We start from the raw sequence: 49,453 nt of genomic DNA, 5'->3' as shown, positions 1-49,453 counted from the left end.
AAGCAGTTTTTGACTTGCTTAACAATCGACGGATACGTCAGAGATTACAAGCGACAAGCTCAGGCTTGGACGTAAGAATACAAGATACGAACAAAGTAGAAGGCCTAATAACAGATAGGCTTAATTGGCAGACATTCAATCTACACCTTTTTTGCTTGACGACAATAGCGTATTGGAACCACCTGATCCCTTCCCGAACTCAGCAGTGAAACGGTACAGCGCCGATGGTAGTGTGGGGTCTCCCCATGTGAGAGTAGGACATCGTCAAGCGCCTTATATAGAACCCCAGTCTAGCGATAGACTGGGGTTTTTTCGTTTCAAGCGTTTGAAAGGGGCTGGATTATTTAGAGCGATGCTGCTGAAAAGAGAAGTATTAGAAGTTGAAACACCTTGTTTTAGATCTAAATGAATTATTTACGTCCCAATAGTGATTCTTTTCAAGTGAACCTTGTGTCTAAGTACGTTAGAATCCGCTTTTCCAGTTTTTGAGCGAGCAGAAGTATCTGTTCGAATTTACTCAACATTCAGGCTAGAGGTAGAGAATGTTCACACGTGACATGACCATTGCAGGCTATGACGATGAGCTGTGGACTGCTATGCAGTCAGAGGCAGTTCGTCAGGAAGAGCACATTGAACTGATTGCATCTGAAAACTACACCAGCCCGCGTGTAATGCAGGCGCAGGGTTCTGTTCTGACAAACAAATATGCAGAAGGCTACCCAAATAAGCGTTACTACGGTGGTTGTGAGTATGTGGACGTTGTCGAGCAGCTGGCGATCGATCGTGCCAATGCACTGTTCGGTTCAACCTATGCTAACGTTCAGCCACACTCTGGTTCTCAAGCCAATGCCGCAGTTTACATGGCGTTGTGCAAGCCTGGTGATACCGTTTTAGGTATGAGCTTGGCTCATGGTGGTCATTTAACGCATGGTGCTGCAGTTTCTTTCTCAGGCCGTATTTATAATGCAGTTCAGTACGGTTTGAGCCCTGAAACAGGCGAAATTGATTATGCTGAAGTTGAGCGTTTGGCCGTTGAGCACAAGCCAAAAATGATCGTAGCGGGCTTCTCTGCATACTCTCGTATTGTTGATTGGCAGCGTTTCCGCGATATCGCAGACAAAGTCGGTGCTTACCTTTTTGTAGATATGGCTCACATCGCGGGTCTGGTTGCTGCGGGTGTTTATCCATCACCTGTACAAATTGCTGACGTTGTAACGACTACCACTCACAAAACTTTGGGTGGTCCTCGTGGTGGTTTGATTTTGTCTGCACGTGCAGATGAAGATCTACAGAAGAAACTAAACTTTGCGGTATTCCCTGAGTCTCAAGGTGGCCCTTTGATGCATGTAATTGCAGCAAAAGCGGTTTGCTTTAAAGAGGCAATGGAGCCTGAGTGGAAGGCTTATCAAGCTCAGGTTGTGAAAAATGCTCAAGCGATGGCTGAAGCGTTTAAAGCCCGTGGCATCAAAATTGTGTCTGATGGTACTGATGACCACCTATTCTTGGTTGATCTAATCGACAAAGAGTTCAGTGGTAAAGATGCTGATGCAGCTTTAGGTCGAGCGTTTATCACTGTGAATAAAAACTCAGTGCCAAATGATCCTCGCTCACCATTTGTGACCTCTGGCTTGCGAATTGGTACTCCTGCAGTCACACGTCGCGGCTTCAAAGAAGCGGAAGTAACAGAGCTGACAAACTGGATCTGTGATATTCTGGATGATATTAATAACGAAGACACTATTTTGGCTGTAAAAGAGAAAGTAAAAGCAATCTGCAAAACCTTCCCTGTTTACGCTTAATTTTGACGGGTATTTACCCCGTTAACTGAAAATAGTACTACAAATAAGCCCGGCATAGACCGGGCTTATTTGTATCTACAAGCAGGTAAAAGGTAAAATAACTGAGCCTAAAGCAGAATTAACGCACTGCTTGTTTTTTGATCAATGTATTCAGCGTAGAGCCAACTTATGTACTGTCCTTTTTGTGGAGCACAGGAAACTAAAGTCACTGATTCTCGCCTTGTAGCAGAGGGTGATCAAGTACGCCGTCGCCGTGAATGTTTAGGCTGTGGAGAGCGTTTTACGACTTATGAAACTGCTGAATTAGTCATGCCCAGAGTGGTCAAGCATGATGGTACGCGAGAGCTGTTTTCAGAGGAAAAGCTGCGGGCAGGTATCCTGCGGGCTTTAGAAAAACGCCCTGTTAGTACAGAGTCATTTGAGGCTGCCATTGAGCGTATTCGGCAAAGAATGCGTGCAAAAGGTGAACGTGAGATCCCTTCTCGCCTAATCGGCGAAGAAGTAATGGCTCAGCTCAGACTGCTTGATCAAGTGGCTTATATTCGCTTTGCTTCAGTTTACCGAAGTTTCCAAGACTTAGATGAGTTTCGTGCGGAAATTGATCGTTTAGCACAGGATCCACCTTTTGCAAAAGGTGAACATCACAGTAATCAAAGAGATGAAATAGAGGATTGAAGCTGTGTGGCACCTTTGTGCTGCTCGTACTTTATTTTAGCCCTTTCAAAAGAGTAATGGCATGACGCAGGTTGATCAATATTACATGGCTCAAGCCCTACGCTTAGCACGTTTAGGGCGTTACACTGCATTCCCTAACCCAAATGTAGGTTGTGTATTGGTTCGCGATGGTCAGATTATTGGCCAAGGCTGGCATCAAAAAGCGGGTGAAGGCCATGCTGAAGTTAATGCATTAGCTAGCGTGGTAAATATTGATGAAGTCAAAGGCTCAACTGCTTATGTCACGCTTGAACCCTGTTCACACCAAGGTCGAACACCGCCCTGTGCAGACACTTTGGTGAGTGCTGGTGTTAATAAAGTTGTTATTGCGATGAAAGACCCTAATCCACTTGTCTCAGGTCGTGGTATCGCCAAACTAGAGGCGGCAGGCATAGAAGTGGTTGTGGGTATATTGGAGAGTGAAGCTAAGGCTTTGAACAAAGGCTTTATCAGCCGAATGGAGCGCAAGCGCCCATTTTTACGCTGTAAAATGGCGATGAGTCTTGATGGCCGTACTGCGATGCAGTCTGGTGAAAGCCAGTGGATTACGGGTGCTTCAGCACGCACGCAAGTGCAGCGAATGAGAGCCTCAAGCTCTGCCATTATCACAGGTGTAAGTTCTGTCATTTACGACGATTGCTCTCTAACTGTTCGTGCAGAACAATTGGATTTAGAGCAGGCTGAGCAGATTGCACAACGTCAACCGCTGCGTGTAATACTAGACTCTCAATTGCGTGTACCGCTTACTGCTAAAATTCTGAAGCAAGCAGGTGAAACGGTTGTGCTCTTTTGTCAAAGCAACGCTGATAAAGAGCAAGCCCTGCTTGCGAAAGGTGTAACCTGCGTACAGTTGGCTGCAGATGAAGTTGGACGAGTGTCATTACAAGCGGTTATGGATTACCTCTATCAGAGAGAGTGTAACGATGTATTGTTAGAAACAGGGGCGACACTCGCAGGTGCATTTGTGCAGGCAGGCCTTATTGATGAATTAATTATCTTTATGGCTCCGACATTACTAGGGCATAGTGCTCGCGGCCTATTTAACTTACCTACAATACATAAAATGGCAGATCAGCAGCCCTTAGAAATACTCTCTAGCCGTGTTGTCGGCAAAGATTTGATGTTAACGGCACGATTTTCAGGAAACCAGTAAGAATGTTTACCGGAATTATAGAAGCGATTGGTACAATTGAGGCATTACAACCTGCTGGCGGAGATTACAGTGTAAAGGTTGCAGTTGGCTCCTTGGATATGGCTGATGTGTGTTTAGGTGACAGCATTGCGGTTAATGGTGTGTGCTTAACGGTTACAGCTTTGACTGCAAAAGGTTTCTCTGCCGATGTTTCGTTAGAAACTGTGCGCCATACCTGCTTCTCTGATTATCGTGCTGGGCGCAAAGTAAATTTAGAGAAAGCACTGTTGCCAACCTCTCGAATGGGTGGGCATATTGTCAGCGGGCATGTTGATGGTGTGGGGACTATTCTTGATCGTAGAGAGGATGGTCGAGCGGTGCGCTTTCGAGTGCAGGCACCTTCACAATTGTTGAAATATATCGCAGACAAAGGCTCTATCACTATAGATGGTACAAGCCTTACAGTGAACAGTATTAAAAGCGATGTTTTCGAGTTGAATATTGTGCCGCATACCTTAGCAGGCACTGTTTTAGAACAGTACCATGCAGGCCAGAAAGTACACTTAGAGGTTGATCTTGTTGCGCGTTATCTAGAGCGTTTAATCAGTCAGCCTAGTGAAGCAAAATCTGAATCGAATTTGAGTTTAGAATTTTTAGCTCAACACGGCTTTAACCGTGCTTAGCCACTAAGAGATTAATCATGCAATTAAATACAGTTGAAGAACTGCTAGAGGATATCCGTCAGGGCAAAATGGTCATCCTGATGGATGATGAAGACCGAGAGAATGAAGGTGACTTGGTAATTGCTGCGGAGAGAGTTCGTCCTGAAGATATTAACTTTATGGCGAAGTACGCTCGTGGCTTGATTTGCTTAACCCTAACCCGTAAACGCTGTGAGCAATTGAAACTACCGTTGATGGTGCAGAGCAATGGTGCTCAGTTTTCGACTAACTTCACCTTGTCGATTGAAGCAGCTAAAGGTGTAACAACAGGTATATCTGCGGCAGATCGTGCACATACTGTTTTGACTGCCGTTAAATCTAACGCGTTGCCTGAAGATATTGTGCAGCCCGGCCATATTTTTCCATTGATGGCTCAGCCTGGTGGTGTTTTAAGTCGAGCAGGTCACACAGAAGCAGGTTGTGATTTGGCACGTATGGCAGGCTATGAAGCGGCATCAGTGATTGTTGAGATTATGAACGATGATGGCACTATGGCGCGTCGTCCTGATCTTGAATTATTTGCACAAGAGCATGGCATCAAAATTGGTACTATTGCAGATCTGATTCATTACCGCACGACCAAAGAACACACTGTGGTACGGGCGCAAGAAGGGGTGATGCCAACTGAGTATGGCGACTTTAACTACGTTACTTATCGCGATGAAATTCAAAACTGCACGCATCTAGCAATGACACTAGGTGAAATTAGTGCAGATGAACCCACTATTGTTCGAGTTCATAACCGCACGGAAGTACTGCGTGATGTTGTAGGTGCCATGCTGCCTGATGGCGAGCGTAAGTGGACAATGCGTAATGCTTTAGCCAAAGTTGCTAAAGAAGGTAAAGGCGTTGTTTTATTACTGGACTCTAGCGAGCGTATTGACATTCATGACTCTGTAGAGCTGATGTTGAATGGTCGCCAACCATCAAAAGTAAATATCAGTGCGTCAGGGGCATACTTAACCGTTGGCACAGGCTCTCAAATTTTGCGTGATCTTGGTGTTGGTAAAATGCGCCTGCTCAGTTCACCAATGAAGTTTAATGCAATTTCTGGTTTTGACCTTGAAATTGAAGAATATATTCCCTGCGAAGAATAATCAGGACATGAAAATGACGATCAAATCCGTTGAAGGTAACTTTGTAAATTGTAATGGCCAGTACAGTATTGTTGTTGGCCGTTTTAACAGCTTTGTTGTTGAGCATTTGGTTGAGGGTGCGGTAGATGCACTACGTCGCCACGGTGTTGATGAGAGCAATATCACGGTCGTACGTGCGCCTGGTGCTTGGGAGTTACCACTTGTTGCTAAAAAGGTCATTGAAAAGCAACAGCCTGATGCGGTGATTGTACTAGGTGCAGTGATTCGTGGCGGTACGCCACACTTTGAATATGTTGCAGGTGAGTGTGCTAAAGGTCTTGGCAGCTTATCTCTACAAACTGGTGTTGTGATCACTAACGGTGTTTTAACTGTTGATACGATTGAGCAAGCCATTGAGCGCTCCGGAACCAAAGCAGGTAATAAAGGTGCGGAAGCAGCTTTGTGTGCTCTGGAAATGGTCAGCCTGTTTAATAACCTTTAACCTTTGGTTCCTACTCTCATGTCTCAAGGTAAAAAAACCAGTAGAACAGAAGCGCGTCATGCCGCTCGTCAACTGGCGCTACAAGGTCTGTATCAGTGGCATATGACTTCTGCCTCATTGCAACAGGTTGAACGCCAAATTCGTATGGCTCAGCCTGATGATGGTTTGGAGTCGTATGAAGATATTAGCTCAGCTGTTGAAATTGCAGACCTGAACTATTTCAGCGAGTTACTGCATAATATTCCAGCTAATAAAACAGAGCTGGATGCAAACTTTGAGCAATTGTTAGATCGTCGAATTGATGAGCTTGACCCTGTTGAGTTGGCAATTTTGCGTATCGGCAGCTATGAGCTGAGTAAGCGTTTAGATGTGCCTTACCGCGTTGTAATCAATGAAGGTATTGAGCTTGCTAAACGTTTTGGTGCGACAGAAAGCCATAAATACGTTAATGGTATTTTGGATCGCTTAGCACAACGTTTGCGTAATGCCGAAGTGACTGGTCGCAATAAAGCTGATTAGTCTTCATCAGTGCTTAATAAGGTCGATCCTCCGTGGGTGAATTTGAACTGATAAATCGATTTTTTCGAAACTCTGTCCTACAGCCTGCTCGTAGAGATATCAATTTAGCTATCGGAGATGACTGTGCCTTGATAAGTGTGCCGCAAGGTAAACAGCTTGCGGTATCTGTTGATACCTCTATCGCAGGTGTACACTTTTTGGAGGATGCCCCTGCTTTTGATATTGGCTGGCGTGCTTTGGCCGTTAGCTTGAGTGATCTTGCTGCAATGGGTGCTAAGCCCGCTTGGTTTACCCTTGCACTAACCCTTCCTAATGCCGATCAAGATTGGTTGAAAGCATTTGCCGATGGTATGGCGGCTTTGGCCTCTCGTTATGGTATTGCCCTTGTGGGTGGTGATACGACTCGTGGGGCTATGTCTATTACAGTCCAAGTGCAAGGCTATATCAGTCAAGGAGGGGCTTGGTTACGATCAGGTGCCAAAGTAGGCGATATTATTTATGTTTCAGGTACATTAGGTGATGCAGCAGGAGGTTTGCATATTTTGCAATCTGAACCTCATCATGCAGCTGATGAAACTTATCAATCTTTGATTCAAGCCTATCTTCGCCCTGAGCCGCGTTTTGATTTGCTACCTATTTTGTCAAGTCGTGCCAGCAGTGCCATTGATATTTCAGATGGCTTTCTTGCTGATCTTCAGCATATTTTGACAGGCTCCCGCTTGGGAGCACAGATTGATCTGAAACGAATTCCTATTTCAGAGGCGCTAAAAACTTTGGTGGGTGCAGAGCACGCGCTGAAATATGCCCTGACAGGTGGTGATGATTACCAACTCTGTTTTACTGTGAGTCCTCAACGTCGCTTGGAGCTTGAAGTAAGCGCAGAGCAAAGTGGTTTGGCTATTCACCCTATCGGTGTGATTACAGCAGAACCTGGTATCAAAGGGTTAGGGGCTTATCAGCTTGGTGGTTTTGATCATTTTGCTCAGCCAATAGGTGCTCAGTAATGAATCGTGCCCCTAGCAGTGTGTGGCGTAATCCTGTTCACTTCTTGGCTTTTGGCTTGGGTAGCGGTGCTGCGCCTTGGGCGCCGGGTACGGTTGGAACTGCATTGGCGGTTGTGCCTTATCTATTATGGCTGCAACAGCTACCGATCTTAACGTTTAGCCTGATCATTGCTATTAGTTTTGTTGTGGGTGTATGGCTATGTGAAAAAACCTCTCAGGATTTGGGGGTGCATGATCACTCAGGCATAGTCTGGGATGAGTTTGTGGGCTATTGGTTGACCATGCTGATGGCACCACCGGGTTGGCAGTGGGCTTTGGTCGGTTTTATCCTCTTTCGTTTCTTTGATGTGTTGAAACCTTGGCCTGTGAAGTGGGCCGACCGCCGAGTGGCGGGCGGTTTCGGCATTATGTTTGATGATTTGCTGGCAGGTATTTATGCTTGGCTGGTCTTACAGATCATAGCTCGCCTAGTATAGAGGCTAATCACACCCCTATTTTTTTAGACAACCTTGTTCTAGTAGCAAGCACTGATGTATAGCCATTCTTTCCCAGAAGTCACGATCAGGCTTGATCCCCATAGTGGCTTCAAGATTGGGCTCCATCAAAAATGGCATATTCATCAAGCTAACCATGCTGATATGCAGCATCTTTGGATCTAGCTCTGGATTGATAACGCCTTTCTGTTGCATTTTTTTCAGCATCTTTTCCATTGGCTCGCCTTTTTCACGAATACGCTCATGGATAAAGCGTTCTTCTAGCGGGCCATTTTCAAATAGTAGACACTTTAGAATAACCACGACAAAGCCTGGATACTCTGCCATCAAAGCGTAGTAACGCTTGAAAAAATCAACAAAGCTATCTGGCGGGTTATTCAAACCGTCCTGTACTAACTTATGCACAGGCTCAAAGGTTTCAATAAACATTGCTTGAAATAAACCCTCTTTATTACCGAAGTAATAATGGATCATGGCCATTGTTGAGTTAGCACGAGTTGCGACTTCACGGGTTGTGACTTGCTGATAGTTTTTTTCAATGAAGCAAAGACGAGCAGCCTCAATTAGGCTGTCACGGACATTGCGAGCGCTCTTATTAGTGGGGCGCCCACGCTTTTTCTCTTTCTCTGGTTTGAATTGTGCGTTCATAGGGATCAAATTAACTCGTTGTACCAATATTTTAATCGGTTGATTAAAACTAGATTAGAGTATTTGGCCTAGAAAGCAAAGGAGAAAAAATTAGTATATCAATCGTATCTGATTAATTAATGCGAGGTGCAAAAAAAACCGCATCCGAAGATGCGGTTCTTTTTGAAACTACTAAAACAGAGGAGTGTTTAGATTACAAACCTAAGTAATCTAGAATACCACCTGCTGCTTTGCGGCCTTCATCAATCGCTGTCACGACTAAGTCAGAGCCACGCACCATATCACCACCTGCAAAGATTTTAGGGTTGCTGGTTTGATAAGGGAACGCACTGTCTTCAGGTGCAATCACACGGCCGCTGTTGTCGGTTTCAATCTTCTGTGCGCCAAACCAGTCAGCAGGGCTTGGACGGAAGCCGAAAGCGATTAACACTGCATCTGCTGGTACAATCTCTTCTGAGCCTGGGATTACTTCAGGACTACGACGGCCGTTCGCATCAGGTTCACCCATGCGCGTAGTGACCAACTTGACGCCCTCAACTTTATCCTCGCCCACAATGGCAATCGGTTGACGGTTGAACAGGAACTTAACGCCCTCTTCTTTCGCATTGACCACTTCGCGTTTAGAACCTGGCATGTTGGCTTCATCACGACGATAAGCACAAGTCACACGCGCTGCCTTCTGACGAATAGAGGTGCGGTTACAGTCCATCGCCGTGTCACCACCGCCTAGCACGATCACTTTTTTACCTGTCATGCTGATGTAGTCTTCAGGCGATTTCTCATAACCTAAGCAGTGGTTAACATTTGAAATCAAGAAGTCTAGAGCAGGGTAAACACCCGGCAGATCTTCACCTGGGATACCGCCTTGCATATAGGTATAAGTACCCATACCCATAAATACGGCATCGTAGTCTGACAACAGTTGCTCGATGGTAACATCGCTGCCGACTTCAGTATTGAGACGGAACTCAACTCCCATATCGGTGAACACTTCGCGACGGCGTGTCATCACGTGTTTTTCCAGTTTGAACTCTGGAATACCAAAGGTCAGCAAACCACCGATTTCTGGATTCTTATCGAACACAACAGGTTTAACGCCATTGCGTACCAGAATGTCGGCACATGCTAAGCCCGCTGGGCCTGCACCGATGATAGCGACTTTTTTGCTGCTCCAAACCACTTTTGACATATCAGGACGCCAGCCCATCGCAAAAGCGGTGTCGGTGATATATTTCTCAACAGAGCCGATGGTTACTGCGCCAAACCCACCTTCACCAAGGGTGCAAGAGCCTTCACATAGGCGATCCTGTGGACATACTCGACCACAAACCTCTGGCAATGAATTGGTGCGGTGGCATAACTCCACCGCTTCCATGATATTGCCTTCCGTCGCCAGCTTCAGCCAGTTTGGAATGTAATTATGCACAGGGCAGCGCCATTCACAGTAAGGGTTACCACAGGCTAGGCAACGATGTGCCTGCTCTGCTGCTTCCTCTGGTTTGAACGGTGCATAGATCTCGTTAAATTTCTTTTTGCGTACACTTGCCGCAGTTTTTTGTGGGTCTTTACGACCCACATCGATAAACTGAAAATCGTTGTTTAATTTTCCAGCCATAGCAGCCTCACCTCACTAAAAGCTTAAATTCACAAATCTGCGTATTAATTACTCTGGGCGTTGGCGCGTGCTGTCTAGCAAGCTACCAATACTGGCCGCTTTTGGCTTAACCAGCCAGAAGTGACGATAGTAATCAGCAAAGTTTTCCAGCAGCTCTTGTCCCCAAGCGCTATTGGTCTCTTTAACAAACTCAGCGATAACGCTGCGCAGATGGTTACGATAAGCTTCCATCGGTTCGGAGCTGATACGGTGAATATCGACCAGCTCGTGGTTGTATTTGTCAACGAAGGTACGATCCATGTCTAAGACATAAGCGAAACCGCCCGTCATGCCCGCACCAAAGTTATAGCCTGTTTGACCTAGTACGGTAACCAGACCACCTGTCATATATTCGCAGCAGTGATCGCCTGCGCCTTCAACAACCGCATGACAGCCTGAGTTACGTACCGCAAAACGCTCACCTGCAGTACCTGCGGCAAATAGCTTACCGCCAGTTGCACCGTATAAGCAGGTGTTACCAATGATCGCTGTGTCTTGTGTTTTGAATGGGCTGCCTTGTGGTGGCGTCAATACCAACTTACCACCGTTCATACCTTTGCCTACGTAATCGTTGGCATCACCTTCAATGTACATCTCAAGACCTTTGGCGTTCCAAACACCAAAACTTTGACCGGCAACCCCTTTCAGTTTCAGCGTTAGAGGGTTTGCACTTAAGCCTTCCTCACCCCAACGTTTGGCGATTTCGCCAGACAGACGAGCACCAATCGAGCGGTCACAGTTGGTGACGGTGAAGTGGAACTCACCGCCTTTACCACTTTCGATGGCAGACAGTGTTTCTGTCACCATACGCTCAGCCAATGCACCTTTATCGAAAGGTTCATTGCGCGGCTGTTGGCAAGTTTGTGGCGCATCTACAGGTACAAAGTCATTTTGTAGCAAGTTGGTCAGGTCTAACTTTTGTAGTTTACCTGGTGCATCAGTAACGGCAGATAGCAGTTCAGTGCGGCCGATCAGGTCTTCGAACTGACGTACACCCATCTCTGCCATGATTTCACGTACTTCTTCAGCTACAAAGCGGAAGTAGTTTTTCACCATCTCAACGGTACCGATGAAGTACTCTTCACGCAGTTGCTCGTTCTGAGTAGCAACACCTGTTGCGCAGTTGTTCAAATGGCAGATACGTAGATATTTACAACCTAATGCAACCATTGGAATGGTACCGAAGCCAAAGCTTTCTGCACCCAAAATGGCCGCTTTGATTACATCAAGACCAGTTTTCAAGCCACCATCTGTTTGTAGACGTACTTTGCCACGCAGATTGTTGATGCGCAGTGCTTGGTGTACCTCTGGTAAGCCTAGCTCCCAAGGTGAGCCTGCATGCTTGATAGAGGTAAGCGGGCTTGCTGCAGTACCACCGTCATAACCTGAAACAGTGATTAAATCCGCATACGCTTTCGCCACACCTGTTGCGATGGTGCCGATGCCCGGCTCAGAAACCAGTTTTACTGAAATCAGTGCATCTGGGTTCACTTGCTTCAGATCGAAAATCAGCTGTGCCAAATCTTCGATTGAATAGATATCGTGATGCGGAGGTGGAGAAATCAGTGTCACACCCGGTACAGAGTGACGCAGACGTGCAATTAGCGCGTTTACTTTACCGCCCGGTAACTGGCCGCCTTCACCTGGTTTCGCACCTTGTGCCACTTTGATCTGTAGTACTTCAGCGTTTACCAAATAGTGTGGTGTTACGCCGAAACGACCTGATGCGATCTGTTTGATTTTTGAGTTTTTGATGGTGCCAAAACGTGCAGCATCCTCACCACCTTCACCTGAGTTGGAGCGGCCACCAAGCTCGTTCATCGCCTGTGCTAAGGCTTCATGTGCTTCAGGAGACAGTGCACCCAAGGACATTGCCGCAGAGTCGAAGCGACGAATAATTGATTCAATCGGTTCAACTTCAGTTAGCGGAATTGGGTTAGAGGCTTTGTTCAGCTTCAACAAGTCACGAATGGTCGCAGCTGGGCGCTCATTTACCAGTTTTGCAAAGCGTTTAAAGGCGTCATAGCTGCCAGTTTGTACCGCTTCTTGTACCGCTTTAACCACATCTGGGTTGTAAGCGTGGTACTCGCTGCCGTGTACATATTTCAGTAAACCGCCTTGATCAATGATTTTGCGTGGGTTCCAAGCAACATTTGCCAAAAGCTCTTGCTGTAATTGGAAGTCAGCAAACTCTGCACCTTTGATGCGAGAAGCAACGCCGTGGAAACAAAGATTGCAAACTTCTTCTGATAAACCAACGGCTTCAAACAGTTGTGCACCACGGTATGAGGCGATTGTTGAAATACCCATCTTTGATAGGATCTTCAACAGACCTTTCTGAATACCTTTGCGATAGTTTTCACGAATATCGGCTGGATCACCTTGCAGTTCGCCTGTGCGCTGTAGGTCTGCCAATACGTGATAGCTCAGATATGGATAGATCGCAGTTGCACCGAAACCGAAGAATACCGCCATCTGATGCGAGTCACGGGCTAAGCCGGACTCAACTACAATGTTCGATAAGCAGCGTAAGCCTTTGTTACTTAAGTGATGGTGTACTGCACCAGTCGCCATTACTGCGTCAACAGGTAGTAAGCCTTTTTCAATCTGGCGGTCGGTCAGTACAATCACGACTTTACCAGAGCGAACGGCTTCCTCTGCTTGCTCACAAACATTAATCAAGGCTTGCTTTAGACCAGTGTTCGCTGGGTCATACTGCAAGTTGATGGTGTGTGATGCAAAACCTTCACGCTCTTCTGACACCAGCGTTTTAAATTTACGAGGTGAAAGAACTGGGGTTGTTAGTACGATACGGTTTGCGTGTTCGATACTGTCTTCAAAAACATTCAGCTCAGCACCCAAACAGGTTTCCAATGACATCACAATTGCTTCACGCAATGGGTCAATAGGCGGGTTGGTGACTTGAGCAAATTTCTGACGGAAGTAGTCTGTGGTCAAGCGATGACGACGAGACAGTACGGCCATAGGGGTATCATCACCCATAGAGCCAACGGCCTCTTGGCCGCTTTCGGCCAACGGACGTAAAACCTGATCGCGCTCTTCGAAGCTCACTTGGAACATCTTCATGTGCGCTTGTAGATCTTCCTGTGACAAAGGCTCGAATTTTGGCCCTTGTAACTCACCTAATGTGGATTCTAGGAAAGTCGCTTTTTCACGTAGCCACTGTTTATAAGGATGCGCAGACTTCAGACGGTTGTCGATGTCTTCACGGTGCATCACTTCGCCAGTTTGGGTATCTACAACCAACATGTGACCTGGGGCAACACGGCCTTTAGCTATCACATCTTCCGGTTTGTAATCATAAACACCAATTTCAGATGCTAGTGTGATATAGCCATTTTTGGTGATTACCCAACGAGCAGGACGTAGACCGTTACGATCTAGCATACAAACTGCATGGCGGCCATCGGTTAATACGATGCCCGCAGGGCCATCCCAAGGCTCCATGTGCATAGAGCTGTATTCGTAGAATGCACGTAAATCAGCATCCATTGTGTCGTTATTCTGCCACGCAGGTGGGATCATCAAGCGTACGGCTTTGAATAGATCCATACCGCCTGTCAGCAGCACTTCCAACATGTTGTCCATACTGGATGAGTCAGAACCTGTGGTATTGACCACTTGATCTAATTCATCAATGTTCAACAGTTCGTTGTTGAAGTTACTCTTACGTGCGTTCGCCCAGTTACGGTTGGCTTCAATGGTATTGATTTCACCGTTGTGTGCGAGATAGCGGAATGGTTGCGCCAATGGCCATTTTGGTGCCGTGTTGGTAGAGAAGCGCTGGTGGAATACGCAAATGGCGGTTTCCAGACGCTCATCACCTAAATCTTTATAGAAGTTTGGTAGATCCGCAGGCATGACCAAACCTTTGTACGAAATAACCTGTGATGACAGGCTAGACACGTAAAAGTCAGGATCATCTTTCAACGCCATCTCAGCTTTGCGGCGTGCCATGAATAACTTAACGCTAAGCTGTTGCTCAGTTAGGTTGTCAGCGTTAACAAATACTTGCTCAAAGCGAGGTAGGCAAGCTAATGCCATAGGGCCGCAAACAGTAGTATCAATTGGAACGGTACGCCAACCCACAACATCTAAACCTTGCGCGGTTAGTTCGGCACTTACAGTCGCGCGTGCCGCGTCGGCGTTGGTTTCGTTTTGAGATAGAAAAACCATGCCCACGCCAAAATTGTCAGACAATTCAGCATTGAACTGCTCTTTGGCAATGGTGCGTAGGAAGGAGTCCGGTTTTTTCAGCAGCAGACCACAGCCGTCACCCGTCTTACCGTCAGCCGCGATACCGCCGCGGTGAGTCATGCAGGTTAATGCTTCGATCGCTGTCTGTAATAAATTATGGCTGGCATCGCCATTCATATGGGCGATCAGGCCAAAGCCACAGTTATCCCTAAACTCACCAGGATGATGCAGACCAGTTCTCATAAAGCTAACTCTCGCTAGTACAAAATCGTTGTTATAGCCTCTGAAGCTTCTTTTTGTTGTGTTCGTCGAGTGCGCACTTCCGTCCTGACAGGGGCTTTCTCACGAGGCAAAGGGATAGAGATTCTACACATCTACAGCTGTAATCTCAAACTTCAGATATTTCCTGTGTCATTCTGTAACATAGGTAACGTGAGAAATGTAATTGGCAAAAGGTCTAGTTTGTTGTGGAATATCCGGCAACATCAGGTGTTTTTAGATGATTCTGCTGTTGCCGGAAAGAGTTTTGGAGGGAGTAACTATTTCTTTTTGATGTCGGCTTGAACGCTTGCAATGCTACGCGCCCAAGGTTTGCGGTCTTGAATATCTTTAGGCAGTTTGCTGATACTGGCAATAGCAGTATCACGATTCTGGTACTCGCCTTGTATGACCACAAACCAAGCTTTGTCTTTGTATAGGGTTTCGAAGTAGCGCACGCCACTTTTGTCACTTAATCCGTCGATAAACTTGATTGCGCTCTCTTCCAAGTGGATACCCAATAGCTGTAGGGTGTATTGAGTGCCTTTTAGTTTAAGTAGGGCTTCCTCTTGTTTGTAAGGGCTAGTTACAACGGCTGGTACAGGGTTGCTTGATTGCACGGCAACGGTTGGTTGTGCTTTTGTTTCTAGCTTTGGTTTGTCCTCCACTGTCGCTAGCTTGGGTGCTGTACTGATGGCGGTGGAGGGAGCTGTAGGCTGAGGTTTGCTATTTAATAGTTCTTCGTCAGCAGCACGCTTATCTTTTGTCGTGTCGCTTTCGGTCTGAGGGAATACAGGTTTGATAATTGTGACGGACTCTTGGTCAGTATTAGCTGCACTATCTTCTGACAATACAGTGTTATCTGCGATAGTTTCTTCGGCAGGGTGAGCCAAGCGGTTTAGATCCGTAAGCGGAGTGTTCTCTGCTACTTTGCTAGTTTCTGAGCTTGATAGAAAATCATCCTGATATAGAAACGCGCCGATTAATAGTGATGCAACAACAGCTAGCGCAGTGATATGCCAAATAGGAATTGGGCTAGATTTACGTGCAGGTTTGTCTTTGGTTGGTGCCGTAACCTGAGGCTTGGCAGCTGCTTTTTTGGGGCTGGACTTAGGTGCAGCGCTTGGCTTCATGCCGGTAATCTTGGCAACTTTTTGCAAGCCCTCAGGATCTGTTAGTGCCAAGTTGGTCATACGGTTGATCTGGCCGGGTACCCCGCCTGATGCGCGAATAATATCGGCTTTAGCTGTTTCGCTGATGTGGTTAAGTAAACTTACAGCGCTAAGGCGATATTCAAGGTAACCCCAAGCTTCTTCTGTGCCAAAAGGCTCTAGCTTTAAGTGGTGTCCTATTGCGGTGAAGCGTTCTTTTAACCGAGATGCCCTTAGCTTCTCAATCAACTCTTCAGAGCCTAACAATAGAATATGTGGCCGTTTATTTTCATCGTCATCAGATAACAAGATAATCAACAGTTCCAAAGTTTCACTGCTGAGTTGCTCCGCGTCATCAATAACGATTAAGCAAGTCTGCCCGTCACGATGCAGCTGTGCTAAATATTGTTTCAGTTTCTGTAGGTATTGGTTTAGATCAGTTTGCTTGCTTAAACCAAGGCCTAGGCTTTGAGAAAGCTCGCCCATTAAGCCTTGTGCGGCAATAACTCTGTCTGCGGCAAAATCACAAATTTGAACACCAGAGTCCATTGTCTCTAGTATTTTGCGTTTAATTAAGCTTTTTCCAGAGCCTTCTTGACCTGTGATGGTTAATAGCAAGTTGCTATAACGGCTAAGGTGGCCCACCAGCTCAATTACCTGGCTGTGCTGCTGTGCCGGAAAAAACAGAGTTTCCTCAATCACGCCGTCGGTTACTGAAGGGGTAATTGGAGTAAAGGAGATGTCGTCTCCAGACATGCCTGAATCCTTATTTTTTCTGTTGTTTCCGAACATAGACGATTTAATCCCGCTGCGATGCTACTGGCAACTGTTCTTAGATTAATTAAAGTCCCAGATAATAGGCTGTTATGCCATTTTCTGGAAGGGTTCAGTCTAAATTTGTCCCAGCTGAACGCCTGAATTCAAGGTTTTCATCAAGTTATCTTGATTAAACTGGTTGGTAATGACCGCTTGGCCAATTTTGTGCAGCAGCACCAAGCGCAAGCTGCCATCTAAAACTTTTTTATCCACAGCCATATGTTGTAAGAAGGCTTGTGCTGACATGTCGCTTGGCGCAACGATTGGCAAGTTTGCTGAAATTAGAATATCTCTGACAGCTTTAACATCCTCAGCACTTAGCCAGCCTTCCCGCTGAGACAGCTCAGCGGCCATTAGCATGCCTGTTGCAACAGCTTCTCCGTGCAGCCATTTACCATAGCCTTGCTCTGTTTCTATGGCATGGCCAAATGTATGGCCTAAGTTCAATGTGGCACGAACACCTGTTTCAGTTTCGTCCTCAGCAACCACGCTAGCTTTATTCAGGCAAGAGCGGTAAACCGCTTCAGCAAGGGTATTGTCATTTTGGTTAAGTAGTGCAGGCATATTAATATTGAGCCACTGAAAAAACTCAGGGTCACAAATAAGGCCGTACTTGATGACTTCAGCAATACCTGCGGCTAGCTCGCGTTCTGGCAATGTCTTCAAAACTTGAGTATCTGCGAGTACGGCTTTTGGCTGCCAAAAAGCCCCGATCATATTTTTGCCAAGAGGGTGATTAACACCGGTCTTACCGCCTACAGATGAGTCAACTTGAGATAGCAAGGTTGTTGGGATCTGAATAAAACTCACGCCGCGCTGATAGGCTGATGCTGCAAATCCCGTCATATCGCCAATCACACCACCGCCTAAAGCAATTAATGTGCAGGTACGGTTAAAGCGATTTTTTAACAGGCCATCAAAAATATGATTCACGTATTCTAGGGTTTTGTATTGCTCACCATCTGGCAGAATGACTTCTGCTACTTGATATTGATCTCCGAGAGTCGCTTTCAGTTGCGCTAAGTACAAGGGTGCAACCGTTGTGTTACTGACAATCATAACCTGCTTGCCAACAATATGAGGGCGAAGAAGGTCAGCTTGTGTCAACAGATTGTTGCCAATGTAAATGGGATAACTACGATCACCTAGATCAACATTCAATGTTTGCAGCATGTATAGCTCACAGAGAGTTCAGTTTTTTCATAATGGTGCGCACAACACTTTTGGGTGATTGGCGATCTGTATTGACAATAATGTCGGCGGCCTCTCGGTAAAGTGGGTCGCGCACCTCAAATAGTGCTTTGAGCACTGCTTCGGGGTTTTCAGTTTGTAGCAGTGGTCGATTCTTATCTTTGGCTGTGCGCTGTAACTGTTGCGCAACCGTTGTATGTAGATAAATCACCGTACTGTATTTACCGATAATATCCCTGTTTTCTGGCTTCAGAATCGCACCACCACCTGTTGCCATTACGATATTGTCTGGCGCCTCAAGTAGTTCTGCGATTGTCTGTGTCTCACGTTTGCGGAAACCTTCCTCCCCTTCTTTATCAAAAATCCAAGGGATATTGGCGCCACAGCGTGCTTCGATTTCTCGATCAGAATCAAAAAAATTCAGGCCAAGTTCTGTTGCTAATAAACGGCCGATGGTGCTTTTGCCTGCGCCCATCGGTCCAACTAGGACGATAGTGTGGTTATAGTGCATGAAGTTCTATGCTGAATGATCATGTCAGTTCAGGCTGATGCTATTTTCAATCAGCCTGGGCGTAATAAATATCAGTAATTCTACTTTTTCTTGGGATTTTTCGGAACGGCGGAATAGTGCGCCTAACAAAGGAATATCGCCCAGAACCGGAATCTTGTAATTCTGATCGAATGACTCGGAGGTGTAAATCCCACCTAAGACAATGGTTTCGCCATTGTTAACCAGTACTTGAGTTTCAATGGCGTTGGTGTCAATGGCTGGCGCGCCGTCAAACTCTTGCTTACCTAAAGCATCCTGAGTGATTTTTAGGTCCATAATGATATGTTCATCAGGTGTAATCTGTGGTGTCACTTCAAGCGCTAATACAGCATCTTTGAACGCAATTTTAGTGCCGCCAGAAGATGATTCTTCACGGTAAGGAATCTGTTTGCCTGACTTAATCAGCGCTTTACGTTTGTTGGCGGTAATCACTTTAGGTTGAGAGATAATCTCACCTTTGCCCTCGCTGGCTAGTGCGGCCAGCTCCATATCAACCAGAATGTTGGCATCCGCATAACCCAAAGCAAATGTGCCGGAACCGGGGTTGAAGTTGGTATAACCACCAGAGCGACTGCTGAGATCAACGGTTAGATCGTTGTTACCTAGTTTGGCGAGTCCCTTATCAATGGCTGCGTTGGCGCCACCACCCCAGCGCACACCCAGCTCGCTGCCAATATTACTTCTGGCTATCACAATGCGGGCTTCAATCAGTACCTGTTGTACGGGGACATCTAATTCGTTAATAACAGATTTAATGGCTTCTAAAGAGCTTGGAACATCTTGCAGTAAAATGGTGTTGGTGCGTTCATCCACTAACGCCCTGCCACGCTTGGATAATAAGCCGCCACCAGTGCCTTCTGCACCGTTTAATATCAATGCCATATCAGAGGCTTTTGCATATTTGATTTGTAGAAATTCTGAACTTAATGCGGCCAGCTCTTTATTCTCTTGGCTGGCTTTAAGCTCTTCTTTTTCTCGCTCGTTAAGCTCGTTGGCTGGCGCAACTAATAACACGTTACCTGATTGGCGGCTGGCTAATCCTTTGCTGTCCATTACTAACTGTAAGGCTTGATCCCAAGGTACTTGCTCTAACCTTAAGGTGACATTGCCTTGAACGCTGTCGCTAGTAACTAAATTAAGTCCTGTTGTTTCTGCAATGATTTGCAGAATTGCGCGAACATCAATGTTTTGAAAGTTCAGGGAAAGCTTTTTACCGCTATAAGGAAATTTTTGTTTAAATTGTGCTTCTTTCTCGGCTTCGGTAATAGGTTTTACGTCAAGGGTTAATAATTGGCCTGTTTGATAGGCCATATAGTTGTAATGGCCGCGCAGCTTGATAAAAAACTGAGCCTCTGATCCTTTTTGTTGTACGGTGATGTTTTCAATAGGGGTTGCGAAGTCCATCACGTCTAATACCCTTCGCAGTGCTCTTGGCAGTTCAGCTTGCTGAAATGTTAGTAATAATGTTTCATTATCTAGCGGCTTAAGCTGAAAATCGGTATCTGCGTGTTCTAGTTGGATTAGCAGCTGTCCTTCATTATTGGTCCCTTTTCTGAAGTCGATATCACGAATTGAAGGTGCTTTTAAACTGCTTTCTGTACTGATATTAGTGTTTCTTTGAGCCTTTGATGCAACGATGACAGGTTGCTTGTGGCCTAGCTCAATTTTAATCTGACGGCCTTTGTTGATGGTTTGAAATGATACAGAGCGCTCAAGTTTAACAACTAGGCGGGTTCTATTGCCCGCCTGAAGGGCGGTAATACTTTCAACAACACCCTTTTGATATTGGTATTGCTTTTGAGGCAGGTGGTTGGATGTGTTAAAGAGGTCAATGACCAGTCGAGCAGGGTTGTCGGTTTGGTAGCTTTGTACTTTGGCAGCAGGATGGTCCAGCTCCATAGTGATCTCAGTGAGCTGACCTTCAGTTTGACGCAAATCCATTGTTTTAAGCGCAGCACCCTCTCCATAACTAAATGGTGCGATCAGTAGCAAAACGCTAAATAGCAGTTGGCGCAATAGTATATGCATCCGTATCGTTCCTGATGAGGGCTGATCCTTGGGTTGCCTTGGTCGTTCCATTGTCACTGTTCACTACCCACCAGCTTGATCTGTCGTGGACGTTTAATCCAGCCACCTAGCTCATCCTGTACAATCTCTTCAAGTAAAATAGCTTGCGAAGTGACGTTAAGAATCTTACCAAAATCTTGGCCTAAATGTTGCCCTATTGTAACTTTATATACTTTGCCTTGAGCATCTTGAATTAATGCTGAAGCCTCTTTTTCATCTGCAAACTGAATTGTGCCTACCATGCTGAAGCTCTCTAAAGGCAAAAGCTCAAGTTCTGTTTTTTGACGAGAAAGATCAGGTTTCTGTTGGCTGCCTTTTTGCTGGTGGTTTGCTTCGGTTGTGAAGTTCAGCTGAAATGGGTTGCGCAATGCACTGGCGGTATAGCTTTCCGGCTGATACTTAGGTGCTAGGGGTAGGGCTTCAATATTGCCCGATGGCCGATTTTTGATCTGCTCCAACTTGTTACGTAGCTCATCTAATGAGTGCTGTGGACTACAGGCTGATAGCGCCAACAAAGAAAGACCGATTACTACCAGTGCGGATAGAAAATACCGATAGCTGAAATGCATATTAAAACCTGACGCAGCACGGTTTCGACTCATGGCTTTAGATCTCCGTTAGAGTCGGTTTTTTTGCTGTGATAAGCCTTAGCACGCACGCTTAGCTTGAGTTGTTCTTGGTCTGGTGTAATAGAAAACTCATGTAAAGTCACGATACGCTCTAAGCCAATAATGCCTGCGATAAATAGGCTGATGTTGTGAAAGTTTCCAACCACGTCTAGCTGCATTGGTTGTGCTAAATAAAGAGGGTAATCTTCTTCTGGCAAAAGCTTTAGAGAGCGAATGTCTACTCGATTGACTTGAGCTTGTTCGCCTATTTTTTCTATTAATTCAGGTACTTGGCTATTGTTAGGTAGTTGCGTGGCAAGCGCCTCAATTTGGCTGCTAATTTTACGCATTTGCTCTTGATAGGCCGCCAAATTTGCACCTTGAAATGCTTTGATCTCAAATGTTTGGATCAGCTCTGGCTCTTGCTTTCGGAGTTGCTTTAGCTCCGACTGTAATGGCGAAAGGTAAAGGAAGTACCCCAATATTAAAGCGATAACGAAAACAAGAATACTGGCGCTTATTCGTCCTGCTAAAGGCCAAGATCCCGCTGATTTAAAATCAATATCGTTGAGGTCAACTTGAGCCAAGTATACTTGTATCGCTTTTAGGTCAATGCTCTTTTTTTGAGATTTGGCATTCATTTGGCCGAAGTCTCCTTTTGCACTGGCTCTGCTTTTGATATTTGCAAGGTGAATTGGCTAAAGCCTGTATTTATTTGGCTGGTGCTAACATCGGTTAATAGCGGTTCTTTCATTAGCTCTGAATGGGCAAGATGGCGCATTAAATCGGAAATTTGACGATTATTTTTTGCCTCACCTTTTATAATTAAATAACCATCAGTTTGTTGAACGCTGGTGAAATATAAATCGTCAACAGCAGCACGAGCCAGTAAGTTGAGCTGACTGACAATATGGCTTCGATCAGATTGCAATTGATGCACTATGTCTATCCATGCCAATAATGTACTGCGCTGTTTGCGTAGCGCTTGCACCTCTTTAATTTCGCTATTCTGCTGTTCAATCTGTAATCGAATAAAGTTATTGCGATTTTGTTGTGTCTGCTGCTGCTGTTTGATCAGTTGAGCTACACCTGCAATCAAAAGCACAGCAACCAATACTACCAATACCAATATGCGAATAAACTGCTGTTGGCGCTGTTGGCGCTGCTCTTCACGCCAAGGTAGTAGATTAATCCGAGGCATTATCAAGATTCCTCATGGCTAATCCAAAGGCAACTAGGAGTGCTGGAGCATCATTGTTTAAAGCTTCTTTGCTAATGCGCGGGTTGATGTTAGTGAGTAGGAATGGGTTGGCAACGGAACAAGGTACGCCTAAGTACTCTTTGACAACGCTGGCCAAGCCTAGAGTCGCAGAGCTGCCGCCAGCTAGCAAAATATAATCAATATTATTAAAAGCACTTGAAGAGTAGAAAAGCTGTAAGGAGCGGTTTATTTGCTGTACGGCTGCTTGCTGGAAGGGAATCAGAACCTCATGCTGGTATTCAGGTGGTAAGCCCCCTTTCTTTTTAGCAAATCCGGCATCAGCAAATGACAAGTTAAAGCGACGCATGATCTCATCTGTGAGTTGTTTACCTCCAAATACTTGATCTCTACTGTAAATGATTTCACCCTGATGCAGTATGCTCAGGTTGGTCATTGTTGCGCCAATATCCACTACCGCAATGAGAGGGTCGTTGCTTGTGACTTTAAATTGGGGCTTTAATAGTGAAACCGCGCGTTCGATGGCATAGTTTTCAACATCAACCACTTTGGGAATGAGTCCGCCGTGCTTAAGAGCATCTTGTAGCTGGTCAACAGTTTCTAATCGGCAAGCGACCAATAAAATCTCATTTTTATTGGGACGACCTTTGGCTGGGCCTAGTACTTCAAAGTCCAAACTGACTTCGTTTAATGGGAATGGGATAAACTGGTCTGCTTCGATCAGTATTTGACTTTCAAGCTCTTGAGGTTGTAGTGATGCGCTAAGTTGAATTTTTCGGCTGATGACCGAGGCGCCAGAAACAGCAGCAACAGTGTGTCGGGTGCTTGGTTTTGCGCGTTCTACCACTAGTTTGATTGCTTCGCCAACTTGTTCTGGATCTTGGATTTTTCGTTCAACAACGGCAAGGGCCGGTAGCGCAGCAACGCCATAGCTTTCAATCTCAAGGCGACCATTGCGGCTGCTAAGTTCAAGAAGCTTGACTGATGAACTGCTGATATCCAATCCCAGCATGTTCTGTTTTTTACCGCGAAAAAAATCAAACAAAGGTACAATCCTTGTGTTTATTCAGCTCGTTATGTTACTGAAAAGTAACGGCGAGAATTAAATAATGTTTAATTACTCGCTGCAATTGGAATCTATCGCTCAGCATTCCTATAATGGCAGCTTTGCTGGCAAATGTGCAGCTTGGTATAAAATGGAATTCATCTGTTCATGCGGATCACATTGAATATTTTAAAATGGTTCAGCTACATGCTGTTATTGGGGGTTGCTGGTGCAGCCGCAGTCGCTTTTAGCATACTGTTGTATCTGACACCTCAACTACCTGATATAGAGCAGTTAAAAGACGTTCAGCTGCAAACACCTCTGCGTATTTTTACGCAAGACAACAAACTTATTGCAGAGTTTGGTGAGAAGCGTCGTACGCCTGTGACTTATGAGCAAATTCCAAGTGCATTTATTCAGGCCATTTTAGCAGCAGAAGATACCAGTTTTTATTCACATTCGGGTATTGATATTAAAGGCTTGGCGCGAGCATTTGTACAGCTGGCGCAAACAGGCCATATTCAATCTGGTGGTAGTACTATTACCATGCAGGTGGCACGTAACTATTTGCTGACTCTAGATCAAACGTTTACTCGGAAATTTAAAGAGATTCTAATCTCATTGCAGATGGAGCAAATCCTCAGCAAGCAAGAGATTATGGAGCTTTACGTTAATAAAATTTACTTGGGTAATCGTGCTTACGGTATTGATGCTGCGGCAGAAGTTTATTATGCCAAAGAGTTACATGAGCTTAGTCTCGCTCAGCTGGCCATGATCGCAGGCTTGCCTAAAGCCCCTTCTCGTTATAACCCCATCGCTAATCCTCGCCGTGCTTTGTTGCGCCGCAACTGGATTATTCAGCGTATGTATGATCTGCAAATGATAGATTTCTCAACTTATGATCAAGCGGTTCGAGAGCCCATTAGTGCTAAGTATCATGGTTTAAAGCCAGAAGTTGAGGCGCCTTATGTCGCTGAAATGATTCGTGCACAGGTAGGTGCGCAGCTTGGAGAAGAGGCGCTTTATACAGCAGGCTATCGAGTGTATACAACGATTGATAGTAAGGCACAGGAAGCCGCTAATAGTGCGCTGGTCAATGGTCTGCTTGCTTATGATAAGCGTCACGGGTGGCGCAAAGATCAGGTCATCAATGTGCCACAGGTTCTAGCCAGTACGCAAATTGAGGCATCAGCTACAGTACAGTCTGTTGAGGGTGAGCTAGACCTAGGCTTGGGTCAGGGGTTGGGTGCTTCAGAGGGGGCTTCTATTGGTGAAAATATCAGCAATTGGTTAAAAGTGCTGCGAGAAACCCCTTCTTACGGCCGCTTAACTCCAGCAATTGTTACGCTAGCTGAGGGGCAGAATCTGCAAGTGGTGCTGGAGAGTGGTGACTATGTCGATGTGCCTTGGGATACCATCACTTGGGCTAAGCCTTATCATAACCCTTATTGGGCTGGCCCATCGCTCAAAGCGACCAGTGATATTCTAAAGCGAGGTGATCTGATCTATGTTGAGAAAACAGAGTCGGGTTTTGCACTGTCACAACTTCCTGCTATTCAGGGGGCATTTGTTTCAATGTCGCCTGAAAATGGCCGTATGTTGGCTTTAGTAGGTGGGTTTAATTTCTATCAAAATAAATTTAACCGAGCTTATCAAGGTGGGCGGCAGGCAGGTTCTATTTTCAAGCCCTTTGTTTATACCGCAGCTCTTGAAAATGGTTTTACCGCAGCGTCAATTATCAATGATGCTCCCGTGGTATTTGATGATAAAGAGTTAGAGTCAACATGGCGTCCAAGTAACTCCAGTGGCAAATTTTATGGCCCTACTCGTTTACGTCATGCGCTGTATAAGTCTCGAAATTTAGTATCTATTCGCATTTTAAGAGCAATCGGCGTGAAAGATGCTATACAGTTTGCCAGTCGCTTTGGCTTCAACCCAGAGCAACTCCCTAAGGATCTGTCTTTAGCATTAGGAAGTGCTACCTTATCGCCATTTGAAATGGCTTCAGCCTATGCTGTGATTGCTAATGGTGGTTTTAAAGTAGAGCCTTATTTCATTGAGCGTATTGAAAATAGTGCTGGTGAGTTATTGTTTGAGGCAACTCCGCCAGTGGTGTGTCGTAGCTGTGACCCGTCGGTAACAGAGGTGGTGACAGACGATAAAGTTCGGCCTGTGGCACAGCGCGTTGCGGATGAGCGCAGTATTTATATCATGCACACGATGTTAAAAGACGTAATTACTCAAGGCACAGGGCAGCATGCGAAGTCTTTAGGACGCGGCGATGTTGCAGGTAAGACAGGCACTACAAACGATCAAAAAGATGCTTGGTTCTCAGGTTTTAATCAGGATGTTGTTGCGACAGCATGGGTTGGTTTTGATCAGCCGGAAACAATTGCTGAATATGGTAGTAAAGCTGCGCTGCCTATCTGGACTGATTTTATGTCTGTGGTTTTAGCTGGCAAGCCTGAACGTAGTATGGCTCAACCATCTGGAATTGTTACCGTGCGTATTGATCCTGAAACGGGTAACCGGGCGCGCCCAGGTCAGCAGAATGCCATTTTCGAAGTGTTCAAAGTTGAGAACGTACCGCAGGAGCTACAATCTGAGAGTATAGAGCCTAGTAGCGAGCGCGAGCTGATACAGGGTGGTCCTTCGGCACCAGTGCAAGAAGATGTGCCTGCTGCTGAGGCATTGTTTTGATCGGTCTTGTACGTTGCAGATAAAAGATAAAGCTAATCTATTTAGCATAAATAAAAGAAACGGCACCCTTGTGAGGTGCCGTTTTTTTATGGCCGGAACAATTGTCGGTTAGACAATCTCAAGCACGGTCTGACTTATAGTGGGTAGTGTTCAGGGTAAGGCAGACGAGCCACGCCAGAGTCAACGGCGGCTTTAGCAACAGCAGACGCTACGGCATTCAGCAGACGAGTATCTGTTGGTTTTGGAATGATGTACTGAGGGCCAAATTCTAGCTCGATACCGTTGTAAGCATCTTTAACTTCCTGAGTAACTGGGAGTTTTGCTAGATCTTTAATGGCGTGTGCTGCTGCCAATTTCATCTCTTCGTTGATGCGGCGTGCACGCACGTCTAGCGCACCACGGAAGATGAACGGGAAGCCCAGTACATTGTTCACCTGGTTTGGATAGTCAGAACGACCCGTTGCCATAATCAAATCATCACGAGTGGCATTAGCCAGTTCTGGGCTGATTTCTGGATCTGGGTTTGAGCATGCGAAAACAACAGGCTTAGATGCCATTTTCAGCAGTTGCTCTGCGCTCAGTAGGTTAGGGCCTGATAGACCAACAAATACGTCTGCGCCGTCGATCGCGTCGTCCAGTGTGCGCTTGTCTGTATCATTCGCAAACATCGCTTTGTACTGGTTAAGATCGTCACGACCTGAGTGGATCACACCCTTACGGTCTAGCATGTAGATGTTTTCGATCTTCGCGCCACAGCTGACAAGTAGCTTCATACAAGCAACAGCGGCTGCACCAGCACCTAGACAAACAATTTTAGCGGTTTCGATCGTTTTGCCTTGGATTTCCAACGCATTCAACATGCCAGCAGCTGTTACAATAGCTGTACCGTGTTGGTCATCGTGGAATACTGGAATATCACATAACTCGATTAGAGTACGCTCAATTTCAAAACACTCAGGTGCTTTAATATCTTCTAGGTTAATGCCACCCCAAGTGTCAGCAATACGCGCTACTGTGTCGATAAAAGCTTGTGGGCTTTCTGCGTTCACTTCGATATCAACAGAGTTGATATTCGCAAAACGTTTGAACAGTAGGCTCTTGCCTTCCATAACAGGTTTACTGGCCAATGGGCCTAAGTTACCTAGTCCTAGGATAGCGGTACCATCAGAGATAACTGCAACTAGGTTGCCTTTACCTGTGTATTTGTAGGCCAGTTCTGGGTCTCTTGCAATTTCACGAACAGGCTCGGCAACACCTGGGCTATAAGCCAAAGATAGGTCGCGAGCTGTTTGTGCAGGCTTGGTAATTTCAACGCTTAATTTGCCCGGAATCGGATTGGCGTGATAGTCCAGCGCAGCTTTTTTCAATTCTTCTGACATATTTTTATGTTCCGGTTGTTAGGGTTTAGCACTTCAGAGCATATAGAAAAAGGACAGGGGGAACAAGGCGCATATTAAACAAAAGTCAAAGAACTTTTTTTACAAGAAAAGTGCTTTTTTATGACAAAAAATAGTATTTGAATCAATATGTTGTAATTTGACTACCCTGAATATAGGGTCATATTTTAGGCATAAAAAAAGCACCAGATAGGTGCTTTTTAACGAGCGTTGTTTGCGTATTAACGAGCAATACGGCTTGCAAAACGCTGTTTGAACTTGTCAACACGACCGCCAGTAGACGCTTGCTTCTGCTTGCCAGTGTAGAACGGGTGACACTGTGAACATACGTCAACGTGTAGAGACTCGCTCTTCATAGTTGAACGCAGTTGGAAAGTGTGGCCGCAAGTACAAGTTGCAGTCAGATCTTTATATTCCGGATGGATATCTTGTTTCATTTTATGAAGCCTTATCAATGTTGAACCGCCACTTGGTCTTGCCAAGCACCGTTCAAAGTAACAGAAAACCGGTTTTCTCTTTTAGGCGGCTATAGTCTAGCGCCTAAGCAAGAGGGTGAAGCATAATAACAGAGTTTTTTTCTGAGGCAAGAGATAGGCATGACCTCGTTATTTGATGATGACCTCCCCGTAGTTCGAGTAGCATTGCCGGTGCCTTTAAGGCGTTGCTTTGACTATGTTTTGCCACCGATATTACAGCGCCATTATTTGCCCATAGGCGCGCGAGTGTTAGTGCCCTACCGTAATCAAAAAATGGTAGGGGTGGTTTGGCAGCGTAATGTTGAGCCTGATATCGCGCCTGAAAAGCTTAAAATGGTGCAAGAGTTACTGGACGATACCCCTTTGCTGGACGAGCACCAAATTGCTTTAGCAAACTGGGTGGCGCGTTATTATCATGCACCTATTGGTGAAGTACTGACTTTGATGCTGCCGACTTTATTGCGCCAAGGGGTGCCTGCTCACTTGCAGGAAGAAGTGTGTTGGCAGCTGACTAAAAGTGGTCGTCAGGTAGATCCATCTCAAATTAAAAATGCCACCAAGCAAGCCGCTTTAATCAAAGAGCTGCAAAAACATCAGCAGCCTGTTCCCGCCTCTATATTAAGAGCGCTGCACTTTACGTTAGTGCAGATGACTGCTTTAGCGGATAAAGGTTTAGCTCAAAAGGTGCTACAACCTAAAAGAGGCGCTGCAAAGGTTGATCTACTGGCGCGTGATAGCTCAGAGCCCGTTTTGGCTGAAGTGGGTCTAGCGCTTAACTCTGAACAGCAGCAAGCCGTTGATGCTGTTAAAGCCTGTTTAGATCAACATCAAACCTTCTTGTTAGAGGGGGTAACAGGGAGCGGTAAAACTGAGGTTTATCTGCAAATTATCGCGGCGGTTCTTAAGCAAAAGCGTCAGGTGTTGGTGCTGGTGCCTGAAATAGGTTTGGCTCCGCAAACGGTTGACCGCTTTAAACATCGTTTCACTGTGCCTGTTTTGACTCTGCACTCTAGCCTGAATGAAAAAGAACGTTTAGATGCATGGTTGCTGGCGCAATCTGGTAAAGCAGGTATTTTGATCGGTACGCGTTCAGCGGTATTGACGCCTTTTTATGATCTGGGCTTGATTGTAATAGATGAAGAGCATGACGCTTCTTATAAACAAGGGGATGGGATTCGTTATTCTGCCCGTGATTTGGCTTTAGTACGCGGCAATATGCTGAATATTCCAGTAGTGCTTGGCTCTGCAACTCCGGCATTGGAAACTTTGCACAATGCTAAAACTCAGCGCTATAAATGGTTGAAACTGAGTGAACGTGCGGGTAAGGCCGTAACTTTGCCGGAAATTTATCTGCATAATGTACAGCATAAAAAACTGCGCCAAGGCTTTGATTTGGGGCTGCTACCCGTGATGCGAGAGCACTTAGAGTCAGGTGGGCAAGTTTTAGTATTTATCAATCGCCGTGGTTTTGCGCCAACTTTAATGTGTCATGAATGTGGTTGGATGGCAGAGTGTCAGTCCTGCGATGCTAGGATGACGTTGCACCGTGAACCACCCAAGTTGCACTGCCATCATTGCGATGCAGTGCAAGCTATCCCGCGCCAATGTCCAAAGTGCTTTCACCCTGAGTTAAGCCCTATGGGGGCAGGAACTGAGCGAACAGAGGAAGCGTTAGAACAAGCATTTGCCGACCGGCCTGTTTATCGAGTTGACCGCGACAGCACCAGCCGAAAAGGTTCGATGGAAAAATTACTGACAGCAGTGCGATCCGGACAACCCTGTATTCTAGTGGGCACTCAAATGTTGGCGAAAGGGCATCATTTTCCTGCGGTGTCTTTAGTGTTGATATTGGATGCTGACGGTGGTTTTTATAGTTCAGATTTTCGCGGGCTAGAGCGTATGGGGCAGCTGGTCACGCAGGTTGCAGGACGGGCTGGTCGAGAGCAGCGACGTGGAAAAGTTGTTGTACAAACTCTACACCCTGAAGACCCTCTGCTGAATTTGCTGGCCGAACACCGATACCCAGAGTTTTCCGCCCAACTCTTAATGCAGCGTGAAGAGGGCTTATTGCCACCTTTTTCTTATATGGCGCTATTGAGGGCAGAAGCTCCGAAAACAGAAGACGTATCTGCGTTTTTAAACATGGCCCTAAACAGTATTGAGTCTGAGTTATCTGCATCGCCAGAGCTTGAGATAATAGGGCCAATGCCTGCACCAATGGAACGCCGTTTTGGACGTTATCATATGCAACTTTGGATTCAGTCGAGCCGTCGAGCCTCTTTACATCAGGCCTTAGAAAAGCTGGTCTGGTATATCGAACAAGATAAGTTAAGTCGAAAAGTGCGCTGGTCTCTGGATGTTGACCCTCAAGAGATGTTGTAAGGTTGTAGCGTATTGACGCTTGCTTTGAGGATTTAAAAGTAGATTTTAAAAAGCAGTTAACAGTCAGGCTCAGAAAGACGATAATAGCGGGTTATAAATTTGAAACGGGTGTAAACCCTTCCCCCTCGTTTAGTTAGCAGATCTAGGTTGAAATGAAAGAACATATTGCAGAACTGATTGGTGTCGCCATAGACACACTGAAGCAGCAGGGTGTGTTGCCCACTGACCTGACCGCTCGCGTGATGGTGGAAAACACTAAAGATAAGTCGCATGGTGACTTTGCAACCAACATCGCTTTGATGTTAGCTAAACAGGCGCGTTGTGCGCCGCGCGATTTAGCGCAAAAGTTGGTTGAAGCTTTGCCAAAGAGCGACAGCGTGACACAGGTTGATATTGCTGGTCCTGGTTTTATTAACTTTTTCGCAAGCTCTGAAACGATCAATGCAGTGGTTGGTCAGATTCTGGCGCAAAAAGAAAGCTACGGCTTAAGCCAAGTAGGTGCAAAACAACGGGTGCAGGTTGAGTTTGTATCAGCCAACCCAACTGGCCCACTGCATGTGGGTCATGGTCGCGGTGCGGCCTATGGTGCAACGATTTCTGATCTATTGGCCGCTGTTGGTTTTGATGTTTACCGTGAGTACTACGTCAATGATGCAGGTCGTCAGATGGATATTCTGGCGACTAGCGTGTGGCTACGTTACTTAGAGTTGTCGGGAGAGCGTTTAGAGTTCCCAAGTAACGGCTACAAAGGTGAGTATATTCGCGAAATCGCACGTAAGGTGCAGGATCAGTTTGGTCAAGCCTTGATCAAATCTGCAAAAGACGTTTTTGATGGCGTGAGTGCTGATGAGCCAAAAGGTGGCGATAAAGAGATCCACATTGACGAGCTAATCGCTAAAGCAAAATCGCTATTAGGTATCGTGAACTACGAAGGCCTATTTGATATTGCATTGAACGATATTCGTTGGGACATTGAAGATGACTTGGCTGAATTTGGCGTGCGTTATCAGAAATGGTTCTCAGAGCGTTCGTTAACCCGTGGCGGTGATGTTGAGAAATCGCTGAAGCTGCTACAAGATGCGGGTCACATCTACGAGCAAGAAGATGGTGCGCTTTGGTTCCGTTCGACCGCCTTTGGTGATGATAAGGATCGTTGTGTGCGCCGTGAAAATGGCATGACCACCTACTTTGCTTCTGATATTGCGTATATGAACAATAAGTTCGAGCGCGGTTTTGACAAAGTGTTGTACGTATTTGGGGCGGATCACCATGGTTATCTGCCACGTATGAAAGCCGTTTGCCAGGCGTTGGGTTATCCATTAGAGAAGCTTGATTTCCGTTTGGTACAGTTCGCGATTCTTTATCGTGGTACTGAACGTGTTCAGATGTCTACGCGCTCAGGTTCATTTGTCACCTTGCGTGAACTGCGTGATGAAGTAGGCAATGATGCTGCGCGTTTCTTCTATGTCAGCCGTAAATCTGATCAGCATATGGATTTCGATTTAGATTTGGCCAAGTCTCAATCCAAAGACAACCCTGTGTATTACATCCAATATGCTCACGCTAGGGTGTGCAGTGTGATGCGTAAGCTTGCGGAACATCAGTGGCAGTTTGATGCGGCATTGGGCTTGGCTAACTTAGATCGCTTAGACAGTGACTACGAGAAAAATCTGATGACCGCTTTGGCGCGTTATCCAGAAATTTTAGAAAACGCTGCATTAAACTATGAGCCGCATGCCTTAGCGCTGTACCTGAAAGACTTATCATCTGAATTTCACACTTGGTATAACGCCTTAAAAGTGTTGGAAGAAGACGAAGTGTTACGTAACGCGCGGTTGACTCTGAGTGATGCTGTTCGTCAAGTATTAGCAAACGGTCTAGGTCTATTAGGTGTGCAAGCGCCGGAAGAGATGTAACTGTAATGAGCAAGCCCTACGTCAAAGCCAATAGAAACAGAAACTCTGCTGCAAACTCAAAGCCAGAGGCGGGCACGTCGGTGCGTGCTGGCGCGTCACCTCGACCTAAAGAGGCTGTGGTAGTAGAACGTAAGTCTTTACCTGCTTGGACTTGGTTGATTTTTGGCGTAGTGCTGGGCTTTGGTTTGGCGCGCTGGACAGGTGAAAGCGCACAACCTGTAGAAAATCTGCCGGCTATACAGCCTGCTAGACCTCAGCCGCAAGCAGTCGAGCCTGTAGCAGCTACACCGGCAGAAGAATCTGATTCTGATCGTAAACGCTATGATTTTTACAACCTCTTGCCAGAGCAAGAGGTCACCATGGATAAGGTAGAAGAGTACAAGTCAACGCCGCGTGATGATGAAAGCCTGCCGGAATATATGCTACAAGTTGGCTCCTTTAAGACTAAAGCTGAAGCAGACCAGTTTGTGGCTAAGCTAAAGGAGATGGGCTTTACCTCGCAAATCTCCTCTATTACAGCAGAGACTGGTACTGAGTGGCATCGTGTGCGTATTGGGCCATTTCAAGATCGACGTAAATTGAATAAAGCGCAAGATCAGATGGCGAAGCAAAATATTCAGTCACTCTTGATTAGGTTGCCTAAGTAAATTCTAAAAAATAGCCTCTTATGGGGCTATTTTTTTGACAGTCGTATTTTCCTTAATATTTTGCAGTTGCCCTCGGTACTCTTTGGCAATAAATCTATCCTAATGCTTGAATTCCTTGTAAACGCCACCATTTTCTTATTTTTGGGGTGGTTCTACCCGTTATCTGTGAAGAGATTTAGAGACAACAAACCTTAGTGTTTGTTGTCCATACTGGAGTAAAAGATGACTACCATTGTTGCTGTGCGTCGCGATAATCAAGTTGTATTAGGTGGTGATGGACAGGTTTCTTTAGGTAATACCGTGATGAAAGGTAATGCCCGTAAAGTACGCCGTTTATATCGTAATCAAGTGATAGCGGGCTTTGCAGGCGGTACAGCGGATGCTTTTACCTTGTTTGAGCGTTTTGAAGCACAGCTAGAAAAACACCAAGGCCAACTGGTGCGGGCAGCTGTAGAAATGGCAAAAGATTGGCGTACTGACCGTGCACTGCGTCGTTTAGAAGCGATGTTGGTAGTAGCTGATAAAACGGCTTCTTTAGTGATCTCAGGTACGGGTGACGTTGTAGAGCCCGAGCATGGTGTGGTCGCAATCGGTTCTGGCGGTAACTATGCTTTAGCTGCTGCTCGTGCTTTGCATGAAAATACCGATATGTCAGCCAAAGAGATTGTAGAGAAAAGTTTGGCAATGGCGGGTGATATTTGTGTATTTACCAATCACACGCCAACTATTGAAGAATTGAACTGGTAAGTCGTTTTACTAAATTAAGCTTGAATTTAATTTGATTACCACAAACGCTTTATCAAGATTGCCCAGATTATAGAGATAAAACTATGTCACAAATGACACCGCGTGAGATTGTATCTGAATTAGATCGTTATATTGTGGGTCAAGCGGGTGCAAAACGCTCGGTTGCCATTGCCTTACGTAATCGCTGGCGCAGAATGCAGTTACCTGCTGAATTACGAGCGGAAGTAACACCAAAAAATATTTTGATGATTGGCCCAACTGGTGTGGGTAAAACAGAAATTGCTCGTCGTTTAGCCAAGCTGGCAAATGCGCCTTTTATCAAAGTTGAAGCCACTAAGTTCACTGAAGTGGGTTATGTGGGGCGTGATGTGGAAACCATTATCCGCGATTTGACCGACATGGCGATGAAAATGCTACGTGAGCAAGCAGTTAAGTCTGTGCGCCACCGTGCAGAAGAAGCGGCTGAAGAGCGTATTTTAGACGCATTACTGCCACCGCCGCGTGCAGGTTTTAATGAGGAACCTGCTCGTGCAGACTCAAGCACTCGCCAAGTGTTCCGCAAAAAATTGCGTGAAGGTGAGCTAGACGACAAAGAGATTGAAATCAATGTCGCTGCGCCAAATGTGGGTGTTGAAATTATGGCGCCCCCAGGCATGGAAGAGATGACCAGTCAGTTGCAAAGTATGTTCTCGAATTTGTCTAACGAGCGCACTAAAACGCGCAAGATGAAAGTAAAAGACGCACTGCGCCAAGCGACTGATGAAGAAGCTTCTAAGTTGGTAAATGAGGATGAACTAAAAGGCTCAGTGATTGATGCGGTTGAGCAAAATGGTATCGTCTTTATTGATGAGATCGACAAAGTGGCCAAGCGTGGTGAATCTGGTAGTGGTGCCGATGTTTCGCGTGAAGGTGTACAGCGTGACCTGCTACCTTTAATCGAAGGTAGCACAGTTTCAACTAAACACGGTATGGTGAAAACTGATCACATCTTGTTTATTGCCTCAGGTGCTTTCCACTTGAGCAAACCTTCTGACTTGATTCCTGAGCTACAAGGTCGTTTGCCAATCCGTGTTGAGCTAAACGCCTTAACACCTGATGATTTTAAACGCATTTTGACAGAGCCTGATGCTGCACTGACCATTCAATACAAGGCGTTGTTAGCCACTGAAGGTTTAGATATTGAATTCACAGAAGACGGCATTAACCGTCTGGCTGAAATTGCATGGCAGGTTAACGAAGGCACAGAAAATATCGGTGCCCGTCGTTTGCATACGGTGATGGAGCGTTTGTTAGAGAGCATCTCTTTCGAGGCCAGTGATCTAACAGATAAAATTACCATTGATGCGGCTTATGTTGATGGCCAATTGAATGATCTAGCGCGTGATGAAGATCTAAGTCGCTTTATTCTATAAAACAGCCAGTTTCTCCGTTGCGAACAGATGGGCGGATTTTCCGCCCATCTTGTTTTTGCGGGTATTCAACTTTTTCACAGTTTTGTGGAGGCTTTTATGTCTCAAGACACCCCTCAAACAACACCATCTGATGCACCGCAGCTTGTACCTACTGATATTAAATACCGCAAAAAATCTAATCTATTAGCGCTGACTTATGCTGATGGTACGGTATACGAGTTAGAGGCAGAATTTTTGCGGGTTTACTCTCCTTCTGCTGAGGTGAAAGGCCACGGTGAAGGTTCTGAAGTTTTGCAGGTCGGCAAAAAATATGTCGCCATTCAGAATATTCTGCCTGCAGGTAGTTACGCCATCAAAATCATCTTTGATGATGGCCATGACTCCGGCCTGTACTCTTGGGACTATCTTTACGAAATAGGTCGCCATAAAGAGGTATTTTGGCAAGGGTATTTAAAACGTTTGGCGGAAGCGAACGCCAGTCGAGAACCAAAGCTGATTTCAATCAAACAGTTATAAGCCATTGATAATCCACCTTGCGCTGACAAAGACAAAAGCGCCTTGTCGGTTTACAATGACGCAATTTTGTTAGTGAAGGTCTCATCATGTCAGATTCAGGTAATGAAAAACAAACTACGCATTTTGGCTATCAGCAAGTTGCGGTAGATGAAAAAGCTGGAAAAGTGGCTGAAGTATTCCACTCAGTTGCAGCTAAATATGATCTGATGAATGACTTGATGTCTATGGGGATTCACCGTCTATGGAAACGCATGACCATTGAAATGAGTGGTGTGCGTCAAGGCCATCAAGTGCTGGATATTGCAGGTGGTACAGGGGATTTAACGCTAAAATTCTCGCGTCTTGTGGGTAAAGAGGGTCGCGTAGTTTTGGCGGATATCAACGACTCCATGCTGAAAGTAGGTCGTGATAAGCTGCTGGATAAAGGCTGTAGCGGTAATGTTGAATTTGTTCAAGCCAATGCAGAGTGCCTACCTTTTCCTGACAATACCTTCGATTGTATTACCATTGCGTTTGGTCTGCGTAATGTCACCGACAAAGATATGGCGTTACGTTCTATGGCGCGTATTCTTAAGCCGGGTGGACGCTTGTTGGTGCTAGAGTTCTCTAAACCAACCAATCCCGTCATGAGCAAAATTTACGATACTTACTCATTCACGGCCTTACCATTTATGGGTAAGTTGGTGACCAACGATTCTGAAAGCTATCGTTATCTTGCAGAGTCCATTCGTATGCATCCTGATCAAGAAACTTTGAAAGGCATGATGGAGGCCGCTGGTTTGTCTCGTGTTGAATATCACAATATGACCAGTGGTGTAGTGGCTCTGCACAGAGGCATTAAGCTTTAAATGTTGTGGCATGGCGTACTAGAGTTCGCACAGGTCACGATGAATGGCCTGATTGCTCAAGATGTTGGTGCACAAACCCAACTGCAACAGTTGCAGGGTAAAGTACTGCGTATTCGATGTACTGAGCCTGCTTTTAGCTGTTTAGTTTGGCCTTCTGTTCAAGGCTTGTCCTTAGAAAAAGAGTGTTGGGATGAGAGTATTCCAGCGCTTGATGTTGATGCAGAAATTTGTGGTACAAGCGCCCAGTTCCGACGCTTTATGCTCGCAGGAGCCGAGCAAGAAAGGCTGCTTTTCCAAGGCCAGCTTCAGCTCAGTGGTGATACGCAGCTTGTACAGCGTTTACAAACAATATTAAAAACAATTGATTTAGACTGGTCTAGGCTACTGGAGTCAGGCTTAGGTACAGTGCCTACGGCACTATTATTAGCGCCCTTGAAGGCATTACAGACATGGCGTCAACAAGCACTTGGCACTAGCCAAGCTGATTGGCAAGAGTATTTGCAATATGAGCTATCTGTGCTGCCTAGTCGTCATGAGCTTCATTACTATTGTAATAATATCAATGGCTTGCGCCAATCCACTGAGCGCTTAGAAGCCCGTGTACAGCGTTTGCAATCCCAACTTGAATCCTTGCGCACTCAGGATTCAACAAGATAAGTTTCGGAGTCATCGTGTCCCGTCTGCGTCGCCTGCTTAGAATTTTGTTTGTATTCAGCCGTTACCGTCTGGACAGTTTGATTCCACTTGAACGTCTGCCTTGGCTTGCGGCCTTTCTACTGCGCTATTCGCCTTTGAATTTGATCCCTATAGGTGCTAAGAGCCGTGGGGAGCGTCTGCGTTTAGCTTTAGAAGAGCTAGGGCCAATTTTTATCAAATTTGGTCAGATGCTATCCACTCGTCGTGACTTGCTGCCTGATGACATCGCCGATGAGTTGAAAAAGCTACAAGATCAAGTGCCGCCTTTTCCTAGTCATCTTGCTGTAAAAGAGATTGAAACGGCGTTAGGCCAGCCTGTTGATGAGCTATTCAAACTTTTTGAACGTGAGCCAATGGCATCTGCCTCTATTGCACAGGTACATGCGGCAGAGCTGAAAACGGGTGAAAAAGTAGTCGTAAAAGTGATTCGTCCCGGCATCAAAAAGGTACTGCGCAAAGACATCAAGCTGCTTTATACCTTGGCGCACCTGCTGAACCGTTGGGTGCCTGATGCGCAACGCTTGCACCCTGTCGCCATTGTTGCAGATTACGAAGTTACTTTATTTGACGAGTTAGACTTGCAAAAAGAGGCCGCCAATACCTCGCAGCTCCGTCGAAACTTTGAGGGTTCACCAGCACTGTACGTGCCACAGGTTTACTGGAATTACACTCGTCGTAGCGTGATGGTGCAAGAGCGCATCTATGGTATACCAGTGGCTGAGGTAGACCGTTTAATCGAGCATGGTATCAATATGAAAAAGTTGGCGGAACGTGGGGTAGAGGTGTTTTTTACCCAAGTGTTTCGCGATAATTTTTTCCATGCGGATATGCACCCAGGTAATATTTTTATCTCTTTCGAACATCCCCATGATCCACAGTATATCGGTATTGATTGTGGGATCGTGGGCAGCTTGTCAGAGGAAGATCAGCAATATTTGGCACGTAATTTATTGGCTTTTTTCCGCCAAGATTATAACGAAGTTGCGCGTCTGCATATTGAATCGGGTTGGGTGGGCGAAGGGACAAAAGTTAACGAATTTGCTACGGCCATTCGTGCTGTCTGCGAGCCTATTTTTGAGAAGCCGCTAAAAGAGATCTCATTTGGTCAGGTTCTGCTGGGGCTTTTTCAAACCGCCCGTCGTTTCAATATGGAGGTGCAACCTCAACTGGTCTTGTTGCAGAAAACCTTACTGAATATTGAGGGGCTAGGTCGCCAGCTTTACCCTGATTTGGATCTTTGGACCACTGCCAAACCCTTTTTAGAGTCATGGGTTAAACAGCGTATGGGGCCAAAAGGCGTTTGGAAAAATATCCGTACTCAATTTCCTAATTGGATGGAGCAACTTCCGGAACTACCGAATTTGGTGTACAACGCACTGGAGCAAAGTCAGCGTACTGAGCGTCGTCAAATCAAACAAGAGGCTCTGCTGACACGTTTGGTTGAAAGTGGTGAGCGTAAGCGGCGTTTTGGTTCAGTTTCTTTAGGTTGGTTTTTAATTTTAGCAGCGATTCTTGCCGCTTCTGATGGTTGGCAATGGTTGCTAGAATTACCAACTTCTGCACAGTGGCTGTTGGCGGCTGGCGTGCTACTTTTAGCACGTCGTTAAACGTGGTTTCTGGCATAAAATTACTTTATGCTTGGCTACCTTGTGACCCTAAGGTTTTTCAAAACAAAGTGTTAACAAAAGGTTGGTGATGGATGAGTGATGTGTTGCAACAGCTAGGTCAAATTCTGGAACAGCGTCGTAATGCTGACCCTGAGTCTTCTTATGTAGCACAACTGCATCATAAAGGCCTGAACAAAATTCTGGAAAAAGTCGGTGAAGAGGCGACGGAAACAATTATCGCAGCCAAAGATGCACAAAACAGTGGTAATTGTGATGACTTAGTATACGAAACTGCTGATTTATGGTTTCACAGCTTAGTCGCGCTATCTCATTTAGGTGTACAGCCTCAGGCTGTTTTAGATGAGCTATCTCGTCGTTTTGGTTTATCTGGCTTAGAAGAAAAAGCCTCAAGAAAGTAGACGCTAATTCAGCGCTAAACCCTATTCAATCATGGGAGACTATTTATGTTAGGTGGCATCAGTATTTGGCAGTTGTTGATTGTTCTTGGCATCATCATTCTGATTTTTGGCACTAAAAAACTGCGTAATGTAGGCAGTGATTTAGGTGGTGCGGTAAAGGGCTTTAAAGAAGCCGTGAGTAACCCTGAAAAGAAAGATGAAGGTGTAGAAAAGGCCAGCATCGAGAAGAAAGAATCAGATCAAGTGATCGATAGCACCGCTGAGAAAACTCAACAGAAGCCATAAATTCTGAAGGGTTTTTGAACTAGTATTTTTGATGAGCGCAGGCGATGTTTGATATTGGCTTTTTTGAGTTAGTGGTAATTGGTATTTTGGCGCTGTTAGTGCTTGGGCCTGAGCGTCTGCCTAAAGCTGCTCGAACTGCAGGGATGTGGGTTGGCCGTATCAAACAGAGCGTGGGCAGTATTCAGCAAGAAATTAATCAACAGTTGCACATGGAAGAGATGCAGCGGCAGTTGGATGAAAACCGCCGTAAGTTAGAAGACACTTTGCGCCAACAAGAGGCGCTATTAACTCAGCCTGATCGCTCAGATGAAAGTATTGCTGCAGCTAAAACTAACGGCCCGAACTCTGATGCGCCCACAACCAATCATAATGGTTCTGTTGAAATTGCTTCAGAGACTAGTACTGAAGCTCTTGCACAAAGTGTAAATTCTTCCCCTTCCAAAGCAGACGACTCGCCTTATGGCAGTACTGAGCCGGAGCGTAAAAGCTGAACATGAGCCAAACTGAACAACCTCAGTTACCGCCTCCAGAGTTAGAGGAAGGTAAGCACGCGCCCCTAATTGAGCACCTGATAGAGCTACGCACGCGCTTACTGCGCTCAGTGCTAGTAATCTTAGCCATCTTTCTGGGTTTGTACTATTTCTCGAATGATCTTTATATGATCGTTTCTGAGCCACTACGTACCTTATTACCAGAAGGTACGCAGATGATTGCAACAGAAGTTGCCTCTCCGTTTTTAGCACCCTTTAAGCTGACGTTGGTGGTCTCTATTTTTGCGGCGGTGCCTTATCTGCTGTATCAAGTCTGGAGCTTTATCGCACCAGGCTTATATCAAAATGAGAAAAAAATCGCGTTACCACTGCTGGCTTCTAGTGTGGTGTTGTTTTATGCAGGAGCAGTTTTTGCCTACTATGTAGTGTTTCCAATTATCTTCGCGTTCTTTACTTCGGCAGGCCCCATTGATGTGGCCATCATGACGGATATTAACTCCTACCTTAATTTCGTTTTGAAGCTTTTCTTTGCTTTTGGCGTCGCTTTTGAAATTCCGGTTGCAACTTTTATTTTGATTTGGACAGGTATTGCATCGGTCGAGTCTCTGTCAGAGAAGCGCCCCTATGTGGTGATATTCTGTTTTGTCATTGGCATGTTACTGACGCCTCCTGATGTGATTTCACAGACCTTATTAGCGCTACCTATGTGGCTACTATATGAGCTGGGTATTATCATGGGGCGATTTGTAAAAAAAGGTTCGCCCGATTCTCGTGACGCAGAGCAAAGCCCTAACGAATAAGTTTTATAGATTAAGTTAGGGTTTATGCAGGCTCTAACTTAACTTTGTTACAGCTTCTTACAAAGAAGATGTAAGAGATCTGCTATACCACACCTCTTTTTGTTTTAGATCAAATTATTCTCTCAATATCTAGTCTTTAATAATCCAGCTGTTTTTCAGGCATGGCAATTTAGCTATTGCTTGATTTTAGTGAAGGATATTTATTTTGACTGGATATAAGGATATTTTTGATCATGGTTGATCAAAGTAAAATTCTCTACGAGGACGATGAGCACCAAGTTATTTGGTTTGGCTGGGAGGATCACGAGCACGAGTCCTTGGTACAATCAAATCAACTATTGGTTATCAATGCAGATAACGCTTACCTATTTGATCCAGGTGGAGCGTACATCTTTTCAGAAGTTGCCTCAGAAGTTGCCAAATATATTCCTCTGAGCCAGATTCGCTATATTTTAGCCACTCACCAAGACCCTGACGTTTTGTCGTCTATTACTCTGTGGCTGAAGTCCACAAATGCTCGTTTACTAGTTTCACGTCTATGGATTCGTTTTGTATCGCACTTTGGTTTTAGCGATAACAGCCGGTTAGTCTCAATCGAAGATCATGGAAAACAGATTCGTCTTGATGGTAACGAGTATATCAAGCTACTACCTGCACACTTTTTACACAGTGAGGGTAATTTTTGTTTTTATGACACCCGCTCAAAAATTCTTTTCACAGGTGATATTGGGGCGGCCGTATTTCCAAAGGGCGAACGTTATTTAGAGGTTTCTGATTGGGAAACTCATGTCTCCTACATGGAAGGCTTTCATAAACGTTACATGGGTAATAACTTGGCCCTTCGGCGCTGGATTCAAAGTGTGCGCCATTTAGAGATCAGCAGCATAGTGCCGCAGCACGGTGCCATTATTCCGAAAGAGATGGTGCCACAGTTTTTTGCATGGTTAGAACAGCTGGAGTGTGGGACGGATCTGCTGGACCAGATCTATGACAACGCACTTGCCTAAGACATCACAATAAGAAGAGGTGGGCAATGGATCAGAAAATTACACGAGTTGATGAGAGCAAAATTCTCTATGAGGATGACGAGCATCAGGTGGTTTGGTTTGGCTGGGAAGAACAGGAAGGTTCAGACGCCTTTGTGCAAACTAATCAATGCTTAGTTGTGAATCAAGACAAAGGGTATTTTTTTGATCCGGGCGGTACTTATGTTTTCCACCATGTATTAGAAAACATTATGCGCGTCATCAATCCAAGGCAGATTCGTTATCTGTTTGCCACCCATCAGGATCCTGATGTGTGCTCTTCAATTCCATATTGGATGAAAACAACAGACGCGGATCTTCTAATATCTAGATTGTGGCTACATTTTGTCTCTCACTTCGGTATGGAGGATATCGACCGAGTGATGGCTGTACCAGATAACGGTGGCCGAATCACTTTGGATAGCGGTGACTATATCGCTTTGATTCCGGCGCATTTTCTACACAGTGAAGGCAACTTCAGTTTGTATGATAGTCGCTCTGGTATTTTGTTCTCAGGTGATATTGGTGCGGCGATTTTTCCTCCCAATAAGCGTTATATGTTTGTGGATGATTTTGATGAGCATCTGCAGTACATGGAAGGCTTTCATAAGCGCTACATGCATAGCAATCAAGTTTGTGCCAAGTGGGTCAACCTGATTCGTAAGCTCAAGGTGAAAATGATTGTGCCGCAGCATGGTGCTATTTTCCCTGAGGATCAAGTTGAGCGTTTTTTAGGTTGGTTCAGTGAACTGCGTTGTGGCGGCGATTATATCGATCAGATCTATCGCAATGAGCGGTTTTGAGTGCAGGAATGTGCTTTAAGGTAACACCCGATGATCATGAAAGATTTTGAGCTTAGCTCAATTGCTCCTGTCGACTTAAAAATTAATGAGCCAGTACCTTGGCCTGTTTATGATGAGTTTGGCAAACTGCTAATGGCTAAGGGTTCGATTATTCGTACCGAACGTCAGCGCGATATTCTGATTCGTGTGGGCTTGTACGCCCAAGAAACAGTGGATGATGAGTCTGAAAAAGAGGGCAAACTTAAGCCGATTATATTTAATCGGCCAGTGAACCCTTTTGCTGAGTTTGATGATATTTGCCTACGTTTGTCGGAACTCTTTCAGCTTTTAGAAAAAAAGAAAGACCTGCAACAAGATCTTATTCATAAGCGGATTATGGATATAGTGGTCTACCTGCAAGGTTTAGTAGCGCATGATGCAGATGCGATGATAGGGGCGGTGCATCTTCAAGATAACTTCCCTTATCATGTATTACACCCAGTACAGTCTGCTGTGCTATGTGAAATTATTGCCAATCGGCTAGGCCTAGAGCAAGAGCAACGCTTGTCGATGTTAGCTGCAGCGTTAACTTGCAATATTGCGATGAACTCCTATCAGGTGAAGCTACACCAGCAAAGGCAGCCTCTAAACGATCAGCAAAGAGGTGTAATCGAAAAACACCCCGATATCAGTGCGGCTATATTGCAAGCAGCAGGTGTGGTTGATGAATTGTGGTTAATGCTTGTGCGTAAGCACCATGAGCGCCCAGACGGTAGTGGTTATCCTAAGCGTTTAAAAGCAGAAGCGTTACCTATAGAGGCTAAAATTATTGCATTGGCAGATGTTTACTGTGCGATGGTGACGCCTCGCCCTTATCGGCAGCCAGTTTCATATAAAGAAACGCTAAGAGAACTTTTTGTTCAGCGTGGACGTACTGTAGATGAACGCTTAACGACAGTTTTTGTACATGAACTTGGCCTCTATCCACCAGGTGTTTACGTCAAGCTACAGAATGGTGAATTAGCCGTAGTGGTAGGTCGCACAGAAAGTCCAAAACAGCCATTGGTTGCCAGTGTGCGTAAGCCAGATGGTAATGTGTTTTTAAGTCCGCGTAGGCGTAATACAGAGTCTGAAGAATTTTCGATTCGAGCCACCTGCTCTGAAAAGGATAAAGTCGCTGTGAACCCCGCAATATTGTGGGGAATTAATGCATTGCAAATGGGTAAAAAGAACAGAATTTAGCAACATGACATACCACCATCCTTTTGCTGAAAGGATGGTGGTGCAACTTAGAGTGGCTTAATCCACTTGCCTTATAATCCTTCTGTGCTGTTACACTCAACTCAGATCAATGACCTTATCCACAAGCTTGGATATGCCTACAGCCGCTTCTGATATTCTTGTTGCTTCCATATAAGCTGGTGTAGTGATGACTTTGTGCTCGTAGTCGATAACGATATTATCGACATCACAACCGATATGGAGACCACCCATTTCATCAATTTTCCCTGCTGTTGCGGCATCATGACCAATAGTACAACTAACCCCAGGACCTAATATCTTAGGCAGTAAAGTCGGTGCAATGCAGATCATACCAATAGGTTTTTTCTGCTGATGAAACTGTTGTACTAGGCGGCTAAATTCAGCGTTAACCTCGCAATCTGTGCCGGAGAAGGCAAAGGTTGAAAGGTTTTTTGCCACACCAAACCCACCGGGAATAATCAGTGCGTCGAAATCATTTGCGTTAGCCTCGGCTAGTGCATGAACATTTCCGCGATTGATACGTGCAGCTTCAGTAAGCACATTACGCTGCTCTGGCATTAAGTCACCCGTACGATGATCTAAAACATGGTGCTGCATTATGTCAGGTGCAAAACATTGCACATTACAATTAAGTTGATCGAGTCTTAGTAGTGTAAGTGTGGCTTCGAAAATCTCTGTACCATCAAAAACGCCACAACCAGATAATACAACGGCAACTTTTTTATTCTGCATGATGTTCTCCAAATACATTTGAGCCAATGTTTAGAATAGGTGATTAGAGGTTAGCCTGAGTTGGTATTCAATTTATTCACGTTGCTTATTTTTTTGCTGGTTTGCTGCACGATGAACTGGCTGCTTTAGAGCACCCCATAGTAGCCAACCTAAATTATTAGTGGGCAAAGTGGGCGACTCAGGTTGACCAATGTTCATTTCAGTATGGTCTAGTTTTGGCTGAGCCACATAACTGTGAAATAAACGATCCCAGATGCTGAGATTAAACCCAAAGTTTTGGTGCATCTCATTGGTTTCTGTTGAATGATGTACTCGATGCATATCTGGGGTGACAAACAATAAACGTAGTTTCTGATCTAACTTGATTGGCAATGCAATATTGGCGTGATTGAACAGTGCCATACCATTTAGAAGCGCCTCAAATATCAATACTGCAATTGCAGGAGTGCCTAACAGTACTATCGCAATATTTTTTATGAATACAGAGAATATGATTTCAATAGGGTGAAAACGTAAGGCTGTGGATAAATCATAATCTTGGTCGTAGTGGTGTATGCGATGTAATCGCCACAGCCAAGATGACTGATGAAATAGTCGATGCTGCCAATAGATTAAGCCATCTAAAGCGATAATGCTCAGTACAACCGAGATACCATTTGGAATAGACCAAAGATTGAGTAACCCTATGCTGTGCTCTTCTGCCCAAAAAGCAATAGAGACAGGTAGTAGAGAACCTAAAAGGAAGCGTACAACCAACGTATCGACAACAACGAGAGAAAAGTTTGTCAGCCAACGTTTTGCAACGGATTGTAAAGGGGAGCGTCTAGGGAAGCGCCATTGTGCAATAGCGAGTATAATCAGTAACGCAATAAAAATGCTCAATCTGATACTGGTTTCAGTCATGGTCTACCTGCATTTGGTGAGTGAAACAACTTTATCAATAGTGTCAAATAGAGTGTAACCCTAGCCTTGGTGAAAGTCTGTTGTAGAGCCTGTTATCTAGACTTGCTTTTCTTCAGCCTGCCTTTAACCATTATGCTAGTGAATTGATTTATAAGAACTCTGTCTCTATGAAATATTAATGTCATAAATCTGATTGATACTTCATAGGGGCAGGTGATTCTCCTTTTATCTTGGAGTGCCAGCGATAGTGTTCAACTCAAGCCAACGTCAATTTCCTGCAACACGTATGCGTCGTATGCGGGCTGATGATTTTTCTCGTCGCTTAATGCGCGAAAACACACTGAGTGTTGATGATCTTATCTACCCTGTTTTTATTTTAGAGGGTGAAAATCGTCGTGAGTCAATCCCGTCAATGCCTGGGGTTGAGCGCATGAGTCTGGATCTGCTATTAAAAGAGGCCAAAGAGCTGGTAGCACTGGGCATTCCTGCCATTGCGCTATTTCCAGTTCTGTCTCAAGACGTGAAAACAGAATTCGCTGAAGAGTCTTATAACGCCAACGGCTTAGTACAACGCACGGTAAAAGCACTAAAAGATCAAAGCCCAGAGCTGGGTATTATAACTGACGTTGCTCTAGATCCTTATACTATTCATGGGCAGGATGGTCTCATTGATGCACAGGGGTATGTGCTAAATGATCGTACTGTGGATACGCTAGTTAAGCAGGCTCTTTCACACGCGGAGGCGGGTGCAGATATTGTTGCGCCATCTGACATGATGGATGGCCGCATCGGCTCAATTCGTCGAGTGCTCGAACAAGAAAATTTAGTGAATACTCGGATCTTAGCCTATTCAGCAAAGTACGCTTCTAGCTACTACGGGCCATTCCGTGATGCTGTTGGCTCGGCAGGTAATTTGGGTAAAGGCAATAAATTCAGCTATCAAATGGACCCCGCTAATTCGGATGAAGCATTGCATGAAGTGGCAATGGATCTAGCTGAAGGTGCCGACATGGTAATGGTTAAGCCCGGTATGCCGTACTTGGATATCGTTTATCGTGTGAAACATGAATTAAAAGTGCCAACCTTTGTTTATCAGGTCAGTGGTGAATATGCCATGCATATGGCTGCGTTCCAAAATGGTTGGTTATCAGAAGAAGCAGTTACATTAGAGTCGCTAATGTGTATTAAACGTGCGGGTGCCGATGGCATTCTGACTTACTTTGCAAAACGTGCCGCCATTTTGTTACAGCGTTGATAATGCAAAGATAGGTATACATGGTTAATACAATAACCTGTTTGTTCAGGTGGCGATATGAATAACAAGTGGAGGATGATAAATGGATCAGACAAATCAAACGACGTCACCTGAAATAAGCCAAGAGGATACTGGGCTGCAAGATGGTGCAGCTCGCCCGATTTTACGGGTGAATCGCTCAGACAGCGGTACGCGAGGTAAAACAGCCAGTGAGCTTGATAGCGAGATTAATCTAGACAGCCCTGAGCTGTATATTAATCGTGAGTTAAGCCACCTACAGTTTAATATTCGAGTACTAGAACAGGCGCTAGATGTCTCTCATCCACTGCTTAATCGACTGATATTTCTATTGATTTTTAGTAGTAACTTGGATGAGTTTTTTGAAATTCGTGTAGCAGGTCTTAAGCGCCAAATTGCCTTCAGTCGTGAAACTAGCGATATTGACGGTTTAATGCCCCAAGAGCTGTTAAGACGCATTAGTGATATCTGTCATGTAGAGATAGAACGCCAGTACCGCATTCTGAATGATGTGCTGATTCCTGCATTAGAAGAAGAAAACATTCGATTCTTACGTCGGCAAAACTGGAGTAAAGAGCAGTCTGACTGGGTATTTGATTACTTCCGAGACCAGATTCAGCCTGTGATCAGTCCTATTGGCTTAGATCCATCTCATCCATTTCCGCGGCTAGTGAATAAAAGCCTGAACTTTATTGTTTCACTAGAGGGTAAAGATGCCTTTGGTCGCGAAGGTGGTTTGGCAATTATTCCTGCGCCACGCTCATTGCCGCGTCTCATTAGAGTTCCAGATGAAATCAGTGATGTGGGGGATAATTTCGTCTTCCTATCTTCGATGATCCATGCGCATGCCGATAAACTTTTCCCAGGTATGCAAGTTAAGGGCTGCTATCAGTTCCGCTTAACTCGAAATGCAGATTTGATTGTAGATCCTGAGGAAGTGAGTGATCTTGCCAGCGCTCTACGTGGTGAGCTGTTATCCCGTCGCTATGGTGATGCGGTTCGATTAGAAGTGGTTGATACCTGCCCGCAAGAGCTAATTGATGTTCTATTAAAGCAGTTCAACTTAACCGATCAGGAGCTCTACAAAGTAGAAGGGCCTGTAAACCTGAATCGCTTAATGGCAGTGATGGGAGAGTTAAATCGTCCAAATTTATTATACCCACCCTTTACACCGGGTACTTCAAAACCGCTGCGTCGTGGGAATAGTATTTTTGAAGCGATGCAACAGAATGACATCTTACTTCAGCATCCATTTGAATCTTTTACCCCAATTGAAGATCTTTTGCGTGAAGCGGCTCGTGACCCACAAGTGTTAGCCATTAAGCAAACGTTATACCGTACAGGTGCAGATTCAGAAATCGTAAATGCCTTAGTCGAGGCTGCGCGTAATAACAAAGAAGTGACCGTAGTGATTGAGCTGCGTGCTCGCTTTGATGAAGCAGATAACCTGCAACTTGCTAGCAGATTGCAAGAGGCAGGTGCAGTAGTGATTTATGGTGTTGTGGCTTATAAAACTCACGCCAAAATGATGCACATAGTACGCCGAGAAGGCACAAAGATTCGTTATTACGCACACTTAGGAACGGGTAACTATCACGCTAAAACGGCGAAGCTCTATACTGACTACAGCTTGCTAACCAGTGATCCAGCACTTTGTGAAGATGTACATAAGGTTTTTATGCAGCTTTCGGGTATGGGTAAAACCCTTAATATGAAGCAGTTGTTGCACGCACCGTTTACATTGCACAAAAGCCTAATTGAGAAAATTGAACGAGAGGCAGAGTTGGCCGCAAAAGGAAAACCTGCTCGCTTGATATTTAAGTGTAACTCTTTAACCGAGCCTAAAATTATCAAAGCACTCTATAAAGCCTCGCAAGCAGGTGTTGAAGTGAATTTGATTGTTCGCGGTATGTGCTGCTTAAGAGCGGGAGTGAAAGATGTATCTGAAAACATCACCGTTCGCTCAGTTGTCGGGCGTTTCCTCGAACATACAAGGGTTTATTACTTCCAGAATGGCGGTAATGAAGAGATCTACTGCGCAAGTGCAGATCTGATGGAGCGTAATCTGTTCAAGCGAGTTGAAACTTGCTTCCCTATTAATGCTAAAAAGTTGGCGCAAAGGGTTAAAAATGACCTTGAGACCTATCTTTTGGATAATTGCCAAAGCTGGGTGCTGCAAACCGATGGTAGCTACTCTGCAGTAACTCAGGCAGAAGGGACTGATGAGGTTAGTGCTCAAGAAACATTGTTAGATGCTTATGCTCAGCGCTAGTTAAGTCTTAACACACCCACAAAGCCTGCTGTTTAGCGGGCTTTTGTGTATTAAAACCCTGTAATACTGCTCGTCTTCGCCACTTCTACTCTTATTTTTACGCTTTATTATCTTTTTTCAAAAAAACAGTTGCGTAATGCATTCTGCTGCGTATAATACGCGCTCTCTAGTCAGGCAAGGCTTGATTGGAAGTGTTAAGTGCTTGTTTATACTGATGTTTTTGAGTGCGATATTTGATTGGTTCGGTTTTCTGAGTTGATCGGCACTGAAAAGAAAGTTGAAAAAAGTGGTTGACAATACGAGGTTCGGTTCTGTAGAATACGCAGCCTCAGTTGAGCGAAGTGATCGAGATTCTGTCTCTCCTTCGATTAACTAAATTGCTCTTTAAAAATTCAATCAGATAATTCGTGTGGGCGCTTGCTTCGATGGTCTTGGAAAGTCACAAGATTATCAAGGTAAGCAAACTCGAATCAATTC

The 49,453-nt window shown here is 45.2% G+C and carries 43 protein-coding genes and 1 rRNA gene; 29 read left to right on the top strand and 15 right to left on the bottom strand.

The genetic code is table 11. From position 1 onward, the window contains the following. The first annotated feature begins 154 nt into the window (after positions 1-154). The 10 genes from rrf (at position 155) to B5D26_RS13555 (ending at position 7,944) form a co-directional block, all read left to right on the top strand. Positions 155-270, top strand: a 5S ribosomal RNA gene (gene rrf, locus B5D26_RS13600). Positions 271-542: 272 nt separating this feature from the next. Beyond that, entirely contained in the window at positions 543-1,799 is a 1,257-nt protein-coding gene (gene glyA / locus B5D26_RS13595) for a serine hydroxymethyltransferase (protein ID WP_078746269.1), read from the top strand. Positions 1,800-1,967: 168 nt separating this feature from the next. Beyond that, complete coding sequence (gene nrdR, locus B5D26_RS13590; protein ID WP_078746268.1) at positions 1,968-2,474, top strand: transcriptional regulator NrdR; 507 nt, start codon at positions 1,968-1,970, stop codon at positions 2,472-2,474. A 61-nt stretch (positions 2,475-2,535) separates the two neighbouring features. Further along, complete coding sequence (gene ribD, locus B5D26_RS13585; RefSeq protein ID WP_078746267.1) at positions 2,536-3,666, top strand: bifunctional diaminohydroxyphosphoribosylaminopyrimidine deaminase/5-amino-6-(5-phosphoribosylamino)uracil reductase RibD; 1,131 nt, start codon at positions 2,536-2,538, stop codon at positions 3,664-3,666. A 2-nt stretch (positions 3,667-3,668) separates the two neighbouring features. Beyond that, positions 3,669-4,328, top strand: coding sequence for a riboflavin synthase (locus B5D26_RS13580; RefSeq protein ID WP_078746266.1), 660 nt, complete (start codon positions 3,669-3,671; stop codon positions 4,326-4,328). A 17-nt stretch (positions 4,329-4,345) separates the two neighbouring features. After that, positions 4,346-5,464 carry a bifunctional 3,4-dihydroxy-2-butanone-4-phosphate synthase/GTP cyclohydrolase II gene (gene ribBA / locus B5D26_RS13575; RefSeq protein WP_078746265.1) on the top strand — a complete coding sequence of 373 codons (1,119 nt, stop codon included), beginning with the start codon at positions 4,346-4,348 and terminating at the stop codon, positions 5,462-5,464. Between the two features lie 13 nt (positions 5,465-5,477). After that, the gene (gene ribH, locus B5D26_RS13570; RefSeq protein ID WP_078746264.1) at positions 5,478-5,945 is read left to right on the top strand and encodes a 6,7-dimethyl-8-ribityllumazine synthase; all 468 of its coding nucleotides are present in this window, start codon (positions 5,478-5,480) and stop codon (positions 5,943-5,945) included. Positions 5,946-5,963: 18 nt separating this feature from the next. Continuing rightward, positions 5,964-6,464, top strand: coding sequence for a transcription antitermination factor NusB (gene nusB / locus B5D26_RS13565; RefSeq protein WP_078746263.1), 501 nt, complete (start codon positions 5,964-5,966; stop codon positions 6,462-6,464). Positions 6,465-6,496: 32 nt separating this feature from the next. Next, positions 6,497-7,468 (top strand): thiamine-phosphate kinase, encoded by a 972-nt coding sequence (gene thiL, locus B5D26_RS13560; protein WP_078746262.1) that lies wholly within the window; start codon positions 6,497-6,499, stop codon positions 7,466-7,468. Continuing rightward, positions 7,468-7,944: a phosphatidylglycerophosphatase A family protein gene (locus B5D26_RS13555; RefSeq protein ID WP_078746261.1), complete on the top strand. Its 477-nt coding sequence runs from the start codon at positions 7,468-7,470 to the stop codon at positions 7,942-7,944. The genes thiL and B5D26_RS13555 overlap by 1 nt, the downstream gene beginning before the upstream one ends. 15 nt (positions 7,945-7,959) lie before the next feature. On the opposite strand, the gene B5D26_RS13550 is transcribed toward B5D26_RS13555, so the two are convergent. From B5D26_RS13550 to B5D26_RS13500, 11 genes are all read right to left on the bottom strand, one after another. Then, positions 7,960-8,610, bottom strand: coding sequence for a TetR/AcrR family transcriptional regulator (locus B5D26_RS13550; RefSeq protein ID WP_078746260.1), 651 nt, complete (start codon positions 8,608-8,610; stop codon positions 7,960-7,962). Between the two features lie 193 nt (positions 8,611-8,803). Then, a complete protein-coding gene (locus B5D26_RS13545; protein ID WP_078746259.1) occupies positions 8,804-10,225 on the bottom strand; it encodes an FAD-dependent oxidoreductase in 1,422 nt (473 codons plus the stop codon). Positions 10,226-10,273: 48 nt separating this feature from the next. Further along, the gene (gltB, locus tag B5D26_RS13540; protein WP_078746258.1) at positions 10,274-14,725 is read right to left on the bottom strand and encodes a glutamate synthase large subunit; all 4,452 of its coding nucleotides are present in this window, start codon (positions 14,723-14,725) and stop codon (positions 10,274-10,276) included. Between the two features lie 296 nt (positions 14,726-15,021). Further along, on the bottom strand, positions 15,022-16,647 hold the full coding sequence (locus B5D26_RS13535; RefSeq protein ID WP_159445668.1) for an AAA family ATPase: 1,626 nt from the start codon (positions 16,645-16,647) through the stop codon (positions 15,022-15,024). A 135-nt stretch (positions 16,648-16,782) separates the two neighbouring features. Next, positions 16,783-17,877: a 3-dehydroquinate synthase gene (aroB, locus tag B5D26_RS13530; RefSeq protein ID WP_078746273.1), complete on the bottom strand. Its 1,095-nt coding sequence runs from the start codon at positions 17,875-17,877 to the stop codon at positions 16,783-16,785. Between the two features lie 10 nt (positions 17,878-17,887). After that, a complete protein-coding gene (aroK, locus tag B5D26_RS13525) occupies positions 17,888-18,409 on the bottom strand; it encodes a shikimate kinase AroK (protein WP_078746256.1) in 522 nt (173 codons plus the stop codon). A gap of 24 nt (positions 18,410-18,433) precedes the next feature. Continuing rightward, positions 18,434-20,476 (bottom strand): type IV pilus secretin PilQ, encoded by a 2,043-nt coding sequence (gene pilQ, locus B5D26_RS13520; RefSeq protein ID WP_159445667.1) that lies wholly within the window; start codon positions 20,474-20,476, stop codon positions 18,434-18,436. Between the two features lie 53 nt (positions 20,477-20,529). Beyond that, positions 20,530-21,117 carry a pilus assembly protein PilP gene (locus tag B5D26_RS13515; protein WP_078746254.1) on the bottom strand — a complete coding sequence of 196 codons (588 nt, stop codon included), beginning with the start codon at positions 21,115-21,117 and terminating at the stop codon, positions 20,530-20,532. After that, complete coding sequence (locus B5D26_RS13510; RefSeq protein WP_078746253.1) at positions 21,114-21,764, bottom strand: type IV pilus inner membrane component PilO; 651 nt, start codon at positions 21,762-21,764, stop codon at positions 21,114-21,116. Before B5D26_RS13510 ends, B5D26_RS13515 begins: the two co-directional genes overlap by 4 nt. Continuing rightward, positions 21,761-22,324 (bottom strand): PilN domain-containing protein, encoded by a 564-nt coding sequence (locus B5D26_RS13505; RefSeq protein WP_078746252.1) that lies wholly within the window; start codon positions 22,322-22,324, stop codon positions 21,761-21,763. The genes B5D26_RS13510 and B5D26_RS13505 overlap by 4 nt, the downstream gene beginning before the upstream one ends. Further along, positions 22,311-23,387 carry a pilus assembly protein PilM gene (locus tag B5D26_RS13500; protein WP_234985303.1) on the bottom strand — a complete coding sequence of 359 codons (1,077 nt, stop codon included), beginning with the start codon at positions 23,385-23,387 and terminating at the stop codon, positions 22,311-22,313. Before B5D26_RS13500 ends, B5D26_RS13505 begins: the two co-directional genes overlap by 14 nt. A 168-nt stretch (positions 23,388-23,555) precedes the next feature. On the opposite strand from B5D26_RS13500, the gene B5D26_RS13495 reads away from it, so the two are divergent. Then, positions 23,556-26,087 carry a penicillin-binding protein 1A gene (locus B5D26_RS13495; RefSeq protein ID WP_078746251.1) on the top strand — a complete coding sequence of 844 codons (2,532 nt, stop codon included), beginning with the start codon at positions 23,556-23,558 and terminating at the stop codon, positions 26,085-26,087. Positions 26,088-26,221: 134 nt separating this feature from the next. Here the strand turns inward: B5D26_RS13495 and B5D26_RS13490 are convergent, their stop codons facing one another. Next, positions 26,222-27,466 carry a malic enzyme-like NAD(P)-binding protein gene (locus B5D26_RS13490; RefSeq protein WP_078746250.1) on the bottom strand — a complete coding sequence of 415 codons (1,245 nt, stop codon included), beginning with the start codon at positions 27,464-27,466 and terminating at the stop codon, positions 26,222-26,224. Between the two features lie 239 nt (positions 27,467-27,705). Then, a complete protein-coding gene (rpmE, locus tag B5D26_RS13485) occupies positions 27,706-27,921 on the bottom strand; it encodes a 50S ribosomal protein L31 (protein WP_078746249.1) in 216 nt (71 codons plus the stop codon). Positions 27,922-28,080: 159 nt separating this feature from the next. Here rpmE and B5D26_RS13480 point away from each other — a divergent pair, with 159 nt between their 5' ends. From B5D26_RS13480 to B5D26_RS13405, 16 genes are all read left to right on the top strand, one after another. Beyond that, a complete protein-coding gene (locus tag B5D26_RS13480) occupies positions 28,081-30,342 on the top strand; it encodes a primosomal protein N' (protein WP_078746248.1) in 2,262 nt (753 codons plus the stop codon). Between the two features lie 152 nt (positions 30,343-30,494). Continuing rightward, positions 30,495-32,258 carry an arginine--tRNA ligase gene (gene argS, locus B5D26_RS13475; RefSeq protein ID WP_078746247.1) on the top strand — a complete coding sequence of 588 codons (1,764 nt, stop codon included), beginning with the start codon at positions 30,495-30,497 and terminating at the stop codon, positions 32,256-32,258. Positions 32,259-32,263: 5 nt separating this feature from the next. Then, the gene (locus tag B5D26_RS13470) at positions 32,264-32,905 is read left to right on the top strand and encodes an SPOR domain-containing protein (RefSeq protein WP_078746246.1); all 642 of its coding nucleotides are present in this window, start codon (positions 32,264-32,266) and stop codon (positions 32,903-32,905) included. A 222-nt stretch (positions 32,906-33,127) separates the two neighbouring features. Beyond that, positions 33,128-33,652 carry an ATP-dependent protease subunit HslV gene (hslV, locus tag B5D26_RS13465; protein ID WP_078746245.1) on the top strand — a complete coding sequence of 175 codons (525 nt, stop codon included), beginning with the start codon at positions 33,128-33,130 and terminating at the stop codon, positions 33,650-33,652. An 83-nt stretch (positions 33,653-33,735) separates the two neighbouring features. Continuing rightward, complete coding sequence (gene hslU / locus B5D26_RS13460; RefSeq protein WP_078746244.1) at positions 33,736-35,064, top strand: HslU--HslV peptidase ATPase subunit; 1,329 nt, start codon at positions 33,736-33,738, stop codon at positions 35,062-35,064. Between the two features lie 96 nt (positions 35,065-35,160). Next, positions 35,161-35,580, top strand: coding sequence for a gamma-butyrobetaine hydroxylase family protein (locus tag B5D26_RS13455; protein ID WP_078746243.1), 420 nt, complete (start codon positions 35,161-35,163; stop codon positions 35,578-35,580). Positions 35,581-35,666: 86 nt separating this feature from the next. Beyond that, positions 35,667-36,428 carry a bifunctional demethylmenaquinone methyltransferase/2-methoxy-6-polyprenyl-1,4-benzoquinol methylase UbiE gene (gene ubiE, locus B5D26_RS13450; protein ID WP_078746242.1) on the top strand — a complete coding sequence of 254 codons (762 nt, stop codon included), beginning with the start codon at positions 35,667-35,669 and terminating at the stop codon, positions 36,426-36,428. Further along, positions 36,429-37,085, top strand: a complete 657-nt coding sequence (locus B5D26_RS13445) for a ubiquinone biosynthesis accessory factor UbiJ (protein WP_078746241.1) — start codon at positions 36,429-36,431, stop codon at positions 37,083-37,085. A gap of 14 nt (positions 37,086-37,099) precedes the next feature. Continuing rightward, complete coding sequence (ubiB, locus tag B5D26_RS13440) at positions 37,100-38,731, top strand: ubiquinone biosynthesis regulatory protein kinase UbiB (RefSeq protein WP_234985301.1); 1,632 nt, start codon at positions 37,100-37,102, stop codon at positions 38,729-38,731. A gap of 92 nt (positions 38,732-38,823) precedes the next feature. Further along, on the top strand, positions 38,824-39,150 hold the full coding sequence (locus tag B5D26_RS13435) for a phosphoribosyl-ATP diphosphatase (protein ID WP_078746240.1): 327 nt from the start codon (positions 38,824-38,826) through the stop codon (positions 39,148-39,150). Between the two features lie 45 nt (positions 39,151-39,195). Beyond that, positions 39,196-39,435: a Sec-independent protein translocase subunit TatA gene (gene tatA, locus B5D26_RS13430; RefSeq protein ID WP_078746239.1), complete on the top strand. Its 240-nt coding sequence runs from the start codon at positions 39,196-39,198 to the stop codon at positions 39,433-39,435. 44 nt (positions 39,436-39,479) lie between these two features. Further along, positions 39,480-39,926 carry a Sec-independent protein translocase protein TatB gene (tatB, locus tag B5D26_RS13425; RefSeq protein ID WP_078746238.1) on the top strand — a complete coding sequence of 149 codons (447 nt, stop codon included), beginning with the start codon at positions 39,480-39,482 and terminating at the stop codon, positions 39,924-39,926. Between the two features lie 2 nt (positions 39,927-39,928). After that, entirely contained in the window at positions 39,929-40,726 is a 798-nt protein-coding gene (gene tatC / locus B5D26_RS13420) for a twin-arginine translocase subunit TatC (RefSeq protein WP_078746237.1), read from the top strand. Positions 40,727-40,959: 233 nt separating this feature from the next. Then, a complete protein-coding gene (locus tag B5D26_RS13415; protein WP_078746236.1) occupies positions 40,960-41,733 on the top strand; it encodes an oxygen-binding di-iron domain-containing protein in 774 nt (257 codons plus the stop codon). A gap of 26 nt (positions 41,734-41,759) precedes the next feature. Next, entirely contained in the window at positions 41,760-42,554 is a 795-nt protein-coding gene (locus B5D26_RS13410; protein ID WP_078746235.1) for an oxygen-binding di-iron domain-containing protein, read from the top strand. A gap of 30 nt (positions 42,555-42,584) precedes the next feature. Continuing rightward, complete coding sequence (locus B5D26_RS13405; RefSeq protein ID WP_078746234.1) at positions 42,585-43,775, top strand: HD-GYP domain-containing protein; 1,191 nt, start codon at positions 42,585-42,587, stop codon at positions 43,773-43,775. Positions 43,776-43,871: 96 nt separating this feature from the next. Here B5D26_RS13405 and elbB read toward each other — a convergent pair whose 3' ends face one another. Continuing rightward, positions 43,872-44,528 carry an isoprenoid biosynthesis glyoxalase ElbB gene (gene elbB, locus B5D26_RS13400; protein ID WP_078746233.1) on the bottom strand — a complete coding sequence of 219 codons (657 nt, stop codon included), beginning with the start codon at positions 44,526-44,528 and terminating at the stop codon, positions 43,872-43,874. Between the two features lie 72 nt (positions 44,529-44,600). After that, entirely contained in the window at positions 44,601-45,431 is an 831-nt protein-coding gene (locus tag B5D26_RS13395) for a sterol desaturase family protein (protein ID WP_078746232.1), read from the bottom strand. A gap of 244 nt (positions 45,432-45,675) precedes the next feature. On the opposite strand from B5D26_RS13395, the gene hemB reads away from it, so the two are divergent. Both hemB and ppk1 read left to right on the top strand, forming a co-directional pair. Next, positions 45,676-46,686, top strand: a complete 1,011-nt coding sequence (gene hemB / locus B5D26_RS13390; protein ID WP_407668535.1) for a porphobilinogen synthase — start codon at positions 45,676-45,678, stop codon at positions 46,684-46,686. An 82-nt stretch (positions 46,687-46,768) separates the two neighbouring features. Continuing rightward, entirely contained in the window at positions 46,769-48,976 is a 2,208-nt protein-coding gene (gene ppk1, locus B5D26_RS13385) for a polyphosphate kinase 1 (RefSeq protein ID WP_078746231.1), read from the top strand. Positions 48,977-49,453: the final 477 nt, after the last annotated feature.

Origin of the sequence: Oceanospirillum multiglobuliferum (assembly GCF_900167095.1) — a bacterium.
In the GTDB taxonomy this organism is placed as follows: domain Bacteria; phylum Pseudomonadota; class Gammaproteobacteria; order Pseudomonadales; family Halomonadaceae; genus Oceanospirillum; species Oceanospirillum multiglobuliferum.
This window is presented reverse-complemented; position numbering and strand designations above follow the sequence as displayed.

Coding starts and splice junctions, on each gene's coding strand:
- B5D26_RS13555 (WP_078746261.1), top strand. CDS start 7,468: ATGAATCGTGCCCCTAGCAGTGTGTGGCGTAATCCTGTTCACTTCTTG.
- ribBA (WP_078746265.1), top strand. CDS start 4,346: ATGCAATTAAATACAGTTGAAGAACTGCTAGAGGATATCCGTCAGGGC.
- B5D26_RS13415 (WP_078746236.1), top strand. CDS start 40,960: ATGGTTGATCAAAGTAAAATTCTCTACGAGGACGATGAGCACCAAGTT.
- B5D26_RS13495 (WP_078746251.1), top strand. CDS start 23,556: ATGCGGATCACATTGAATATTTTAAAATGGTTCAGCTACATGCTGTTA.
- hslU (WP_078746244.1), top strand. CDS start 33,736: ATGTCACAAATGACACCGCGTGAGATTGTATCTGAATTAGATCGTTAT.
- B5D26_RS13480 (WP_078746248.1), top strand. CDS start 28,081: ATGACCTCGTTATTTGATGATGACCTCCCCGTAGTTCGAGTAGCATTG.
- aroK (WP_078746256.1), bottom strand. CDS start 18,409: ATGCACTATAACCACACTATCGTCCTAGTTGGACCGATGGGCGCAGGC.
- elbB (WP_078746233.1), bottom strand. CDS start 44,528: ATGCAGAATAAAAAAGTTGCCGTTGTATTATCTGGTTGTGGCGTTTTT.
- nrdR (WP_078746268.1), top strand. CDS start 1,968: ATGTACTGTCCTTTTTGTGGAGCACAGGAAACTAAAGTCACTGATTCT.
- nusB (WP_078746263.1), top strand. CDS start 5,964: ATGTCTCAAGGTAAAAAAACCAGTAGAACAGAAGCGCGTCATGCCGCT.
- B5D26_RS13410 (WP_078746235.1), top strand. CDS start 41,760: ATGGATCAGAAAATTACACGAGTTGATGAGAGCAAAATTCTCTATGAG.
- B5D26_RS13510 (WP_078746253.1), bottom strand. CDS start 21,764: ATGAATGCCAAATCTCAAAAAAAGAGCATTGACCTAAAAGCGATACAA.
- ubiE (WP_078746242.1), top strand. CDS start 35,667: ATGTCAGATTCAGGTAATGAAAAACAAACTACGCATTTTGGCTATCAG.
- B5D26_RS13445 (WP_078746241.1), top strand. CDS start 36,429: ATGTTGTGGCATGGCGTACTAGAGTTCGCACAGGTCACGATGAATGGC.
- ppk1 (WP_078746231.1), top strand. CDS start 46,769: ATGGATCAGACAAATCAAACGACGTCACCTGAAATAAGCCAAGAGGAT.
- B5D26_RS13545 (WP_078746259.1), bottom strand. CDS start 10,225: ATGGCTGGAAAATTAAACAACGATTTTCAGTTTATCGATGTGGGTCGT.
- tatC (WP_078746237.1), top strand. CDS start 39,929: ATGAGCCAAACTGAACAACCTCAGTTACCGCCTCCAGAGTTAGAGGAA.
- B5D26_RS13395 (WP_078746232.1), bottom strand. CDS start 45,431: ATGACTGAAACCAGTATCAGATTGAGCATTTTTATTGCGTTACTGATT.
- pilQ (WP_159445667.1), bottom strand. CDS start 20,476: ATGCATATACTATTGCGCCAACTGCTATTTAGCGTTTTGCTACTGATC.
- argS (WP_078746247.1), top strand. CDS start 30,495: ATGAAAGAACATATTGCAGAACTGATTGGTGTCGCCATAGACACACTG.
- B5D26_RS13550 (WP_078746260.1), bottom strand. CDS start 8,610: ATGAACGCACAATTCAAACCAGAGAAAGAGAAAAAGCGTGGGCGCCCC.
- B5D26_RS13505 (WP_078746252.1), bottom strand. CDS start 22,324: ATGCCTCGGATTAATCTACTACCTTGGCGTGAAGAGCAGCGCCAACAG.
- hslV (WP_078746245.1), top strand. CDS start 33,128: ATGACTACCATTGTTGCTGTGCGTCGCGATAATCAAGTTGTATTAGGT.
- glyA (WP_078746269.1), top strand. CDS start 543: ATGTTCACACGTGACATGACCATTGCAGGCTATGACGATGAGCTGTGG.
- B5D26_RS13490 (WP_078746250.1), bottom strand. CDS start 27,466: ATGTCAGAAGAATTGAAAAAAGCTGCGCTGGACTATCACGCCAATCCG.
- rpmE (WP_078746249.1), bottom strand. CDS start 27,921: ATGAAACAAGATATCCATCCGGAATATAAAGATCTGACTGCAACTTGT.
- gltB (WP_078746258.1), bottom strand. CDS start 14,725: ATGAGAACTGGTCTGCATCATCCTGGTGAGTTTAGGGATAACTGTGGC.
- B5D26_RS13405 (WP_078746234.1), top strand. CDS start 42,585: ATGATCATGAAAGATTTTGAGCTTAGCTCAATTGCTCCTGTCGACTTA.
- B5D26_RS13470 (WP_078746246.1), top strand. CDS start 32,264: ATGAGCAAGCCCTACGTCAAAGCCAATAGAAACAGAAACTCTGCTGCA.
- ribD (WP_078746267.1), top strand. CDS start 2,536: ATGACGCAGGTTGATCAATATTACATGGCTCAAGCCCTACGCTTAGCA.
- B5D26_RS13580 (WP_078746266.1), top strand. CDS start 3,669: ATGTTTACCGGAATTATAGAAGCGATTGGTACAATTGAGGCATTACAA.
- B5D26_RS13435 (WP_078746240.1), top strand. CDS start 38,824: ATGAGTGATGTGTTGCAACAGCTAGGTCAAATTCTGGAACAGCGTCGT.
- B5D26_RS13455 (WP_078746243.1), top strand. CDS start 35,161: ATGTCTCAAGACACCCCTCAAACAACACCATCTGATGCACCGCAGCTT.
- tatB (WP_078746238.1), top strand. CDS start 39,480: ATGTTTGATATTGGCTTTTTTGAGTTAGTGGTAATTGGTATTTTGGCG.
- B5D26_RS13535 (WP_159445668.1), bottom strand. CDS start 16,647: ATGTCTGGAGACGACATCTCCTTTACTCCAATTACCCCTTCAGTAACC.
- tatA (WP_078746239.1), top strand. CDS start 39,196: ATGTTAGGTGGCATCAGTATTTGGCAGTTGTTGATTGTTCTTGGCATC.
- ribH (WP_078746264.1), top strand. CDS start 5,478: ATGACGATCAAATCCGTTGAAGGTAACTTTGTAAATTGTAATGGCCAG.
- B5D26_RS13515 (WP_078746254.1), bottom strand. CDS start 21,117: ATGAGTCGAAACCGTGCTGCGTCAGGTTTTAATATGCATTTCAGCTAT.